The 56,231-nt window shown below is 70.6% G+C and carries 53 protein-coding genes and 1 pseudogene (2 of these 54 cut by a window edge); 32 read left to right on the forward strand and 22 right to left on the reverse strand.

Going from position 1 to position 56,231, the window contains the following annotated elements:
• The 8 genes from AC1P0E_RS25325 to AC1P0E_RS25360 all read left to right on the forward strand — a co-directional run.
• A protein-coding gene (locus AC1P0E_RS25325) for a DNA translocase FtsK (RefSeq protein WP_482744412.1) crosses the window boundary here: on the forward strand, positions 1–1,159 show its end. The gene continues 1,637 nt to the left of window position 1, outside the view; 1,159 of the gene's 2,796 nt are visible here — the last part of the coding sequence; its start codon lies off the left edge, out of view; it ends in the stop codon at positions 1,157–1,159.
• 187 nt (positions 1,160–1,346) lie between these two features.
• Positions 1,347–2,189 (forward strand): helix-turn-helix domain-containing protein, encoded by an 843-nt coding sequence (locus tag AC1P0E_RS25330; protein ID WP_482744413.1) that lies wholly within the window; start codon positions 1,347–1,349, stop codon positions 2,187–2,189.
• Positions 2,190–2,325: 136 nt separating this feature from the next.
• Positions 2,326–3,828, forward strand: coding sequence for a 30S ribosomal protein S12 methylthiotransferase RimO (gene rimO, locus AC1P0E_RS25335; protein ID WP_482744414.1), 1,503 nt, complete (start codon positions 2,326–2,328; stop codon positions 3,826–3,828).
• Positions 3,825–4,481 (forward strand): CDP-diacylglycerol--glycerol-3-phosphate 3-phosphatidyltransferase, encoded by a 657-nt coding sequence (pgsA, locus tag AC1P0E_RS25340; RefSeq protein WP_482744415.1) that lies wholly within the window; start codon positions 3,825–3,827, stop codon positions 4,479–4,481. The genes rimO and pgsA overlap by 4 nt, the downstream gene beginning before the upstream one ends.
• On the forward strand, positions 4,478–5,011 hold the full coding sequence (locus AC1P0E_RS25345) for a CinA family protein (protein ID WP_482744416.1): 534 nt from the start codon (positions 4,478–4,480) through the stop codon (positions 5,009–5,011). The genes pgsA and AC1P0E_RS25345 overlap by 4 nt, the downstream gene beginning before the upstream one ends.
• Positions 5,012–5,120: 109 nt before the next feature.
• Positions 5,121–5,501, forward strand: coding sequence for a helix-turn-helix domain-containing protein (locus tag AC1P0E_RS25350; RefSeq protein WP_028814221.1), 381 nt, complete (start codon positions 5,121–5,123; stop codon positions 5,499–5,501).
• A 235-nt stretch (positions 5,502–5,736) separates the two neighbouring features.
• A complete protein-coding gene (locus AC1P0E_RS25355; RefSeq protein ID WP_482744417.1) occupies positions 5,737–6,207 on the forward strand; it encodes a Dps family protein in 471 nt (156 codons plus the stop codon).
• A gap of 120 nt (positions 6,208–6,327) precedes the next feature.
• Positions 6,328–6,669 carry a hypothetical protein gene (locus AC1P0E_RS25360; protein WP_482744418.1) on the forward strand — a complete coding sequence of 114 codons (342 nt, stop codon included), beginning with the start codon at positions 6,328–6,330 and terminating at the stop codon, positions 6,667–6,669.
• Here AC1P0E_RS25360 and AC1P0E_RS25365 read toward each other — a convergent pair.
• The 3 genes from AC1P0E_RS25365 to AC1P0E_RS25375 all read right to left on the reverse strand — a co-directional run bounded on the left by AC1P0E_RS25365 (position 6,617) and on the right by AC1P0E_RS25375 (position 13,037).
• Positions 6,617–7,381, reverse strand: coding sequence for an SDR family NAD(P)-dependent oxidoreductase (locus tag AC1P0E_RS25365; protein WP_482744419.1), 765 nt, complete (start codon positions 7,379–7,381; stop codon positions 6,617–6,619). The genes AC1P0E_RS25360 and AC1P0E_RS25365 overlap by 53 nt on opposite strands.
• A 71-nt stretch (positions 7,382–7,452) precedes the next feature.
• Positions 7,453–8,250: an Fpg/Nei family DNA glycosylase gene (locus AC1P0E_RS25370; protein WP_482744420.1), complete on the reverse strand. Its 798-nt coding sequence runs from the start codon at positions 8,248–8,250 to the stop codon at positions 7,453–7,455.
• A gap of 143 nt (positions 8,251–8,393) precedes the next feature.
• On the reverse strand, positions 8,394–13,037 hold the full coding sequence (locus AC1P0E_RS25375; RefSeq protein ID WP_482744421.1) for an Lhr family ATP-dependent helicase: 4,644 nt from the start codon (positions 13,035–13,037) through the stop codon (positions 8,394–8,396).
• Positions 13,038–13,284: 247 nt separating this feature from the next.
• On the opposite strand from AC1P0E_RS25375, the gene AC1P0E_RS25380 reads away from it, so the two are divergent.
• The 3 genes from AC1P0E_RS25380 to AC1P0E_RS25390 are packed head-to-tail and all read left to right on the forward strand — an operon-like array spanning position 13,285 to position 15,207.
• Positions 13,285–14,145: a helix-turn-helix domain-containing protein gene (locus tag AC1P0E_RS25380; RefSeq protein WP_482744422.1), complete on the forward strand. Its 861-nt coding sequence runs from the start codon at positions 13,285–13,287 to the stop codon at positions 14,143–14,145.
• Between the two features lie 10 nt (positions 14,146–14,155).
• Positions 14,156–14,902 (forward strand): AzlC family ABC transporter permease, encoded by a 747-nt coding sequence (locus tag AC1P0E_RS25385; protein ID WP_482744423.1) that lies wholly within the window; start codon positions 14,156–14,158, stop codon positions 14,900–14,902.
• Positions 14,899–15,207, forward strand: a complete 309-nt coding sequence (locus AC1P0E_RS25390; protein ID WP_482744424.1) for an AzlD domain-containing protein — start codon at positions 14,899–14,901, stop codon at positions 15,205–15,207. Before AC1P0E_RS25385 ends, AC1P0E_RS25390 begins: the two co-directional genes overlap by 4 nt.
• Before the next feature lie 81 nt (positions 15,208–15,288).
• Here the strand turns inward: AC1P0E_RS25390 and AC1P0E_RS25395 are convergent, their stop codons facing one another.
• Entirely contained in the window at positions 15,289–16,203 is a 915-nt protein-coding gene (locus AC1P0E_RS25395; RefSeq protein ID WP_482744425.1) for a hypothetical protein, read from the reverse strand.
• Between the two features lie 79 nt (positions 16,204–16,282).
• Between AC1P0E_RS25395 and AC1P0E_RS25400 the strand changes: the two genes are divergently transcribed.
• Positions 16,283–16,477 carry a DUF3046 domain-containing protein gene (locus tag AC1P0E_RS25400; protein WP_482744426.1) on the forward strand — a complete coding sequence of 65 codons (195 nt, stop codon included), beginning with the start codon at positions 16,283–16,285 and terminating at the stop codon, positions 16,475–16,477.
• Between the two features lie 149 nt (positions 16,478–16,626).
• Entirely contained in the window at positions 16,627–17,793 is a 1,167-nt protein-coding gene (locus AC1P0E_RS25405) for an AI-2E family transporter (RefSeq protein ID WP_482745894.1), read from the forward strand.
• Between the two features lie 47 nt (positions 17,794–17,840).
• Here the strand turns inward: AC1P0E_RS25405 and AC1P0E_RS25410 are convergent.
• A pseudogene (locus tag AC1P0E_RS25410) lies at positions 17,841–18,940 on the reverse strand (MMPL family transporter); the annotation flags it as partial.
• Positions 18,941–19,053: 113 nt separating this feature from the next.
• Between AC1P0E_RS25410 and AC1P0E_RS25415 the strand changes: the two are divergent.
• Entirely contained in the window at positions 19,054–19,197 is a 144-nt protein-coding gene (locus AC1P0E_RS25415) for a hypothetical protein (protein WP_482744427.1), read from the forward strand.
• 135 nt (positions 19,198–19,332) lie between these two features.
• On the opposite strand, the gene AC1P0E_RS25420 is transcribed toward AC1P0E_RS25415, so the two are convergent.
• From AC1P0E_RS25420 to AC1P0E_RS25435, 4 genes are all read right to left on the reverse strand, one after another.
• The gene (locus tag AC1P0E_RS25420; RefSeq protein WP_482744428.1) at positions 19,333–20,124 is read right to left on the reverse strand and encodes an ABC transporter permease; all 792 of its coding nucleotides are present in this window, start codon (positions 20,122–20,124) and stop codon (positions 19,333–19,335) included.
• Positions 20,121–21,116, reverse strand: a complete 996-nt coding sequence (locus AC1P0E_RS25425) for an ATP-binding cassette domain-containing protein (protein WP_482744429.1) — start codon at positions 21,114–21,116, stop codon at positions 20,121–20,123. Before AC1P0E_RS25425 ends, AC1P0E_RS25420 begins: the two co-directional genes overlap by 4 nt.
• A 61-nt stretch (positions 21,117–21,177) precedes the next feature.
• Positions 21,178–22,023, reverse strand: coding sequence for a DUF4097 family beta strand repeat-containing protein (locus tag AC1P0E_RS25430; RefSeq protein ID WP_482744430.1), 846 nt, complete (start codon positions 22,021–22,023; stop codon positions 21,178–21,180).
• Between the two features lie 83 nt (positions 22,024–22,106).
• Entirely contained in the window at positions 22,107–22,625 is a 519-nt protein-coding gene (locus AC1P0E_RS25435; protein ID WP_482744431.1) for a toxin-antitoxin system HicB family antitoxin, read from the reverse strand.
• Between the two features lie 512 nt (positions 22,626–23,137).
• On the opposite strand from AC1P0E_RS25435, the gene recA reads away from it, so the two are divergent.
• Both recA and recX read left to right on the forward strand, forming a co-directional pair.
• Complete coding sequence (recA, locus tag AC1P0E_RS25440) at positions 23,138–24,268, forward strand: recombinase RecA (protein ID WP_482744432.1); 1,131 nt, start codon at positions 23,138–23,140, stop codon at positions 24,266–24,268.
• 3 nt (positions 24,269–24,271) lie between these two features.
• Positions 24,272–24,883, forward strand: coding sequence for a recombination regulator RecX (recX, locus tag AC1P0E_RS25445; RefSeq protein ID WP_482744433.1), 612 nt, complete (start codon positions 24,272–24,274; stop codon positions 24,881–24,883).
• A 218-nt stretch (positions 24,884–25,101) separates the two neighbouring features.
• Here recX and AC1P0E_RS25450 read toward each other — a convergent pair whose 3' ends face one another.
• From AC1P0E_RS25450 to AC1P0E_RS25485, 8 genes are all read right to left on the reverse strand, one after another.
• Positions 25,102–25,491, reverse strand: coding sequence for a rhodanese-like domain-containing protein (locus tag AC1P0E_RS25450; protein WP_482744434.1), 390 nt, complete (start codon positions 25,489–25,491; stop codon positions 25,102–25,104).
• Complete coding sequence (locus AC1P0E_RS25455; RefSeq protein ID WP_482744435.1) at positions 25,488–26,045, reverse strand: cupin domain-containing protein; 558 nt, start codon at positions 26,043–26,045, stop codon at positions 25,488–25,490. Before AC1P0E_RS25455 ends, AC1P0E_RS25450 begins: the two co-directional genes overlap by 4 nt.
• Positions 26,046–26,125: 80 nt before the next feature.
• A complete protein-coding gene (locus AC1P0E_RS25460; protein ID WP_309506048.1) occupies positions 26,126–26,173 on the reverse strand; it encodes a hypothetical protein in 48 nt (15 codons plus the stop codon).
• 71 nt (positions 26,174–26,244) lie between these two features.
• Positions 26,245–27,954 carry an FAD-dependent monooxygenase gene (locus tag AC1P0E_RS25465; protein WP_482744436.1) on the reverse strand — a complete coding sequence of 570 codons (1,710 nt, stop codon included), beginning with the start codon at positions 27,952–27,954 and terminating at the stop codon, positions 26,245–26,247.
• A gap of 143 nt (positions 27,955–28,097) precedes the next feature.
• Positions 28,098–29,063, reverse strand: a complete 966-nt coding sequence (locus tag AC1P0E_RS25470; protein WP_482744437.1) for an amino acid ABC transporter permease — start codon at positions 29,061–29,063, stop codon at positions 28,098–28,100.
• The gene (locus tag AC1P0E_RS25475; RefSeq protein WP_482744438.1) at positions 29,060–29,707 is read right to left on the reverse strand and encodes an amino acid ABC transporter permease; all 648 of its coding nucleotides are present in this window, start codon (positions 29,705–29,707) and stop codon (positions 29,060–29,062) included. Before AC1P0E_RS25475 ends, AC1P0E_RS25470 begins: the two co-directional genes overlap by 4 nt.
• A 111-nt stretch (positions 29,708–29,818) precedes the next feature.
• Positions 29,819–30,733: a glutamate ABC transporter substrate-binding protein gene (locus AC1P0E_RS25480; protein ID WP_482744439.1), complete on the reverse strand. Its 915-nt coding sequence runs from the start codon at positions 30,731–30,733 to the stop codon at positions 29,819–29,821.
• A 37-nt stretch (positions 30,734–30,770) separates the two neighbouring features.
• Positions 30,771–31,556 (reverse strand): amino acid ABC transporter ATP-binding protein, encoded by a 786-nt coding sequence (locus AC1P0E_RS25485; protein ID WP_482744440.1) that lies wholly within the window; start codon positions 31,554–31,556, stop codon positions 30,771–30,773.
• 272 nt (positions 31,557–31,828) lie between these two features.
• Between AC1P0E_RS25485 and AC1P0E_RS25490 the strand changes: the two genes are divergently transcribed.
• Complete coding sequence (locus AC1P0E_RS25490; RefSeq protein WP_454373287.1) at positions 31,829–32,536, forward strand: response regulator transcription factor; 708 nt, start codon at positions 31,829–31,831, stop codon at positions 32,534–32,536.
• Positions 32,537–32,542: 6 nt separating this feature from the next.
• The gene (locus AC1P0E_RS25495) at positions 32,543–33,940 is read left to right on the forward strand and encodes a sensor histidine kinase (RefSeq protein WP_482744441.1); all 1,398 of its coding nucleotides are present in this window, start codon (positions 32,543–32,545) and stop codon (positions 33,938–33,940) included.
• On the opposite strand, the gene AC1P0E_RS25500 is transcribed toward AC1P0E_RS25495, so the two are convergent.
• Positions 33,930–34,925 carry a TAXI family TRAP transporter solute-binding subunit gene (locus tag AC1P0E_RS25500; protein WP_482744442.1) on the reverse strand — a complete coding sequence of 332 codons (996 nt, stop codon included), beginning with the start codon at positions 34,923–34,925 and terminating at the stop codon, positions 33,930–33,932. The genes AC1P0E_RS25495 and AC1P0E_RS25500 overlap by 11 nt on opposite strands.
• A 70-nt stretch (positions 34,926–34,995) precedes the next feature.
• On the opposite strand from AC1P0E_RS25500, the gene miaB reads away from it, so the two are divergent.
• From miaB to AC1P0E_RS25515, 3 genes are read left to right on the forward strand one after another with little or no spacing between them, the layout of a single operon-like run.
• The gene (miaB, locus tag AC1P0E_RS25505) at positions 34,996–36,480 is read left to right on the forward strand and encodes a tRNA (N6-isopentenyl adenosine(37)-C2)-methylthiotransferase MiaB (protein WP_482744443.1); all 1,485 of its coding nucleotides are present in this window, start codon (positions 34,996–34,998) and stop codon (positions 36,478–36,480) included.
• 38 nt (positions 36,481–36,518) lie between these two features.
• Positions 36,519–36,857 (forward strand): hypothetical protein, encoded by a 339-nt coding sequence (locus tag AC1P0E_RS25510; RefSeq protein ID WP_482744444.1) that lies wholly within the window; start codon positions 36,519–36,521, stop codon positions 36,855–36,857.
• Between the two features lie 10 nt (positions 36,858–36,867).
• Positions 36,868–37,602, forward strand: coding sequence for a class III extradiol dioxygenase subunit B-like domain-containing protein (locus AC1P0E_RS25515; RefSeq protein ID WP_482744445.1), 735 nt, complete (start codon positions 36,868–36,870; stop codon positions 37,600–37,602).
• A gap of 81 nt (positions 37,603–37,683) precedes the next feature.
• Here AC1P0E_RS25515 and AC1P0E_RS25520 read toward each other — a convergent pair whose 3' ends face one another.
• Both AC1P0E_RS25520 and AC1P0E_RS25525 read right to left on the reverse strand, forming a co-directional pair.
• On the reverse strand, positions 37,684–38,022 hold the full coding sequence (locus tag AC1P0E_RS25520) for an antitoxin (RefSeq protein ID WP_482744446.1): 339 nt from the start codon (positions 38,020–38,022) through the stop codon (positions 37,684–37,686).
• A gap of 24 nt (positions 38,023–38,046) precedes the next feature.
• On the reverse strand, positions 38,047–38,292 hold the full coding sequence (locus AC1P0E_RS25525; RefSeq protein ID WP_482744447.1) for a hypothetical protein: 246 nt from the start codon (positions 38,290–38,292) through the stop codon (positions 38,047–38,049).
• A gap of 183 nt (positions 38,293–38,475) precedes the next feature.
• Between AC1P0E_RS25525 and miaA the strand changes: the two genes are divergently transcribed.
• The 6 genes from miaA to hflX all read left to right on the forward strand — a co-directional run bounded on the left by miaA (position 38,476) and on the right by hflX (position 46,404).
• Positions 38,476–39,414 (forward strand): tRNA (adenosine(37)-N6)-dimethylallyltransferase MiaA, encoded by a 939-nt coding sequence (gene miaA / locus AC1P0E_RS25530; protein ID WP_482744448.1) that lies wholly within the window; start codon positions 38,476–38,478, stop codon positions 39,412–39,414.
• A 106-nt stretch (positions 39,415–39,520) separates the two neighbouring features.
• The gene (locus tag AC1P0E_RS25535) at positions 39,521–39,958 is read left to right on the forward strand and encodes a hypothetical protein (RefSeq protein ID WP_482745895.1); all 438 of its coding nucleotides are present in this window, start codon (positions 39,521–39,523) and stop codon (positions 39,956–39,958) included.
• A gap of 34 nt (positions 39,959–39,992) precedes the next feature.
• Positions 39,993–40,889, forward strand: a complete 897-nt coding sequence (dapF, locus tag AC1P0E_RS25540; protein ID WP_482744449.1) for a diaminopimelate epimerase — start codon at positions 39,993–39,995, stop codon at positions 40,887–40,889.
• 186 nt (positions 40,890–41,075) lie between these two features.
• Entirely contained in the window at positions 41,076–43,202 is a 2,127-nt protein-coding gene (locus tag AC1P0E_RS25545) for a RelA/SpoT family protein (protein WP_482744450.1), read from the forward strand.
• A 76-nt stretch (positions 43,203–43,278) separates the two neighbouring features.
• Positions 43,279–44,754: a M1 family metallopeptidase gene (locus tag AC1P0E_RS25550; RefSeq protein ID WP_482744451.1), complete on the forward strand. Its 1,476-nt coding sequence runs from the start codon at positions 43,279–43,281 to the stop codon at positions 44,752–44,754.
• A gap of 150 nt (positions 44,755–44,904) precedes the next feature.
• Positions 44,905–46,404, forward strand: coding sequence for a GTPase HflX (hflX, locus tag AC1P0E_RS25555; RefSeq protein ID WP_482744452.1), 1,500 nt, complete (start codon positions 44,905–44,907; stop codon positions 46,402–46,404).
• A 98-nt stretch (positions 46,405–46,502) separates the two neighbouring features.
• On the opposite strand, the gene AC1P0E_RS25560 is transcribed toward hflX, so the two are convergent.
• Complete coding sequence (locus tag AC1P0E_RS25560; RefSeq protein ID WP_482744453.1) at positions 46,503–47,735, reverse strand: trypsin-like serine peptidase; 1,233 nt, start codon at positions 47,733–47,735, stop codon at positions 46,503–46,505.
• 295 nt (positions 47,736–48,030) lie between these two features.
• Here AC1P0E_RS25560 and AC1P0E_RS25565 point away from each other — a divergent pair, with 295 nt between their 5' ends.
• The 5 genes from AC1P0E_RS25565 to AC1P0E_RS25585 are packed head-to-tail and all read left to right on the forward strand — an operon-like array spanning position 48,031 to position 56,068.
• The gene (locus tag AC1P0E_RS25565) at positions 48,031–49,440 is read left to right on the forward strand and encodes a diaminobutyrate--2-oxoglutarate transaminase (RefSeq protein WP_482744454.1); all 1,410 of its coding nucleotides are present in this window, start codon (positions 48,031–48,033) and stop codon (positions 49,438–49,440) included.
• A gap of 29 nt (positions 49,441–49,469) precedes the next feature.
• Entirely contained in the window at positions 49,470–51,377 is a 1,908-nt protein-coding gene (locus AC1P0E_RS25570) for an IucA/IucC family protein (protein ID WP_482744455.1), read from the forward strand.
• 40 nt (positions 51,378–51,417) lie between these two features.
• Positions 51,418–52,143 (forward strand): GNAT family N-acetyltransferase, encoded by a 726-nt coding sequence (locus AC1P0E_RS25575; protein ID WP_482744456.1) that lies wholly within the window; start codon positions 51,418–51,420, stop codon positions 52,141–52,143.
• Between the two features lie 60 nt (positions 52,144–52,203).
• A complete protein-coding gene (locus AC1P0E_RS25580; protein WP_482744457.1) occupies positions 52,204–54,042 on the forward strand; it encodes an IucA/IucC family protein in 1,839 nt (612 codons plus the stop codon).
• Between the two features lie 55 nt (positions 54,043–54,097).
• Positions 54,098–56,068 carry an ATP-dependent DNA helicase gene (locus AC1P0E_RS25585; RefSeq protein ID WP_482744458.1) on the forward strand — a complete coding sequence of 657 codons (1,971 nt, stop codon included), beginning with the start codon at positions 54,098–54,100 and terminating at the stop codon, positions 56,066–56,068.
• A gap of 88 nt (positions 56,069–56,156) precedes the next feature.
• Here AC1P0E_RS25585 and lexA read toward each other — a convergent pair whose 3' ends face one another.
• Positions 56,157–56,231 carry the 3' portion of a transcriptional repressor LexA gene (gene lexA, locus AC1P0E_RS25590; protein WP_482744459.1) on the reverse strand. Its footprint extends 711 nt past the window's final position, so 75 of the gene's 786 nt are visible here — the last part of the coding sequence; its start codon lies off the right edge, out of view; the stop codon is at positions 56,157–56,159.

A 56,231-nucleotide genomic window follows, 5' to 3' on the forward strand; every position in this document is an offset into this window, starting at 1 on the left:
CCGCGAGATGGTCAAGCTGGGCGATGTGCTGCGGCTCGCGGACGCCGCCGAGGACGACCATCCGATGCTCGTCGCGCTCGGCAAGAACGTCGAGGGCGGCTACGAGATGGCGAACCTTGCGAAGATGCCGCACGTGCTGGTCGCGGGCGCCACCGGCTCGGGAAAGTCGTCCTGCATCAACTGTCTGATCACCTCGGTCATGGTGCGGGCGACCCCCGAGGACGTACGGATGGTGCTGGTCGACCCCAAGCGGGTCGAGCTCACGGCGTACGAGGGCATCCCGCACCTGATCACGCCGATCATCACGAACCCCAAGCGGGCCGCCGAGGCGCTCCAGTGGGTCGTACGGGAAATGGACCTTCGGTACGACGACCTGGCGGCGTACGGCTACCGGCACATCGACGACTTCAACCAGGCGGTGCGGACCGGCAAGGTGAAGCCGCCGGAGGGCAGTGAGCGGGAGCTGTCGCCGTATCCGTACCTGCTGGTCATCGTCGACGAGCTCGCGGACCTGATGATGGTCGCGCCGCGCGACGTCGAGGACTCCATCGTCCGCATCACCCAATTGGCCCGCGCGGCAGGTATTCATCTCGTGCTGGCGACCCAGCGTCCTTCCGTGGACGTCGTCACCGGTCTGATCAAGGCGAACGTGCCCTCACGGCTCGCCTTCGCGACCTCTTCGCTCGCGGACAGCCGGGTCATCCTCGACCAGCCGGGCGCCGAGAAGCTGATCGGCAAGGGTGACGGTCTCTTCCTGCCGATGGGGGCGAACAAGCCGACCCGTATGCAGGGCGCGTTCGTCACGGAGGACGAGGTCTCGGCGATCGTCCAGCACTGCAAGGACCAGATGGCGCCGGTCTTCCGGGACGATGTCGTGGTCGGGACGGCGAAGAAGAAGGAAATCGACGAGGATATCGGTGACGACCTGGACCTGCTGTGCCAGGCGGCCGAGCTCGTGGTGTCCACCCAGTTCGGCTCGACCTCGATGCTCCAGCGAAAACTGCGTGTCGGCTTCGCAAAGGCGGGCAGGCTCATGGATCTGATGGAATCGCGGAACATCGTGGGGCCGAGTGAGGGATCGAAGGCGCGCGATGTGCTGGTGAAACCGGACGAATTGGATGAAATGCTCGCTATGATCCGGGGAGATTCTCACCCGTAAGAGAGCAGTGGGCAACCGTTTCCCTTGTTCGTACGTCCAGTTGAGGGAGGGGAGGCAGATGGTGTCACCATCGGGCTGCCAGGCGGTTCTGATGGCGTACAAAGTCCACCCTCCCAGTTGCCTCACGCTTTCGTACCACCCCTAGACTGAACACCCAGCAGGTGGCTCACGCTCGAAAGGCGCCCCCGTGTCCATCGGCAACTCTCCCGAAGACGACCGGCCTTCGACCGAAGACGACCGGTCCTCGATCGAAGACGACCGGCCCTCGATCGGACGCGCTCTCCAGCAGGCCCGTGTGGACGCGGGGCTGACGGTCGACGAGGTCAGCGGCTCGACCCGGGTGCGCATCCCCATCGTGCACGCGATCGAGCAGGACGACTTCAGCCGCTGCGGCGGCGATGTGTACGCACGCGGACACATCCGTACGCTCGCGCGCGCCGTCGGCCTCGATCCGGACGCGCTGGTCGCGCAGTACGACGACGAGCACGGCGGACGTCCCGCACCCACGCCCGCGGCGCCGCTCTTCGAGGCGGAACGGATCCGTCCCGAGGCCCGCCGCCCCAACTGGACCGCGGCCATGGTCGCGGCCATCGTCGCCGTCGTCGGCTTCGTCGGTTTCACGCTCTTCAACGGCAATGACGGCAGCGGCGGCTCCAGGGACGTCGCCGGCTCCACGCCCGCCACCACGAAGCCGGCCAAGCCCACCCCGACCAAGCCCGCCGACCCCAAGCCCGACCCGTCGGACAGCGCCATCGCGGCGGTCCCGCAGGACAAGGTGACGGTCGCCCTCACCGCCAAGGACCGCAAGAGCTGGATCTCTGCGAAGGACCACAACGGCAGGCTGCTCTTCGACGGGCTGCTGCAGAAGGGCGAGTCCAAGACCTTCACCGACAAGGAGAAGATCGATCTCGTTCTGGGTGACGCCGGGGCGATGCAGCTCTTCGTGAACGGCAAGGAGGTCGGCGACGAGTTCCAGGCGGGACAGGTCGAGCGGCTGACGTACACGAAGGGCGACCCGGAGGTCGGCTGACCTGGTGTCCTTCCGGCCCGGCCCGGCCGGAAGGGACCGGGACGGAGCACGCGGCAGGGCCCGGCTCCGGGGGCGCCGGGCCCCCGTGGAACCCTCGCGGCGGGGGCGCGCGCCGGGACAAAGTAGTCTTGAGTCCATGCCCGAACGCCGCACCGTCGCCCTTGTCACTCTTGGCTGCGCCCGTAATGAGGTGGACTCGGAGGAGCTGGCAGGCCGCTTGGCAGCGGACGGCTGGCAGCTCGTCGAGGACGCCTCGGACGCGGACGTCGCCGTCGTCAACACCTGCGGATTCGTCGAAGCCGCCAAGAAGGACTCGGTCGACGCCCTGCTGGAAGCCAATGATCTGAAGGATCACGGCAAGACCCAGGCCGTCGTCGCCGTGGGCTGCATGGCCGAGCGGTACGGCAAGGAACTTCAGGAAGCGCTGCCCGAGGCCGACGGCGTACTCGGATTCGACGACTACGCCGACATCTCCGACCGCCTCCAGACCATCCTCAACGGCGGCATCCACGCCTCCCACACCCCGCGCGACCGGCGCAAGCTGCTGCCCATCAGCCCCTCCGAGCGCCAGGACGCCTCCGGCGCCTCAGATGTGGCGCTGCCCGGGCACGCGCAGGACACGCCTCCCGAGGACCTGCCCGAGGGGATCGCGCCGGCCTCCGGACCGCGTGCGCCGCTTCGGCAGCGTCTGGGGAACAGCCCCGTCGCTTCCGTGAAGCTCGCGTCCGGGTGCGACCGCAGGTGTTCCTTCTGCGCCATTCCGTCGTTCCGTGGATCGTTCATTTCGCGGCGCCCCTCCGACGTACTGGGGGAGACGCGCTGGCTGGCCGAGCAGGGAGTCAAGGAGATCATGCTGGTCTCCGAGAACAACACGTCGTACGGCAAGGACCTCGGCGACATCCGGCTCCTTGAGACGCTGCTGCCGGAGCTGGCGGACGTCGACGGGATCGAGCGGGTACGGGTCAGCTATTTGCAGCCCGCGGAGATGCGGCCGGGACTCATCGACGTACTGACGTCCACGCCGAAGATCGCGCCGTACTTCGACCTGTCCTTCCAGCACTCAGCGGCCGGTGTGCTGCGCTCGATGCGGCGCTTCGGTGACACCGACCGTTTCCTGGAGCTGCTGGAGACGATCCGCAGTAAGGCGCCGCAGGCCGGTGTGCGGTCCAACTTCATCGTCGGGTTCCCCGGTGAGAGCGAGGCGGACCTCGGTGAGCTGGAGCGCTTCCTCACCGGTGCGAGACTGGATGCGATCGGCGTCTTCGGCTACTCCGACGAGGAGGGCACCGAGGCCGTCACGTACGACAACAAGCTGGACGCCGAGGTCATCGCCGAGCGGCTCGAGCACATCTCGCGGCTCGCGGACGAGCTGACCGCCCAGCGGGCCGAGGAGCGGCTCGGCGAGACGGTCGAGGTGCTGGTCGAGTCGGTGGACGGTGAGGACGGCGCGGTGGGCCGCGCCGCGCACCAGGCGCCCGAGACGGACGGCCAGGTGCTGTTCACTTCGGGTGAAGGGCTTGCCGTCGGCCGTATGGTCGTCGCGAAGGTGGTCGGCACCGAAGGCGTGGACCTGGTGGCGGAACACAGCGACCTTCTGGGAGGCGACCCCCGCACCCCCTACGAGGAGGCAGTCAGATGACCGGAGTCCCGGCATCCGCTGCGGGTGGGACCGGCGCGAAGCCGGCGCCCGGCGGCAAGCTGGGCGCTGCGGCCGTCAATCAGGCCAGCCTGTGGAACATCGCCAACATCCTGACCATGATGCGGCTGGTGCTGGTGCCCGGCTTCGTGATGCTGATGCTCCAGGACGGTGGTTACGACCCGGCCTGGCGCGCCTGGGCGTGGGCGGCCTTCGCCGTCGCGATGATCACCGACATCTTCGACGGTCATCTGGCCCGTACGTACAACCTGGTCACCGACTTCGGGAAGATCGCCGACCCGATCGCCGACAAGGCGATCATGGGCGCGGCACTGATCTGCCTGTCGGCGCTCGGGGATCTGCCGTGGTGGGTGACGGGTGTGATCCTTTTCCGGGAGCTGGGCATCACGGTGCTGCGCTTCTGGGTGATCAGGCACGGGGTCATTCCGGCCAGTCGCGGCGGCAAGATGAAGACGCTCATGCAGGGCGTGGCGGTCGGGATGTATGTGCTGGCGCTCACGGGGCCGCTCGCTACGCTGCGGTTCTGGGTGATGGCGGCGGCGGTCGTGCTGACCGTGGTGACCGGGCTTGATTACGTGCGGCAGGCCGTGGTGCTGCGGCGGGCCGGGATCGCGGCGGAGGAGTCGTCCCGGTGACGGGCGGCAGTGCTGTACGGGCGAGTGCGGCTGCTGAGGTACTGGAGCTGCTGGCCGGACGGGGCGAGACCCTCGCTGTCGCCGAATCGCTCACCGGCGGTCTGGTGGCCGCGGAGCTGACGTCTGTGCCAGGTGCTTCAAGGGTCTTCCGCGGGGCTGTCACGGCGTACGCCACGGAGCTGAAGCGGGACATCCTGGGGGTCGACGCGGCACTCCTGGAGCAGCGCGGGGCCGTGGATCCGGAGGTCGCGCGGCAGATGGCGGCAGGAGTACGACGGGTGCTCGGGGCCGGCTGGGGCATCGCGACCACGGGTGTCGCGGGGCCCGAGGCCCAGGACGGGCAGCCCGTCGGAACGGTGTTCGTGGCGGTCGCCGGGCCGGACGGCGTCGGGAAAGTGGCCCGGTTGAGGTTGAACGGGGACCGGGCGGTAATCCGTATGGAGAGTGTACGGAGCGTACTGACTCTGCTCTCCGGCGAACTGAATGAAAATGCGCGGGCACAGGATACGGAACAGAACGGGGGGAATTGATGTTTGCAGCCCTGAGTGAACACGACATCGCTCCCCGCACGGCCGCAGCGCGAGGCGGTACGGTGGGGCGTGAAGGATACGGCTACGCGGTCCGAGGAGGGAGCCACCGATGATTCTGCTCCGTCGCCTGCTTGGTGACGTGCTGCGTCGGCAGCGCCAGCGCCAGGGCCGTACTCTGCGCGAAGTCTCCTCGTCCGCCCGAGTCTCACTCGGCTATCTGTCCGAGGTGGAGCGGGGGCAGAAGGAGGCATCCTCCGAGCTGCTCTCCGCTATCTGCGACGCGCTTGACGTACGGATGTCCGAGCTCATGCGCGAAGTGAGTGATGAGTTGTCGCTGGCCGAGCTGGCGGAGTCGGCTGCGAGCGAGCCGGTGCGTCCACCGGTACGCCCGATGCTGAATTCCGTTTCGGTGACGTCGGTGGCAGGTGTGCCACCGGAGCGGGTGACGATCAAGGCACCCGCGGAAGCGGTGGATGTGGTCGCCGCCTGACCGTGAGGCGCCTGACCGCGAGGAATGCGGTCAATCGTGGTCCGCTTGCGATCCGATGGCGGTCCGATTGCGGTCCGAGCTTGTGGGAGAGCCCCGGTGGGTCCTGAGGGACCCGCCGGGGCTCTTTCGTACCCGCTCCGTTTCACGCCTTCGTGTGACCGTTTTGTGGCATATGTGCCATGGTGGTGAGAACTGTGACAGGTCGGTTCTTGTCGCTTCCCGAGGAGGAAAACGGATGTCTGTCGTGAAGAGCGCCCTGCCCGAGGCGGACCTCAAGGTCGTGGGCGAGGCCCTGCAGGGCGCGCTCGTGGACCTGGTGGATCTTTCGCTGGTGGCCAAGCAGGTCCACTGGAACGTGGTGGGGCCGCGATTCCGGTCCGTACATCTGCAGCTCGACGACGTGGTGGCCACGGCGCGGCTGCACTCCGACTCGGTCGCGGAGCGGGCCTCGGCGCTGGGCGTCAATCCGGACGGGCGGTCCGCGAGCGTGGCGCGGGCGACGGCGATCCGGGAGGTGCCGTCGGGGTGGATCAAGGACGTGGACGCCGTACGGACCCTGGTGGACGCGCTCGGTGTCGTGGTCGGGCGCATGCGTGAGCGGATCGGCGTGACCGCTGAGCCGGATCCGGTGAGCCAGGACATCATCATTGGGCTTACGGCGGACCTCGAGAAACACGCGTGGATGTTCCAGGCCGAGAGCGTGTAGAGCCCGTAGGGCCCGTAGGTGGCGTGGGTCGCGCGGAGGGCGGGTGCGCCGGAGTGTGCTTCCTGTGCGCCCTCCCCTCGTGCGGCGGCGCCCGTCTAGCGTCGGCCGGAGGAGGCAGCCATGGCGTGGCGTGACTTCTGGGGACGCGGGGCGGTGCTGGTGCTCGGCGCGGTGTGGTGGTGCGCCGTGCTGCGGCTCGTGCTGTTGCCGGAGCGGGCGGGGGTCGTGGAGGGCGCGGTGGCGGCGGGCGGGTGGGGGCTCAGTCTGCTGCCGGTTCACGTGGTGCCGGCGGCTGCGGCCGGGGTGGGTCCGGGGCGCCGGGGCAGGCTCGGGCGTACGCCGGGGGGTGTCGCCTCGCGGCTTGCGGGGGCGTTGCGGCGTGGGGTCGGCGGGGCGTCGCGGCGCGCGGCTACCAGGGCATGGCGACGCCGCCGTTCGGGCGGAGGATCTGACCCGTCGTGAAGGCTGAGGCGTCCGACGCCAGGTGGAGGACGGCGTGGGCGATGTCCTCGGGCTCGCCGACGCGGCCCAGCGGGGACGCGCGGACCATGACGGTCTCGGCCCGGTGCTGGAGGGCCGCGTCGTGGCGGTCGGTCATGGGAGTGCGGATCCAGCCGGGGGCTACGGCGTTCACGCGGATGGAGTGCGGGCCGAGCTCCGTGGCGAGCGTCCGGGTGAGCTGTACGACGGCTGCCTTGGCCGTGCTGTAGCAGAGCAGGCCGGCGTTTGCGGCGTCGACCGCGCCCGACGCCATGGTGATGATGCTGCCGGGCGTCTTGGCGGCGATCATGGCGCGGGCCGCCTCTTGGCAGGCATACAGAACACCTTTGAAATTGACCGCCAGCACGCGGTCGAGGTCCTCGTCGCGGGTCTCCAGGACGCTGCTGCTGTGCATGATTCCGGCGATGGCCGCGAGGATGTCGAGACGGCCGGCTGCGGCGACCGCCTCCGCGAGGCGGGTGCGGTCGGTGACGTCGAGGGTGTGGGGGTGTGCGGAGCCGCCCGCCTTGGTGATCAGGGCGGTGGTCTCGTGGAGGCCGTCCTCGTCGCGGTCCGCGCAGTGGACGGTGGCGCCCGCTTCGGCGAGGAGGAGCGCGCTCGCCCGGCCTATGCCGCTCGCGGCGCCGGTGACGAGTGCGGTGCGGCCGGTGAGGTCGTACGCCTTGAGGGGCATGCGGGGACGGTACGACCGACCTGACGGGGCGTCAACTGGTGGGATGCGGTGGATGTGGCGTGCCGCGTCGGTCAGGGGGTCGGGCCCGACTGGCAGCGTGGGCACCAGTAGGTGGGGCGGAGGCGGCCGGCTTCGCCCTGGTCGGCGTGGCGGATCGTGGCGCCGCAGCGCAGGCAGGGGCGGCCGGCGCGGCCGTACACGTAGAGGAGGGGGGTGGAGGCGCGTTCGCGGAGGGTGGTGCGGCGGCCGAGGCGGTCGCGGTTGGCCTCCAGGAGGCGTTTGGCGGCGGCGACCAGGCGTTCCGGGGAGGGGAGTTCGCCGATGGGCAGCCAGGGGGTGGCGCGGGCGAAGAAGCACAGCTCCGACTTGTAGATGTTGCCGATGCCGGCGAGGTTGCGCTGGTCGAGGAGGGCTTCGCCGAGGGGGCGGGCGGGGTCGGCCAGGAGGCGGCGCAGTGCCTCCTCGGCGTCCCAGTCCGGGCCGAGGAGGTCGGGGCCGAGGTGGCCGACGGCCTGGGCTTCGTCCTGGGTCCGGATGAGTTCGAGTACGGGGAGGCGGTAGCCCACGGCGGTGCGCTCGGCGGTGCCGAGGATGGCGCGGATCTGGTGGGTGGGGCCGCCGCGCCATCGTTCGGCGGGGGCGTAGATCTTCCAGGCGCCGTCCATGCCGAGGTGGGAGTGGAGCGTGAGGCCGTCTTCGACGCGGGCGAGGAGGTGCTTGCCGCGAGGTGTGACGTCCAGGACGGTGCGGCCGGTCAGGTCGGCGGTGGCGAACCGGGGGACGCGGAGGTCGGCGCGGGTGAGTGGGTGTCCGGCGAGGGCGGAGTGCAGGCGCTGGGCGGCCTGCCAGACGGAGTCTCCTTCGGGCATGGGTCCATGATGCGGGGGAGCGGGGCGGGGTGCGGGTTCTTGACCTGGGGAGCGGAGCGGTTCTGCGGCTGGGCGGGGTGAGGCCGGCTGGGCCGGCGGGTGCCGGGCCGGCGATGCCCCGCGTGCTGTGGGCGCGTGGGGGTTCAGGGGCGGAGGCGCAGGCCTCGGGGGGTGGGGTGGAAGCCTGCTGCTTCCAGGGTTTTGCCCAGGGGGGAGGTCAGAGCGGGGGCGCCGTTGGTGCGTTCCACGGTGACCGTGCCCAGGGCACCCTGCCTGGCCGCCGTCGCCAGGGCTTCGGCCGCCGCGGTGAGACGGGGGTCGGGGGCCGACGGATCGTTCGGGTCGGTGGGCCAGGCCAGCAGGGTCTTGCCGCCGCGCTCCATGTAGAGCGTCAGCTCCCCGTCGACGAGCACGACCAGAGCCCCGGCTTTGCGGCCGGGTTTGTGGCCCGCGTCAGAGGGCGGTTCGGGCCACGGCAGGGCCGCGCCGTACGCGTTGGCCGGGTCGGCGGCGGCCAGGACCACCGCGCGGTTCGGGGAATCGGTTTCCGCGCGCTCGCGTGCGGTGGCTGCCGCGCGCAGGCGGTCGACCGCGCCGTCCATCGCGAACTGGGCGGCGCCGAGGCCCTCGACGACGTAACCGCGGCGCGCCTGTCCGCTGTCCTCGAACGCGGCCAGGATGCGGTACGTCGCCGAGAAGCCGCCCTCGACGCCTTCGGCGGCGACCGCGCCGCGCGTGACCACCCCGTGCCGGTCGAGCAGTGTGCGGGCGAGCGCGTGGGCGCGATGGGTCGGATCCGGTTCGTGGGCGGGGAGGAGGGACCAGCGGCCGGAGACCGTGGGCGGGCCGGTGCGGGAGGCGGGGCGGGCGGCCGCGCTGAGCGTGCCATAACGCCCGCGCGGGACCGTGCGTTTGGCGCGGTGAGCGGTGGAGCCCGCTGTACGGCCCGATCCGAGAAGGGAGCGCAGGGGCGCGAGCGTGTCGTTGGTGAGGCGGCCCGACCAGGCCAGGTCCCAGAGGCTGTCGGCCAGCTGCGGGTCGGTGCAGTCGGGGTGGGTGGTGGCACGGACCTGGTCGGCGATCTGGCGGAAGAACAGGCCGTACCCGCCGGAGAGGGTGGTGAGGACGGACTCGTGCAGCGCGGTGAGTTCGAGGGGGTGCGGCTGCGGGAGGAGCAGGGGCGCCGCGTCGGCGAGGTAGAGGGACACCCAGCCGTCCTTGCCGGGCAGGGCGCCCGATCCGGCCCACAGGATCTCGCCGGTGGTGGTCAGCTCGTCGAGCATGGCGGGTGAGTAGCCGGCGATGCGGGACGGGAGAACCAGTTTCTCGAGCGCGGACGCGGGGACGGAGGCGCCCTGCAGCTGCTCGACGGCGCGCACCAGTCCGTCGATTCCGCGCAGGCTGCTGCTGCCCAGGTGCTGCCACTGGGGGAGGAACGTGGCGAGCGCGGACGGCGGAACGGGCTCCAGCTCGTGCCGCAGGGCGGCGAGGGACCGGCGCCGGAGGCGGCGCAGCACTGTCGCGTCGCACCATTCCTGACCGATCCCGGCGGGGTGGAACTCGCCCTGTACGACGCGGCCGCTCGAGGTAAGCCGTTGCAGGGCCCCGTCCGTGACCGCCGCGCCGAGACCGAACCGGGCGGCGGCGGTGGCGGAGGTGAAGGGGCCGTGGGTGCGGGCGAATCGGGCCAGGAGATCGCCGAGCGGGTCCTTGACGGGCTCGGTGAACGCTTCGGGTACACCGACGGGGAGCGCGGTGCCGAGCGCGTCGCGCAGCCGGCCCGCGTCCTCGACGGCCGCCCAGTGGTCCGCCCCCGCGATACGGACCCGGATGGCCCGGCGGGAGGTCGACAGCGCCTCGGCCCACCCGGGCTCGGCGCCGCGCTCCGCCAGTTCGGCGCCGGTGAGCGGGCCCAGGACTCGCAGGAGGTCGGCGACGCCCTCGATGTCTTTGATACGGCGGTCTTCGGTGAGCCACTGGAGTTCCTGCTCCAGCTCGGTCAGGACATCGGCGTCGAGCAGCTCGCGCAGCTCCGCCTGACCGAGCAGTTCGGCCAGGAGCCGGGAGTCCAGGGAGAGCGCGGCGGCGCGCCGCTCGGCGAGCGGAGAGTCGCCCTCGTACAGGAACTGGGCGACGTAACCGAAGAGGAGGGAGCGCGCGAAGGGGGACGGCTCGGGGGTGGTGACCTCGACGAGCCGCACGCGGCGGGATTCGATGTCGCCCATGAGCTCGGTGAGGCCGGGTACGTCGAAGACGTCCTGGAGGCACTCCCGCACGGCTTCCAGGACGATCGGGAACGAGCCGAACTCCGACGCGACCTGGAGCAGCTGGGAAGCGCGCTGGCGCTGCTGCCACAGTGGGGTGCGCTTGCCTGGGCTGCGGCGCGGCAGCAGCAGGGCGCGGGCGGCGCACTCGCGGAAGCGGGCAGCGAAGAGCGCCGAGCCGCCGACCTGGTCGGTGACGATCTGGTTGATCTCGCCCTTGTCGAACGCGACGTCGGCGGCGCCGAGCGGGGCTTGGTCGCTGTCGAACTCCGCGCCCTGCCGGGACGGTCCGGACGGTTCGTCGTCGAGGAGGTCGAAGCCCATCAGGTCCGCGTCGGGCAGGCGCAGCACGATGCCGTCGTCGGCGTGCATGACCTGGGCGTCCATGCCGTACCGCTCGGTCAGGCGGGTGCCCAGGGCGAGCGCCCAGGGGGCGTGCACCTGCGCGCCGAAGGGGGAGTGGATGACAACCCGCCAGTCGCCCAGCTCGTCACGGAACCGCTCCACGACGATGGTGCGGTCGTCCGGGACGTGACCGGCGGCGCGGCGTTGCTCGTCGAGGTAGGAGATGACGTTCTCGGCGGCCCAGGCGTCGAGGCCGGCCGCCGTCAGGCGCAGCCGGGCGTCCTCGGGCGTGAGGGAACCGACCTCGCGGACGAACGCGCCCAGCGCACGGCCCAGTTCGAGGGGGCGGCCCAGCTGGTCGCCCTTCCAGAAGGGCAGCCTGCCCGGCACGCCGGGGGCGGGGGAGACCAGCACGCGGTCGCGCGTGATGTCCTCGATGCGCCATGACGTGGTGCCGAGGGTGAAGACATCGCCCACCCGGGATTCGTAGACCATCTCCTCGTCGAGCTCGCCGACGCGGCCGCCGCCCTTCTTTGGGTCGGCTCCGGCGAGGAAGACGCCGAAGAGCCCTCGGTCGGGGATGGTGCCGCCGGAAGTGACGGCGAGGCGCTGCGCCCCCGGGCGGCCGGTGACCGTACCGGCGATGCGGTCCCAGACGACGCGGGGGCGCAGTTCGGCGAAGGCGTCGGAGGGATAGCGGCCGGCGAGCATGTCGAGGACCGCCGTGAAGGCGGACTCGGGGAGCGAGGCGAAGGGGGCCGCACGGCGGACGACGGTGAGCAGGTCGTCGGCCTGCCAGGTGTCGAGCGCGACCATGGCGACGAGCTGCTGTGCCAGGACGTCGAGCGGGTTCGCGGGGACGCGCAGGGCCTCGATGGAGCCGCTGCGCATGCGCTCGGTGACGACGGCCGACTGGACGAGGTCGCCCCGGTACTTCGGGAAGACGACACCGGTCGAGACCGCGCCTACCTGGTGTCCCGCGCGTCCGACGCGCTGGAGGCCGGAGGCGACGGACGGCGGGGACTCGACCTGGACGACGAGATCCACCGCGCCCATGTCGATGCCCAGCTCGAGGCTGGAGGTGGCGACGACGGCGGGCAGCCGGCCGGCCTTCAGATCCTCCTCGACCTGGGCGCGCTGCTCCTTGGAGACCGAACCGTGGTGGGCGCGGGCGAGCAGGGGCGGGGCGCCCTTGGCGGCGCCGGCCTCAGCCATGATCTCGGCGGGGGAGTGGTGCTCGGGCAGGGTTTCGCCGGTGGCCCGTTCGTATGCGATCTCGTTGAGCCGGTTGCACAGGCGCTCGGCGAGGCGGCGGGAGTTCACGAAGACGATCGTCGAGCGGTGGGCCTGGACGAGGTCGGCGATGCGCTCCTCCACATGGGGCCAGATCGACGGCTTGTCGCCCGCGTCGTCGCCCTTGGCCGGGGCACCGCCCAACTCGCCCAGATCCTCCACGGGGACGACCACCGACAGGTCGAACTCCTTGCCCGAAGGAGGCTGGACGATCGCGGCCTGACGCTGCGGGGAGAGGAAACGGGCGACCTCGTCCACCGGCCGGACCGTTGCCGACAGGCCGATGCGGCGGGCGGGGCGCGGCAGCAACTCGTCAAGCCGCTCCAGGGACACGGCGAGATGCGCGCCGCGCTTGGTCCCCGCGACTGCGTGCACCTCGTCGAGGATCACCGTCTCGATGCCGGACAGGGCGTCGCGGGCGGCGGACGTGAGCATCAGGAACAGTGACTCGGGTGTGGTGATGAGGATGTCCGGCGGCTTCGTCGCCAGCGACCGCCGCTCGGCGGCAGGGGTGTCGCCGGAGCGGATGCCGACGCGGACGTCGGGCTCGGTCATCCCCAGCCGGACGGCCTCCTGGCGGATGCCGGTGAGCGGGCTGCGGAGGTTGCGCTCGACATCGACCGCCAGGGCCTTGAGGGGCGATACGTACAGCACCCGGCAGCGCTTCTTGGGGTCCGCGGGCGGGGGCTTGGACGCCAGATCGTCGAGGGCGGCCAGAAACGCGGCCAGGGTCTTGCCGGACCCGGTCGGGGCCACGACCAGGACGTCGGAACCCTCCGAGATGGCCTGCCAGGCACCTTCCTGCGCCGCGGTGGGCGCGCTGAAGGCCCCCGTGAACCAGCCGCGGGTCGCGGGGGAGAAGGAGTCGAGCGCAGTCCTGGACATGTCCCCCATCGTGCACCCGACCACTGACAACGGGTGTCCAGGACATGGACGTGCAGGTCAGCGGCGTGGGGGACGGGCGCAGAATGGCCTTATGGCGAAGGAGTCAGCGCGAGAGGTGCGAGACGCGGGCGGAGCCGGCCGGGTCGGCGGGGCCGGCGGAGTAAGTGGAGCCGACGGGGCCGGTTGGGCCGACGGGGCCGGCGGGGCTAGTGGGGCGCTGGAGCCGCGCGAGGTGGGAGAGGCGCGCGTGGCGAAAGGCGGGAAGGGCGAGTGGGCGCGCCACTGGCGGTATCCGGGAGTGCCCGGCCTCGACCTGCTGCAGGCCCGCTACGTGCGCCATTCCTTCTCGCGTCACAGCCATGAGGGATTCGTCTTCGGCGCGGTCTTCCGCGGGATCGAGGACGTGGTCATGCCGCAGGGCACGATCAGGGCACGCCCCGGCACCGTCGTCATGATCAACCCGGAGGTGCCGCACTCCGCCCACGCGGGCGTGCCCGAGGGCTGGTCGTACGCCACCCTGTATCCCTCGGCGCAGGTGGTCGCCGGCATCGCCGACGAGACGACGAGCCTGCGGGGAACAGCGGGTTTCGCGGAGACCATCGTCGAGGACCCCGACACCGCTCGGCTCATACGTGCCGTACACAAGGCGGCCGAAGAGGGCAACGCGCTCGCCGCCGACAGTCTGCTCCGTATCGCCGTGGCCAGGCTGCTCTGCCGGCACGGCCAGAGCCTGCCCGTGCGTGCGCCGACCGCGGCGGGTGCCCGCACGGCGGCTCTCGCGAAGAGCCTCCTCGAGGAGCGCATGGCCGAGCCCCCTTCCCTGGAACAGCTCGCGAACGAACTCGGGACCGGTCCGTTCGCGCTCCTGCGCGCGTTCAAGTCGGCGTACGGCATGCCGCCGCACACCTGGCTCACCAACGCGCGCGTGCGCAGCGCCCGGCGGCTCCTGGAGGCCGGCACGGCCCCCGTGGAGGCCGCCGCCGCGGTCGGGTTCAGCGACCAGCCGCACCTGAACCGGCACTTCACCCGGATCGTCGGGGTGCCGCCCGGCGCATACCAGCGGGAGCGCGCAAGAACGTACAAGACCGGTCGCGGCCGCCCGTCGTAGTGTCCCGGACGTGGCAGAACAGACAGCATCTCCAGCGATACGCACAGAGCCAGAACCCCTCGCGGCCAAACCGGACAGCGCCGTCGTCCGTGACGCGCTCGGCGTGGGCGTCGCGGTCGGGCTCTCCGGCTTCGCCTTCGGCGTGACCTCCGCGGGGTCGGGCCTCAGCCTGCTCCAGACCTGCGCCCTCAGCCTCCTCGTCTTCACCGGTGCCTCGCAGTTCGCGCTCGTCGGCGCGCTCGCGGCGGGCGGCAATCCGTTCACCGCCGCCGCGGGCGCCTTCTTCCTCGGCGTACGCAATGCCTTCTACGGGTTGCGGCTGTCCCAGCTGCTGGCCCTGCCGCGTTTCGTACGCCCCTTCGCCGCTCACTGGGTGATCGACGAGACGACGGCCGTGACGCTCGCGCAGCCCTCGCGGCGCAGTGCCCGGCTCGGGTTCACTGTCACCGGGCTGACGCTGTACGTGCTGTGGAATCTCACCACCCTGGTGGGCGCCCTCGGCGCGGAGGCCATCGGCGACACCGACGCGTGGGGCCTGGACGCCGCGAGCCCCGCCGTGTTCCTCGCACTGCTGGCTCCCATGCTCCGCACCGGCACGGAACGGGCTGTCGCGGGTCTCGCGGTGCTCCTGCTCCTCGGGTTCCTGCCGGTTCTGCCCGCGGGCGTGCCGGTGCTCGTCGCCGCCCTCGCCGCCCCCGCCCTGCTCTGCGTACAGGGCCGCAGGGCACGCCACACCGCGAAGGAGGCCGGACGATGAGCGTCTGGATCGCGATCGGCGCCACCGCCGTCGGCTGCTACCTCGTCAAACTGCTCGGCCTGCTGGTTCCGGCGGGGGCCCTTGAGCGCCCGCTCGTGAAGCGCCTTGCCGCCCTGTTGCCCGTGGCCCTGCTCGCCGCGCTCACCGCCCAGCAGACCTTCAGCACCGGCCAGCACCTCGTGCTCGACGCGAGGGGCGCGGGGCTCGCTGCGGCGGCGCTCGCGCTTGTCCTGCGCGCCCCCTTCCTCGTCGTGGTGGGGGCCGCCGTAGCCGTCACGGCGGGCGTACGGGCGATCAGCGGCTGAGGCGAGGCCATGCCGCTGTCAGCCCGCCGCCCGGGCCCGCGCCGGGCGCTGCGGGCCCCAGGCCGACGGAGCCCGCCCGGCTCAGCCGATGACGCGTCCGTACGCCCGTAGGGTCAGCAGCGCGTCGATCGTCACGATCGGTCGCGACTCCAGCGCGGTTCCCGGCGCCCACTCCCGCCAGCGGATCGGCCAGCCACCGTCCTCCCGCTGCCCGGCCGCGAGGAAGTCCAGCGAGCGGCTCATCTCCTCGTCTGTGAACCAGCCACGGGCGAGCGATCCGGGCGTACGGGCGAAGTCGTACGCGAAGTGGTGCTCGCCCGGGGCGTACCCCGCCGCGACCGGCTGCTCCGCCGCGCGCGCCGGATCCAGGACCACGAGCCGCTGCTCGCGCACCAGCCGCCCGAGCCGGTCCGCGGCGGCCCGTGCCCGGGTCCGGTCGGGCACGCCGTCCAGGAAGGCGAGCGCCGCCTGGATCTCGTACGGATGGGACTCCTCCAGCGCCCCGACCGCGTCCCAGCAGAAGTCGGTGGCCCTGAAGAGCCACGCGTGCCACACCTCGTTGCGGTGCAGCAGCCCCACCACGGGGCCCGTGGCCAGGAGATCACTCGGAGGGTCGTCGACGACCGGGACGAACGGCGCGGCCGGATAGCCGCGCAGCGAGGGATGCACCGCCGGCAGGGCACCCTCCTTCGTCGACACGTCGGACAGATAGCGGCACATCCGCTCCACGCGCAGGCCCTCGCAGCGGCCGATGGAATCGAGGACACGCAGCGCGTGTGCGACATGCAACGGCTGGCTCACGGGACCGCGCAGATCGGGTTCCAGGGCGTGGCCGTAACCGCCGTCCGCACCCTGGTACGGGGCGAGCGCCGTTTCGACCGCGTCCGGGACGCCGTCAAGGAAGTGGTACGCGAACCGCCGTTGTTCGAGCACACGGGCCGTCAGCCAGATGAAGTGCTCGGCGCGTGCGAGGGAGGAAGCTCCGGATCCAGCCATGGAACGACCGTAGGACGGAAAGCGCTCTCGGGAAGCTTCCCTGACAGGGCTGCACTCTCAGGGGCGCGATACTGAAGGCATGCGGTTGACGATTTTCTGGGAGCGGATGGCGGAGCACTTCGGTGAGGCGTACGCCGATTCCTTCGCCCGCGACCACGTGATGGCAGAGCTCGGCGGCCGTACGGTGCACCAGGCGCTGGCGGCCGGCTGGGACGCGAAGAACGTCTGGCGCGCCGTCTGTGCCGCGGTGGACGTGCCCGCGGACAAGCGCTGACGGGGGAGGACCGCAAGGGGGAGCGGCGGGATGTCACTGGCATGGGACAGACTGACCCCGTGGCACCCACTGACGAGCCCGCCGGGCAAGAAGAATCGCCGACCGCACCGCCCCCCGCTCCGACCGGGACGGACAGCGGTCCGGCCCGCATGCCCCGGTGGCTGCCCCGCGCCATGGTGCTCGCGCTCGCGCTCTACGCCTGCTTCCAGCTCGGCAACTGGGCGTTCCACCAGCTCGTCGGCCTGCTGCTCAACATCCTGATCGCCTTCTTCCTGGCCCTCGCGATCGAACCCGCCGTCGGCCGGATGGCAGCCCACGGCATGCGCCGCGGCCTCGCCACGTTCCTGGTCTCCATCGGGGTACTGGCCTTTGGCGTCGGCTTCGTCCTGCTGCTCGGCTCGATGCTGGCCGGCCAGATCGTCGAAATGGTCGAGGACTTCCCGAAGTACCTCGACCAAGTGATCAACTGGATCAACCAGACCTTCCGCACGGAGCTCTCCCGGGTCGAGGTCCAGGACAGCGTCCTGAACTCCGACTGGCTGCGGAAGTACGTACAGAACAGCGCGACCGGCGTGCTGGACGTGTCGGCGACCGTGCTCGGCGGGCTGTTCAAGCTGCTGACGATCTTCCTGTTCTCCTTCTACTTCGCCGCCGACGGCCCCCGGTTGCGCCGCGCCCTGTGCTCCGTACTGCCGCCGGCCCGTCAGGCCGAGGTGTTGCGCGCCTGGGAGATCGCCGTCGACAAGACCGGCGGCTACATCTACTCGCGCGGTCTGATGGCGCTCATCTCCGGCGTCGCGCACTACATCCTGCTGCTGATCCTCGACGTGCCGTACGCGCCCGCCCTCGCGGTGTGGGTCGGACTGATCTCGCAGTTCATTCCGACGATCGGTACGTACCTTGCGGGCGCGCTGCCGATGCTGATCGCCTTCACCGTCAACCCCTGGTACGCGCTGTGGGTGCTCGGATTCGTCCTGGTCTACCAGCAGTTCGAGAACTACGTACTGCAGCCCAAGCTGACCGCGAAGACCGTCGACATCCATCCGGCGGTCGCCTTCGGCTCGGTCGTCGCGGGCACGGCGCTGATGGGAGCCGTCGGCGCGCTGATCGCGATCCCCGCGATCGCGACGCTGCAGGCCTTCCTCGGCGCGTATGTGAAGCGGTACGCCGTGACGGACGACCCGCGCGTGCACGGCAGGCACCCGCGGCGCCGGGGCATCTCGGGCCTCGTACGGATGCGGCGCGCGCTGCGCCACGAACAGCGGCAGGTGTCGCGCACGGGCAAGGCGCCGCCGTCCTCGGACGACGACGCCTGACCCGGACCGGCTTTCGCTTCACGCCCGGGCCGTTCACGCCCGGGCCGTCAGCGGCGCTCCAGCTCCACCCGTGGCAGCGCCCTGCGCAGCCACACCGGCAGCCACCACGCGCGCCACCCCAGCAGTTGCATCACCGCCGGGACGATCAGGCAGCGGATGACCACGGCGTCCAGCAGGATCGCGACCGCCAGACCGAGGCCGAACTGCTGGAGCATCCGGTCCGGGCTGAACATGAAGGCGGCGAACACCACGATCATGATGGCCGCGGCCGCCGTGATCACCTTGCCCGTCGCGGCGAGCCCCGCGCGCACCGCGCCCGGCGCGTCCTCGGTGCGCTCCCACTCCTCATGGATGCGCGAGAGCAGGAACACCTCGTAGTCCATGGAGAGTCCGAAGACGATCGCGAAGATCATGACCGGGATGAACGCCTCGATGGGTCCGGGCTCGACACCGAACCAGCCGTGCTGGAAGACGAGCGTGATCACGCCGAGCGCCGCCCCGATGCTGATGAGATTGAGCAGCGCGGCCTTGACGGGGATCAGGACCGACCGGAACACGACGGGCAGGAGCAGCGCCGACTCGGTCGGGATGGCCGGAGTCACCGCCGCGACGCCGTCGGTCTCCTCCAGTGCGGTACGGACCTGCTCAGCGGCGTCCTTGCCGCCGCCGTCCGCCACGACGACGAGCGGACCGTTGAAGCCGGCCCCGAAGCCCTCCGCCAGCAGGTCGTACGCCTTGCGGCTGGTCTTCGTCCGCGCGTCGTTGCCCGCGTCGGCGAAGCCCAGACGCATGTCGAGCGCGGGGGCGGCCAACGCGCCCAGCGCGACGAGCGCCACGACCAGCGCCACCCCGGCCTGCCCTGCACACCGGTCGCCCAGCGCCGCCAGCCGGCGCCCTCGACGCGCTTGGACTTTGCGGCGCGTCTGGCCACACCGCGCTCGATTCGCTTGCCCATGACACCCAGCAGAGCCGGCAGCAGCGTCAGAGATGCGGCCATGGTGACCAGGACGGTCAGCGCGACCGTGAGCGCCACTCCCTGCAGTGAGCCCAGGCCCAGAGCCACCAGGCCCATCAGCGCGACGATCACCGTGCAGCCGGCGAAGAAGACGGTTCGCCCGGCCGCGTCCAGCGCCGTACGGGTGGCCTGGAAGATCGCGGGATCGTCGATGTGCCGTTCGCCCCGGGTCACCACCTGCTCGACGTACACGGTGGACAGCATGGTGACGACGGCGAGGGTGACGGCCGCGGCGAGGTGGCCCTGTGCGCGACGGTGTAGAGGGCGTACGCGAAGGCCAGGAGGAGCAGCGGCAGGTCTACGGGGCTGACCGGGAAGTACGCCGCGCTGCACAGCAGGGTGACCACCGCGACGGGCACCGGCCACCGGCGGCGCCACAGGAGTGCTGAGCAGCCGCTCCTCATGCCGTCTGTCAAGCCGCGAGACCGAGAACGCGGACGGGGCGGCGTATGCCGACGCGGTGTCGGAGTACGCCGCCCTCGGGCGGGACGAGCTGCTGGAGGCGGCCCGTGGGGTCGTCCCGGCTACTTCGGATCGCGGTTGAAAACCGCCTTGGACCAGAAGTAGCCGAGCACGGTGAGGCCCAGGCACCAGGCGACCGCGAGCCACCCGTTGTGGCCGATCTCGCTGCCGAGCAGCAGCCCGCGAAGGGTCTCGATGGCCGGCGTGAACGGCTGGTACTCGGCGATCGGCTGGAACCAGCCCGGCATCGCGTCGACCGGGACGAAGGCGCTCGAGATGAGCGGCAGGACGATCAGCGGCAGCGCGTTGTTGCTGGCCGCCTCGACGTTCGGGCTGACCATGCCCATCCCGACGGCGATCCAGGTGAGCGCCATGGCGACCAGTACGAGCAGCCCGAACGCCGCCAGCCACTCCAGGGCCGTGGCATCCGTGGACCGGAAGCCGATGGCCACCGCGACGGCACCCACGAGGACCACGCTCATGACCGACTGCAGCACGCTGCCGACGACGTGTCCGATGAGCACGGACCCGCGGTGGATCGCCATCGTGCGGAAGCGGGCGATGATGCCCTCGGTCATGTCGTTGGAGACGGACACCGCCGTCCCGACCACGGTGCCGCCGATGGTCATCAGCACGATGCCCGGCACGAGGTAGGCGATGTACTCGGAGCGGTCCGCGCCGCCGTCGCCGATGCCCGCGCTCATCACGTCGCCGAAGATGTAGACGAAGAGCAGCAGCAGGACGATTGGCGTGAGCAAGAGGTTCAGGGTGAGGGACGGGTAGCGCCGCGCGTGCAGGAGGTTGCGGCGCAGCATCGTGGACGAGTCGCGTACGGCGAGGGAGAGGGAGCTCATCGGACAGCCTCCTTGGAGGGCTGGTTGGTGCCGCTGGTCAGGGCGAAGAACACGTCGTCGAGGTCGGGGGTGTGCACCGTCAGCTCGTCCGCCTCGATGCCGGCCGAGTCCAGCCAGTCGAGGACGGAGCGGAGCTCGCGCTGGGTGCCGTCGCTGGGGATCTGCAGTGTGAGGGAGTCGTCGTCCCTGGTGACCTCGCGCAGCGCGAGGGCGGCGGACTGGTACGCGGACGGGTCGGAGAAGCGGAGCCGGACATGGCCGCCGGGAATCAGCCGCTTCAGCTCTTCTGCGGTGCCCTCGGCGGCGATCTTGCCGTCGTTGAGCACGGCGATGCGGTCGGCGAGCTGGTCGGCCTCCTCCAAATACTGGGTGGTGAGGAAGACGGTGACGCCGTCGGAGACGAGTTCGCGGATGATCTGCCACATGTTGTGCCGGGATCGAGGGTCGAGGCCGGTCGTCGGCTCGTCGAGGAAGATGATGCGCGGGTCACCGACGAGCGTCATGGCGATGTCGAGGCGGCGCTTCATGCCGCCGGAGTAGGTGGAGGCGGGCTTCTTCGCGGCGTCGGTGAGGTCGAAGCGCTCAAGGAGTTCGGCGGCGATCCGCCGCCCCTCGCGGCGGGAGAGGTGGTGCAGGTCCGCCATGAGGAGCATGTTCTCCTCGCCGGTGATCAGACCGTCGATGGCGGAGAACTGCCCGGTGACACCGATCGCGGCGCGCACCGCCTGCGGGTCGGCCGCCAGGTCGTGACCGCCGACGTGCAGGTCGCCGGCGTCGGCGGTGACGAGGGTGGAGAGGATCTTGACGGCGGTGGTCTTGCCGGCGCCGTTGGGCCCGAGCAGCGCGAACACGGACCCCGCCGGGATACGCAGATCGATGCCGTTGAGCACGGTCTTGTCGCCGTACGACTTGCGCAGACCGACGGCGGAGACGGCGGCGGGCGACTGCGGACTGCCGCCCCGCCTGGGTGTGGGCATGACAGATGAAGGCATGGAGCCCTCCCTTTCGAAGGCTGAGACGACTGGGGAGTGGGCGAGTTGACGGAGCCGGTGTTCAGGCCCGGGCGCGGCGCACGTCGATGTTGCCGTAGCGGGTCCGGGCGCGGACCTCGACGGTGTCCTCGGTCTTCTCCGGGGTCTCGGAGGCGGTGAGTGTGTTGCGCACCTGCCCGTGGCCGGAGCTGACGTCGAGCCAGGCGGCGGTGCCCTCGAGGATGCCGAGTTCGATGGCGCCGTAGGAGGTCTCCAACTGGACGGTGCCGCGAGCAACTTCGGCGACGCGCAGAGTGCCATGGGCGGTGGTGGCGATGACCGAGCCCTCGGCGCGCGCGATGTCGATGTCGCCGTTGGCACCGCTCACCCGCAGGTCGCCGGTCGCGGTGGCGACGGTCGTGGTGCCGTGCGAGTTCTTCAGGACGGCGGGACCGTCGACGGTGCCGACGCGCAGGCTGCCGGAGCTGGTAGTGATCTCGGCCATGCCCTGGATCCGGTCGACGGTGATCGAGCCGTGGGCGGCGGTCAGCTGGAGCGGCCCGGTCGTGTCGAGGCGGACGTCACCGGACGAGGTCTTCACCCGGACCTCGCCGAGCCGGCCCTCGCCGACCACCTGGGCCCAGGCGCCGGTCAAGTCGACGCGCGAGCCCGTGGGCAGTTCGACCGTCACATCGACGGTGCCGGTGCGCCCCACGAGATAGCGCTGCTTGGGCGTCCTGACGGTCAGGGCGCCGTTCGCGTACGTCACCTCGGTCTGGTCCGCAGCCCGTACGTCCTGGTCCTTCTTCGGGTCGCGGGGCCGCACCTCGACGACGGTGTCGAGGCGGTCGCCCGCGGTGAACCGGATGGAACCGGCCTCCACGTGCGCCGTGGCCGAGATCGGTTCGGGAGTGTCGAAAGAAGGCATGGCTGTCCCGTCCTCTTGGGTCTTCAGGGCGTCCCCGCTGGTGGGACGTGGTGTGGGGTGAAGTGGTGCGGGTGGGGGCGCGGTTAGCGCACCCAGCCCGTGTAGCTCTGTCCGATGGTCTGGGTCTTCTCCGTCGTACGCGGCCGGGTGCCGCCGCCGACCGCGGCAGACACGGCGCGCACCAGCCACGCGTTGACCGACAGGCCCTCGCGGGTCGCGGCTTCCTCGGCGCGGGCCTTGAGGGGGGCCGGCAGGCGCAGGTTGACGCGGGCGGTGCCGCCCTCGTCGCTGTCGGCCGGGGCCGGGGTCGTGAGCGGTTCGACGGGCGCGGCCGGCTCTGCGGGGGCGCCGCCGCCGGTGGGCGGCAGCGTCACCACGAAGTCGGGGTCGAGCCCGCGCAGCCGTACGTCGACCGAGCCGGGGGCGAGTTCGCGGGTGATCTCGTCCATCGCGGCGGAGAGCACGTTGAGCATGGTCAGCCGAGTCGCCGACTCCAGGGGAGCGGTGAGCCTCTCGGCCAGCTCGCGGGCTTCGTCGCCGCCGGCTTCGGCGGCCACCGCGAGTTCGCGGCGGAGGGTGTCGACATACGGGGTGAGGTCCATGACGCCATGATGGCACCACGATGGCGTCATGTGCAAGCCCAGGTGGCACCTGGTGTGGGGTGGACTCAAGGACGGCCGCCCTGATCTGCGGAAATGCGAAGGGGGCGGCCTGAGTGATTGTGGCGCCATGGGTGCTCACGTGCTTCTGGGGGCGTGGAATGACGCCGGGCGGCAGTGGGCGGCACCAAGTGGCGCCAAGTGGTGCCACTCGGTGCCACCCGGCGCCATCGTGTCTCATCTGTGCCACTCGGCCGTCGCTGACACTGGCCCCCGTCCATCAAGGTCCGCTGGCACGCGCTCAGGACTCAGTGGCACAGGGTCGGGGTGGAAGGCCCGGGGCGGCGGGCGTGGTGCGCTTGACAGCAAAATCGAACATCCATTCTGATGGGGTTCTGGCCGTGAAGCTGCGACGGTTTATCCACAGGCCAGGACGACGCCGGGGCGCGTTGTCAGTGGCAGGAGATAGCGTCTTTGACGTGAAGCGATCGACTCAAGCAAATCGGGTGGAACCCATGGCAGCAGGCACCGACCGCGAGAAGGCGCTCGACGCCGCGCTCGCGCAGATTGAACGGCAATTCGGCAAGGGCGCGGTCATGCGCCTCGGCGACCGGCCGAACGACCCCATCGAAGTCATCTCCACCGGGTCGACCGCCCTGGACATCGCCCTCGGCGTCGGCGGGCTGCCGCGTGGCCGCGTGGTGGAGGTGTACGGACCGGAATCCTCCGGTAAGACGACACTCACGCTGCACGCCGTGGCCAACGCGCAGAAGGCCGGCGGCACCGTCGCCTTCGTGGACGCGGAGCACGCGCTCGACCCCGAATACGCCAAGGCGCTCGGCGTCGACACGGACAACCTGATCCTCTCCCAGCCGGACACCGGCGAGCAGGCCCTCGAGATCGTGGACATGCTGGTCCGCTCGGGCGCCATCGACCTCATCGTCATCGACTCCGTCGCGGCCCTGGTGCCGCGAGCGGAGATCGAGGGCGAGATGGGCGACTCGCACGTCGGTCTCCAGGCCCGGCTGATGAGCCAGGCGCTGCGCAAGATCACTGGCGCGCTGCACCAGTCCCAGACCACGGCAATCTTCATCAACCAGCTCCGCGAGAAGATCGGTGTGATGTTCGGCTCGCCGGAGACCACGACCGGTGGCCGGGCGCTGAAGTTCTACGCCTCGGTGCGGCTCGACATCCGCCGCATCGAGACCCTCAAGGACGGCACGGACGCGGTCGGCAACCGCACCCGCGTCAAGGTCGTCAAGAACAAGTGCGCGCCGCCGTTCAAGCAGGCCGAGTTCGACATCCTCTACGGCCAGGGCATCAGCCGCGAGGGCGGCCTGATCGACATGGGCGTGGAGCACGGCTTCGTCCGCAAGGCGGGTGCCTGGTACACGTACGAGGGCGACCAGCTCGGCCAGGGCAAGGAGAACGCCCGTAACTTCCTGAAGGACAACCCCGATCTCGCCGACGAGATCGAGAAGAAGATCAAGGAGAAGCTGGGCGTCGGCGTCAAGCCGGTGGCTCCGGGAGCCGAGCCCGGCGCGGACGCGGCAGTCAGCACCCCGGCCGCGGCCGGCGACGCGAAGTCGGTACCGGCTCCGGCGACCAAGGCCAAGGCGGCCAAGCCCGCGGCAGCCAAGAGCTAGACCGTGACCCGGAGGACGGACTGGCCGGGAAGCGCAAGCGAAGGCATGGATGCCGAGGACAGCGGCAGCCCCGCCCCGTCGAGGGCCGGGAAGGGGCTGCCGCCTCAGGATCCGGGTGAGCAGGCGCGGGCGATCTGTCTGCGGCTGCTCACCGGAACCGCCCGCACCCGCAAACAGCTCGCGGACGCTCTTCAGAAGCGGGGCATCCCGGACGACGTGTCGGACGAGGTGCTGTCCCGCTTCGAGGAGGTCGGCCTCATCAACGACGCGGCCTTCGCGGACGCCTGGGTGGAGTCCCGCCACCACGGCAGGGGCCTCGCCCGGCGGGCGCTCGCGAGGGAGCTGCGGAACAAGGGTGTCGCGCCCACGCTCATCGACGACGCGATGGGGCAGCTCGACTCCGACCAGGAGGAGGAGAGGGCCCGTGAGCTCGTGGCCCGCAAGCTCCGCTCCACCCGCGGCCTGGAGCGCGACCGCCGACTGCGCCGCCTCGCCGGCATGCTGGCCCGCAAGGGCTACCCGGAGGGCATGGCGCTGCGGGTGGTCAGACGCGCCCTCGAAGAAGAAGGCGAGAACGGCGAGGACCCGGACGGCCTGGGCTACGACCCGTTCTAGCCTCAGCAGGCCGTAGGCGGCCGCCGGGCCCCGGCCGCCGGTTCTGCGGTCCGGGGACGGACAGCCCCGGCCGAAGACACAGGTCCGCTCCAGTGCACAGCAATTTCTGCACGGGAGCGTGTGTGGGCATGGCCCGTGTGTGCATGGCCAAGGAACCCGGCGGTGCCGATATCGCTGACCTCGCCGCCCTCCCGGGAGGCCCCCTTACCGCGTGGTCCCTATGGAGTGACTGGCAGCCCCGCCGCTCGCCAGGCCTGGAACCCGCCGTCGAGGTCCGTCGCCCGGTGCAGTCCCAACTGCCGCAGCGACACGGCCGCGAGACTCGACGCGTACCCCTCGTTGCAGATCACCACGACGCGCAGGTCATGACTGGTGGCCTCCGGAGCCCGATGGCTGCCCTGCGGATCAAGCCGCCATTCCAGCTCGTTGCGCTCGACGACGAGCGCTCCCGGGATCAGCCCGTCCCGTTCGCGCAGGGCGGCGTACCGGATGTCCACCAGCAGCGCGCCGGCCGAGGCGGCGTCGTACGCCTCCTGCGGCCCGATCCGGTCGAGCCCTTCGCGTACTCGATCCAGCAGTTCGTCGATGCCGGTACGTTCGCCGCTCACTGCCACTCCTCAGGTCGCTCGACGTGCTCCAGACGCAGTACCGCGCCCGTGCGGCTGTATCGCCGCATCATCGGCAGCGGCGGGTAGTAGGCGTGCACCGAGACAGCGTGTTCGTCCGCCGACTCGTTCAGCACCTGGTGCACATGGTGGGCGCCGAAGGCCCGTCCCCGGCCGGCCGCCAGCTGCCGGTCCCGGTCGACCCCGTCGGCCAGTTCGAGGGTTTTCCAGCCCTCCGTGGGGATGCGCGCCGCGAGCGACTCCTCCCGCAGGGTGCCCGCCGCGGCGGCGAAGGCACCGTGCGAGCCGCCGTGGTCGTGCCAGCCGGTGCCGGTGCCGGGCGGCCACCCGATGAGCCAGGCCTCGCTTCCGCCGGGCCCTTCGAGCCGCACCCAGGTACGGCCTTCGGGATCGAGCGGAAGGGAAGCCACCAGGGAAGCGTCGGCGGCGACACGCCTCACGAATTCGAGCAGTTCCGAGGGAGAGGGAGCGGGAGCGGGAGCGGCGTTCCGGGGAACGCTTTCGGGCGCGCCCGGGGAACGTACGGAAAGAGACACAGGAGACCGTCCTGAAGATGTTCGCGAGAACGCGCGGCCGGAAGCACAGCACGGCACAGCGCGTGAGAGAGAAGGGCGAATCAGCAGGACGGGCGACACACGCAGCCCGCATAGCGGACGAGGTCCATATGGACCCTCCGCCACAGGCGCACATTGGTGTCGGTCACGCTCCGGAGTACACCACGCACGCCCGCGACGGTCAATTGATGTCCGCTGTCCGGTCGGTCAGGCCGGCCTGGTCAGGCCGGTCCTCCTCCGCGGCCCCCTCGGCGACACCGTCGGAGGGCGCGAGCTTCGCGGTCCCCTCGGCCTCCCCGGAACGCTGCGGACCGGGCCCCGCCTGCGCCGGCACAGGCGGCCCCCCGCGCGCCGCGTCCGCCGCCGCGTACAACTCGGCCGGCCGCACGCCGCGGAACGCCGCGACCAGATGTCCGTCGGGCCGCACCAGTAGCACGGTGTGAGCCGACGCCCCCGGGTAGCCCTCCGTGACCAGCAGCTCCGCCCGCACCGGCAGCGCCGTCACCGCGGCGGCCAGCCGGGGCATCACCCCCGCGGTCATCCAGTGCCGCCGGTCCCACACGCCCGTACCCGGTGCGACCAGCACTACCAGTTGCCGCCCACGCCCCAGCCGGTCCCGCAGCCGCACCGTCGCGCCGTCGGGCGCCGTCACCCGTACGTCCGCCACCGGCCCGCCCATAGGCGTACCGACGAGCGTCTGCGCCTCGGTGTGCGGGGGTGCGAGCGGAGAGCGCGTGTACTCGGGAGGCGCCCCCAGCGCCCCCCGTCCGAGGTGCCCGTCCGTCAGCAGAGTGTCGTGCCCGCGCGTGGTGCCGGGAAGGTACGTCCGCAGACCGCTGCCCCGCAGTATCGGCAGCGCCTGGTCGGCGGCGCGCAGACGCGCGGCGACCGCCGCGCGCCGCTCGGCCTGGTAGCTGTCGAGCAACGTCTGCGACGCATCCAGGTGCCACGCCTGAGCCAGCTTCCACGCCAGGTTGTCGACGTCCCGCAGCCCCTCGTCCAGCCCCTGCGTCCCGAGCGCCCCCAGCAGATGGGCGGCGTCACCGGCGAGGAACGCCCGCCCCACCCGCCACTTGCGGGCAAGCCGATGGTGGAGCGTGTACACGCCGGTGTCGATCAGCTCGTACGGAGGTGTCTCACCGCACCACCCCGCCAGCGTGTCCCGCACGCGCGCCACCAGCGCCTCGGGCGTCACGAGTTCCCCGCGCGGCGGCAGCAGCCAGTCGAGCCGCCACACCCCGTCCCGCAGCGGACGGGCGGTCACTTCCTGGCCGCCCGTGCGCCACGGCGGCATGCGGTGCAGCAACGCTTCGCCGTCCCAGGGCAGTTCCGTGCGCAGCGCGGCGACGGCATGCCTCTCGACCGCCGTACGCCCCGGGAAGCGGATGTCGAGGAGCTTGCGAACCGTCGACCTCGCCCCGTCGCACCCGACCAGGAAGCTGCCGCGCCACCAGGTGGCCCCGGGCTCGCGGGTGTGCGCGGTGACGCCGCTGTCGTCCTGCTCGATGGTGTCCAGGCGCCCGTGCGCCACGATCCGCACGAGGTCGTGCGCCGCGACGGCGTCGCGCAGCCCGCGCGTCAGTTCGTGCTGCGGCAGATGCACGGGAGAGGGCAGGACGCCGTCGTCGCCGAAAAGAATCTCTCTGACGTCCTGATTGCGCCGCATCGACCGCCATCCGGTCCAGCGCGTTCCTTCGTCACGGACAGTCGTGCAGCCGAGCCGCTCGGCCAGTTCGGCCGTGTCGGCCCGCAGGACGGCCGTACGGGCCGTACGGGGCTCGTCCTTGCCCGCCCCCTCGTCGAGCACGACGGAGGGCACACCGTGGCCCGCGAGAGCAAGCGAGAGGGCCAGCCCGACAGGACCGGCCCCAACGACGATCACCGGGTCCACGGCGCGTCCCCTTCAGTCCGTACGGACATGCGGGAAGTGGCAGGTGGAACCCGGTGCACGATCACAGAACGTATGCAACCCACTGCGGGTGCTTGCGTCAAGTGACAGAGGCAGCGGCGCGGTGGCCGCTGCCTCACATTTCGTCAGTTCTTCTTGTCGGCAGGCCCGTCGGTTCCCTTCGCCCCGCCTTCCGCGTGCGGTCCGAGCGGACCGCCATCTGGGTCGAGGACACCGGGCGCCTCCAGCGGCTCGGCGGCCGCAGCCGGCGTGATGCCGGTCTTGGCGCGGCGGCCGCGCTTCTCGATCCACGAGGCGACCGAGGACAGCGCCAGACACATGGCGACGTAGATCGCTCCGAACACGATGACCACCGGGACGTACGGATAGTCATCATTGACGATGGTGTTGTTGGCCAGTCTCCGGGCCACGAACAGCAGCTCCGCGTACGTGATGATGTAGCCGAGCGAGGTGTCCTTCAGGGTCACCACGAGCTGGCTGATGATCGTCGGCAGCATGGAGCGGACGGCCTGCGGGATCAGCAGCATCGTCATGACCTGCGACTTGCGCAGGCCCAGCGCGTACGCCGCCTCGACCTGCCCCTTGGGCACGGCGTTGACGCCGGCCCGGAGCACCTCGGCCTGGACACACGCGTTGTAGACCGTCAGGCCGATGACCAGGGCCCAGAAAGCCGAACTCTCGCCGACGAAACCAAGGTTGTCCTTGTACGTCAGGAACAGGACCCACAGCGCGTAAATGGTGATCAGCAGCGGGATGGCGCGGAACAGCTCGATGAAGCCGGTCGCCAGCGCGCTCACCGGGCGGTGGTCGGAGAGCCGCGCCACGGCCAGCAGGACGCCGAGGACCAGTGACAGCACCGCCGCCACGGCGAACACCTGGAGGGTGGAGAGGATGCCGTCGCGGATGCTTGTCCGGACTCCGGCGTAGTTGAAGATGTCCCACATCTCGGGCGCCAGGTGCCCGCCGTCCGCGAGGCGGTAGATCGCGAACGCGATCAGGCCGAGGACCCCGAGGGAACCGACCACGGTGTAGACGCGGTTACGGACCCGGGCCTTGGGACCAGGGGCGTCGTACAGGACGGTCGAACTCATCGTGCGACCTCCAGGCGCCGCTCGAGCAGCCGGAAGAGACCGCTGATGGTGAAGGTGATGACCAGGTAGGCGAGAGCCACGAACAGGAAGATCGGGGCGATGGCGAAGCCCTTGTCGCTCAGCAGCTTCTGCACACCGAAGAGTTCGGTGACGCTGAACGCTCCCGCGATCGCCGAGTTCTTGGTGAGCGCGATGAAGATGCTGCTCAGCGGCGGGATCACGGTGCGGGTGGCCTGCGGAAGGACGATCATGCGAAGCGTCTGGAAGAACGTCATGCCCAGTGAACGGGCGGCCTCGGCCTGGCCGAGCGGCACTGTACTGATGCCGGACCTGACGGCCTCGCAGACGAACGCGGAAGTGTAGAAGCCGAGCGCCAGAAGGCCCTTGACCCACGGGTTCATGCCGCTGCCGAAGACGGCGGGCACCACGAACCAGACGACGAGGAACAGCAGCGTCAGCGGAGTGTTGCGGAAGAGCGTGACCCAGGCGGCGCCGAAGAACCGCAGGGGCGGTACGGGAGAGACGCGGAAACCGGCCATCACGACGCCCAGCACCATCGCGAGCAGCGCACTGGCGGCGGTGAGCAGCACGGTTCCTATGAAACCGTCACGGAACTCCGGCAAGTGGTCGAGCAATACATTCACGGGGAAGTCCTCGTGGGCGGCAGCGGACGGGCAGGGGACACCGCGCCCCGTACGCTCCCCTCAAGCGCGTACGGGGCACGGAAAGTCACCACCGAAGACAGACGGCGGTTGTCAGTAACGCTCGAGCGCCGGGGGCTCGGTGAACTCGGAGCCGGACAGGCCGAGCGTCGCGTCGTACGCCTTCTTGTAGTCGCCGTTCTTGATGTGGGTCTCCAGCGACTTGGTGACCGCCTCGCGCAGCGCCTTGTCGTCCTTGTTCATGCCGATGCCGTACGGCTCCTGGGTGAACGGCTTGCCGACCACCTTGAGCTTCGTCGGACGCTGCGCGGCGTAGCCCTTGAGGATCGCGTCGTCGGTCGTGACGGCGTCGACCTCGTTGTTGACGAGCTGCTGCACGCACTCGGAGTACTTCGAGAGCTCGACGGTCTTCGCGCCGTACTTCGGCTTCTTGATCTCCTGCAGCGGCGTCGAGCCGACGATCGAGCAGACCTTCTTGCCCTTGACGGAGTCGGGCCCGGTGATCGTCTTCTCGTCCTTGCGGACCAGGAGGTCGGCGCCGGCCATGAAGTACGGACCGGCGAAGCCGACCTGCTTCTTGCGCTCGTCGTTGATCGTGTACGTACCGACGTAGAGGTCGATGTCACCCTTCGAGATGGTCGTCTCGCGGACACCGGAGTCGACCGTCTTGAAGTTGATCTGGTCGGCCGAGAAGCCGAGGTCGGCGGCGACCATCTTGGCGATCTCGATGTCGAAACCGGAACGCTTGCCGTCGGTGTCCTCGAAGCCGAGGTACGGCTGGTCGTTCTTGGCGCCAAAGGTGATCTTGCCGGCCTGCTGGGCCTTCTTCAGGGTCGGCGAGTCGATCTTGACGTCCTTGGCGACCGTGTACGTCGGAAGCTTGGGGGCGTCCTTGCCGCCGGCCGGGTCCTTCGGCTTGTCGCCGGCGGTTCCGGACTCGCCGCCACAGGCGGTCGCGGTCAGCGCGAGCACAGCGATGGCAACGGCAGCAGTCTTGCGGAGCTTCATGGTGAACATCCCTTATGTCGTAGGTCGTCGTTGGTCGTCAGTGGTGAAGGATCTTCGACAGGAAGTCCTTGGCCCGGTCGCTGCGCGGGTTGCTGAAGAACTGGTCGGGCGTGGCCTCTTCGACGATCTTGCCGTCGGACATGAAGACGACCCGGTTGGCGGCCGAGCGCGCGAAACCCATCTCGTGGGTGACGACCACCATCGTCATGCCGTCGCGCGCCAGCTGCTGCATGGCCTCCAGCACCTCGTTGATCATCTCGGGGTCGAGCGCCGAAGTGGGCTCGTCGAAGAGCATGACCTTGGGGTCCATCGCCAACGCCCGCGCGATCGCGACACGTTGCTGCTGGCCGCCCGAGAGCTGCGCCGGGTACTTGTCCGCCTGGGAGCCGACACCCACCCGGTCGAGCAGGGTGCGCGCCTTCTCCTCCGCCGCCTTCTTGTCCGTCTTGCGGACCTTGATCTGACCCAGCGTGACGTTCTCCAGCACCGTCTTGTGTGCGAAGAGGTTGAACGACTGGAAGACCATGCCGACGTCGGCACGCAGCCGTGCGAGTTCCTTGCCCTCCTGGGGCAGCGGCTTGCCGTCGATGGCTATCGCACCGGAGTCGATCGTCTCCAGGCGGTTGATGGTGCGGCACAGCGTGGACTTTCCGGACCCGGAGGGTCCGATGACGACCACGACCTCGCCACGGGCGATGGTCAGATCGATGTCCTGGAGCACATGCAGCGCGCCGAAGTGCTTGTTGACGTTGCTCAGCACGACCAGGTCGTCGGCTGCGGGGGCAGCGTCATCGGCGGCCTTGGTCACTGAAACTCCGCTCATCGGCTTCTTGCTCCGTCCTCCTCGGTTGGGGAGGACCCTAGTCAGCCGCTACGACCAGCGTCATTACATCTGAGCGGAAATTGAGCATAACGATCCGGCTGCAACCGGACACACCGCGTGAACGGGACTCCGGCCGGGGATACCGGCTCCATAACGGAACATGCCCGTAACGGGAAGGGCCTTGACTGGACCGTGACACATCGGCGTGGATGCCTTGAGACCTATTGCGCGAGACCTGTTCACGAACATTTCACCCGAGGGGGGAGGCCACCATGAGACTGCTGCTCGTCGAGGACGACGATCACGTCGCGGCGGCCCTCTCCGCCATCCTCGTCCGCCACGGCTTCCAGGTCGTCCACGCCCGCAGCGGCGAAGAGGCGATCCAGGCGCTCCTGCCGGCCGAGAAGGAGCCCTTCGGCGTCGTACTGCTCGACCTCGGGCTGCCCGACCAGGACGGCTACGAGGTGTGCGGCAAGATCCGCAAGCGCGGCAACACTCCGGTGATCATGGTGACCGCGCGGGCCGACGTACGCTCGCGCATCCACGGCCTCAACCTCGGCGCCGACGACTACGTCGTGAAGCCGTACGACACCGGTGAACTGCTCGCCCGTATCCACGCCGTCAGCCGGCGCAAGGGCACGGGCGAGGCACCGGCGCCCGGCGACGACACCGCGCTGCGGCTCGGCGGCGTACGCATCGAACTGCCCACGCGCCGCGTCAGCGTCGGCGGCAGCGAAGTGCAGCTCACCCGCAAGGAATTCGACCTGCTCGCGCTTCTCGCGCAGCGCCCCGGTGTGGTCTTCCGCCGGGAACAGATCATCAGCGAGGTCTGGCGTACGAGCTGGGAGGGCACCGGCCGCACCCTGGAGGTGCATGTGGCCTCCCTGCGCTCCAAGCTGCGGATGCCCGCGCTCATCGAGACCGTGCGCGGCGTCGGATACCGGCTCGTCGCCCCGGCCGCGTCGGTACAGGGCCCGTAACCCCACGTGCGCACCCGCCTCCTCCCGCTGCTCCTCATCCTGCTCGCGGGCATCCTGCTCGCTCTCGGCTTCCCCCTCGCGGTGAGCGTGGCCGCCGCGCAGCAGCAGCGGGTGGTCGTCGACCGGATCGACGACACAGCGCGCTTCGCGGCGCTCGCGCAGTTCGTCACCGGCCGATGGGAGAGCGGCCAGGACGAGCGCCGCAGCACACTGGAGACCGAGCTCGCCAGCTACAGCGACGTGTACGGCATCAAGGCGGGCGTCTTCTACCGCGACGACATGCCGATGGCGAGCGCACCCGAGAACTGGGCCGTTCCCGAGACCGGCGAGGGACGGGACGCCTTCGAGGAAGCGCTCTACAAGCGCCGCAGCCACGACCCCGCTCAGGTGTGGCCCTGGCAGGAAGGACGTCTTGTCGTCGCCTCACCGGTCGTACGGGACGGTGACGTGGTCGCGGTCGTGGTCACCGACTCGCCGACCGGGCAGATGCGTTCACGGATCCTGCGGGGCTGGCTGCTGATCGCGGCCGGTGAGTCCGCGGCGATGCTGGTCGCGGTGGGCGCCGCGTTCCGGCTGACCGGGTGGGTGCTCAGGCCCGTACGCATCCTGGACGCGGCCACCCACGACATAGCGACGGGGCTGATGAACTCGCGGGTCGCGGCGGCCGGTGGTCCGCCCGAACTCAGGCGGCTCGCCCGCTCGTTCAACGAGATGGCGGACAACGTCGAGGAAGTGCTGGAGCAGCAGCGCGCCTTCGTCGCCGACGCCTCGCACCAGCTGCGCAACCCCTTGGCCGCCCTACTCCTGCGTATCGAGCTGCTCTCCCTCGAACTGCCCGAGGGCAACGAGGAGATCGCCTCCGTCCGGACGGAGGGCAAGCGCCTCGCGCAGGTCCTGGACAGCCTCCTGGGCCTGGCGCTGGCCGAGCACGCCCCCGCACACCTCCAGATCGTCGACATCGGCGAGCTGGTCACCGAGCGGGTGGCCGCCTGGCGTCCTGTCGCGGACGACAAGGGCGTACACCTCACACGGGAAGGCCCGGACGCCGTCACCGCCTGGGGCGACTCCGTGGCGCTCTCCAGCGCCCTGGACGCGGTGATCGACAACGCCCTGAAGTTCACGCCGGGCGGCGAGGACGTCACGGTCACGGTGGCGCCGAACGGTGAGTCCTGCACGATCACGGTCTCCGACGGCGGCCCCGGCCTGACCGACGACGAACTGGACCGCGTGGGCGACCGCTTCTGGCGCAGCAACCGCCACCAGAACGTCACCGGCTCGGGCCTCGGCCTGTCCATCTCGCGGGCCCTGCTGCTCGCGGGCGGAGGCGCCCTGTCGTACGCCCGCAACGAACCCCACGGGCTGCGCGTGACCGTGCGGGTCCCGCGCACAGCGCCTACGGCTTGACCGACCGGTAGTAGCGCTGCGCGCCCTCGTGCAGCTCCAGGGGATCCGTGTAGATGGCGGTCCGCAGGTCCACCAGCTGCGCCGCGTGCACCTCGTTGCCGATGCTGTCACGGCTCGCTATGACCGTACGGGTGAGCCCCTTTGTCAGCCGCGCGTCCGTGGCGTCAGTGGTCACCAGCAGATTGGCGACCGCCACCGTCGGCACGGCCACCTTGGGACGGATCTGCGGATACGCGTCGTCGGGCATCACGGCGGACCTGTAGTGGCGGGCGGGGCCGGCCTCCTCGTGCAGCTCGTCGACCAGATCGCCCAGCGGTACGAGCCGGATGTCGAAGCGCTTCGACAGGTTCCTGACGGCCGTGGTCGGCAGGCCGCCGGACCAGAAGAAGGCGTCGATCGTGCCCTTCTCCAGACGCTCGGGCATGGTGTCGATGCCGATGGACACAGGAGTGATGTCCCGGTCGGGATCGAGCCCCGCGGCCTTGAGCAGCCGGTTCGAAACCAGCCGTACGCCCGAACCGTCCTGCCCCACGGCGACCCGCTTGTTCTGGAGACCGGCCGCGGAGCGCACCTCGGAACGCTTCGGTACGACGAGCTGCACATAGTCGTCGTACAGCCGCGCGCAGCCGCGCAGCCGATTCGCTCCCGGCAGGCCGTCCTGCTGGTACTGCGCCACGGCGTCCGCGGTGGCGATGGTGAAATCGGCCTCCCCGTTCACCAGACGCGCGAGGTTCTGCCGGGAGCCCTCGCTGGCCTGCAGCTCCATGCTCACGTCCGGGAGATCGCGCGAGACCTCCTTGTCCAGGAGTTCGCCGTACCGCTGGTAGACCCCGGTCCTCACGCCCGTACTGAACGTGATCTCCCCGCGCGGCGACGACTCCCCGATCGGCAGGAGCCACCACAGCAGCAGTCCGGACACCACGAGGGCGGCGACGGACCCCTGGAGGGCGCGGCGGCGGCTGATGCGGGGGTGGGCCTGGAGCATGCGGGCGATCCTGCCAGTTGACTCCCCTCGGGGACCAGGGGGTGCCCGGCCCCGTACCCTGGTGTACGAGATGAGCGAGAAGACATACGAGGTGCGCACTTACGGGTGCCAGATGAACGTCCACGACTCCGAGCGGCTTTCGGGCCTCCTGGAGGGCGCGGGATATGTGCGTGCGCCGGAAGGCGCCGACGGTGACGCCGACGTCGTCGTCTTCAACACCTGCGCGGTGCGGGAGAACGCCGACAACAAGCTGTACGGCAACCTCGGCAGGCTCGCCCCGATGAAGACGAAGCGGCCGGGCATGCAGATCGCCGTGGGCGGCTGCCTCGCGCAGAAGGACCGCGACACCATCGTCAAGAAGGCCCCCTGGGTCGACGTGGTCTTCGGCACGCACAACATCGGCAAGCTGCCCGTCCTGCTGGAGCGCGCCCGCGTCCAGGAAGAGGCGCAGGTCGAGATCGCCGAGTCGCTGGAGGCGTTCCCCTCCACGCTGCCGACGCGTCGCGAGAGCGCGTACGCCGCCTGGGTGTCCATCTCCGTCGGGTGCAACAACACCTGCACGTTCTGCATCGTCCCGGCCCTGCGCGGCAAGGAGAAGGACCGCAGGACCGGCGACATCCTCGCCGAGATCGAGGCCCTCGTCGCCGAGGGCGTCAGTGAGATCACTCTGCTCGGCCAGAACGTCAACGCGTACGGCTCCGACATCGGTGACCGCGAGGCGTTCTCCAAGCTGCTGCGCGCCTGCGGGAAGATCGAGGGCCTGGAGCGCGTCCGCTTCACCTCGCCGCACCCGCGCGACTTCACGGACGACGTGATCGCCGCGATGGCCGAGACGCCGAACGTCATGCCGCAGCTGCACATGCCGCTCCAGTCGGGCTCGGACACCGTGCTCAAGGCGATGCGCCGCTCGTACCGCCAGGAGCGCTTCCTCGGCATCATCGAGAAGGTGCGTGCCGCCATGCCGCACGCCGCCATCTCCACCGACATCATCGTGGGCTTCCCCGGCGAGACCGAGGAGGACTTCGAGCAGACCATGCACACGGTCCGCGAGGCGCGCTTCGCGCAGGCCTTCACCTTCCAGTACTCCAAGCGCCCCGGGACGCCTGCCGCCACGATGGAGGACCAGATCCCCAAGGAGGTCGTCCAGGAGCGCTACATGCGCCTGGTCGCCCTCCAGGAGGAGATCTCCTGGGAGGAGAACAAGAAGCAGGTCGGCCGCACCGTGGACGTCATGGTCGCCGAGGGCGAGGGCCGCAAGGACGGTGCCACGCACCGCCTCTCCGGGCGCGCCCCCGACAACCGTCTGGTCCACTTCGCGAAGCCGGACGAGGACGTACGTCCCGGTGACGTGGTGACGGTCGAGATCACCTACGCCGCGCCGCACCACCTGCTGGCCGAGGGCCCTTCCAAGGCGGTACGCCGCACCCGCGCGGGCGACGCCTGGGAGAAGCGCACCGCGGAGCCGAAGCAGGGCGCGGGCGTTCTTCTGGGGCTGCCGAAAATCGGCGTACCGCTGCCGCTGCCGGCGGCCACGGGCGGCTGCTCCGTCCAGTAGCCGGCTCACCGCCGGTCCACACGTCGAGGGGGAGAGACATGGGCCGGTGGGGCCTGATCGTCGAGGAGAACCGGGGAAGCGGCGACTCGAAGGTCTGGGCGCCCCGTGTCCTGGCCCATGTCGACGGCACCCGGGAACAGGCACTCGCCCAGCTCGAGAGCTGGGCGAAGAGCTACAAGCCGGAGCACCCCCGCAGTCCGGGGCGCCGACTGGTCTACCGGCACGCCGAAGGCTTCATGACGGTCATCGAGGGCTACTCGCAGGAGTACCACTGCCGCTTCAGCGTCATGGAGCTGCTGTACGACAGTGAGGCCCCGGAAGCCCCGGAAAGCGTCGCCCCGCAGCGGCCCCAGGACCGCGTTCCGCCGGGGTACTAGGCTGCCGGGCATGCTTGTCGCCGCCGCCGTGTGCCCCTGCCCGCCGCTCCTGGTCCCCGAGGTCGCTTCCGGTGCCGCACCGGAACTCGACGCCGCACGGACCGCGTGCAAGGACGCTCTCGGGGTGCTCGCGGCGTCCCGTCCCGACCTGCTCGTCGTGGTGGGTCCCGCGGCAGAGGACGGCACGAAAACGCACCCCCAGGGAGCGACCGGAAGCTTCAAGGGCTTCGGTGTGGATTTCGGAGCGTTCCTGGGAACGGCGAAAACGCCCGGGGCGAGCCTCCCGGGAAGCGCCGCCGACAGCGAGCTTCCCGAGTCGCTCGCCGTGGGCGCCTGGCTGCTTTCCCGTACGCAGTGGTCCGACGCCCCCGTGCAGGGCCTCCAGGTCGGGGAACGGCTGCCCGGCCCGCTGTGCGCGCAGGAGGGCCGGAAACTGGCCGCACGCGCGGAGCGGGTCGCGCTTCTCGTGCTGGGCGACGGCAGCGCCTGCCGCACGCTCAAAGCGCCGGGCTATCTGGACGAGCGGGCCGAGGGGTTCGACGCGGCGGCGGCGCGTGCGCTGGCCGCGGCCGACACGGCCGCGCTGGCCGCCCTGGACGAGCAGCTGGCGTACGACCTCAAGGCGGCCGGACGGGCGCCCTGGCAGGTCCTCGCGGGCGCCGCGCAGGGCGCCGGTCTCGGCGGACAGCTGCTGTACGAGGAGGCCCCCTACGGCGTCGGGTACTTCGTCGCCGTCTGGTCCTGAGGGGCAACGCGGAACACGGGGACGGCCGTGGAGCGATGTGCGCTCCACAGCCGTCCACCGTTGCTGCCGATCAGGCCACTGTCAGCCGGCCGGGGGCGGCGGAGACGGCGGCACAGTGCCGCCACCGGTGGGCGGAGGCGGCGGCGTGGCGCCACCGCTGGGAGGCGGCGTGGTGCCAGTGCCGGGGCCCCCGGTTCCACCTGTCCCGTCGCCCTTGTGCGCGATGCGGTCCAGGGCCTGCTTCGCCTTGCCCGTGCCCGAGTCGATCTGACTGCTGTACTTGCCCTTGGTCTTGCTGTCGACCGCCTTGGCGGCCTTGCTCAGACCCTGCTCGATCTTGCCCTCGTGCTGCTGCGCGAGGTCCGAGACCTTGTCCTTCGCAGGAGCAAGCTTGGCCTTCAACGAATCCAGGAAGCCCATGGATCACCTTCGCTCTTCGGGGGACTACTTACGGGCGCTCTCTCCGGCCTCATTGTCCGCCGCTTCGTCCGCGGACTGTTGCTTGGGGATGTCCACGTTCTCCGCTGCGGTGGCCTCGGAAGCCTCGGCGCCCTTTGCGGCGCCGCCTTCCGGCCCTTCCGCCGCGGCTTCCTCCGGAGTGTCGGCCGTCGGAGTGGCGGCCTGCGCCTCCTCGGTTGACGTCTCAACGACATCCTTGGACTTGCGGCTAAACCATGCCAAAACGCCCATATCTGCTCCATACCTTACTCGTGTGGGCGAAATCCCGCGCCCGACCGGAGCGTCTCATTGCGTCGCCCGGGGGCGCCGGTCCATAAACCGGCGGTCGGAACCTCGCAACAGGCAACGAACCCGGCTGCGTGCCGTCACGTAACTCGTTCGGGGAGGGGCCCTGGGGTTTGCGAGACTGTGCGAGTGAGAACTGCAGCTCCCGCACCGCGGGTCATCGCCGTTGTCGGCCCCACGGCAGCCGGAAAGTCCGATCTGGGCGTCGCCCTCGCCCAGCATTTCGGCGGGGAAGTCGTCAACGCCGACTCCATGCAGCTCTACCGGGGGATGGATATCGGCACCGCCAAGCTGACGCCCGGGGAGCGCGGCGGCGTCCCGCACCACCTCCTCGACATCTGGGACGTGACCGAGGCGGCGAGCGTCGCCGAGTACCAGCGGCTCGCCCGCGCCGAGATCGACCGGCTGCTCGCCGAAGGCCGTACACCCGTTCTCGTCGGCGGCTCCGGCCTGTACGTACGGGGCGCCATCGACGCCCTCGAATTCCCCGGCACCGACCCGGCGGTACGAGCCCGCCTGGAGGCGGAGCTGGAGCTGCGTGGCCCCGGCGCGCTGCACGCGCGGCTCGCGGCCGCCGACCCCGACGCGGGGCGCGCGATCCTGCCGAGCAACGGCCGGCGCATCGTCCGGGCGCTCGAAGTGATCGAAATCACCGGGAAGCCGTTCACTGCCAATCTGCCCGGCCACGACTCGGTGTACGACACGGTCCAGATCGGGGTCGACGTCGCCCGGCCGGAGCTCGACGAGCGCATCGCGGCGCGCGTCGACCGCATGTGGGAAGCGGGCCTCGTGGACGAGGTGCGCACCCTGGAGGCGCGGGGCCTGCGGGAGGGGCGTACGGCGGCCCGCGCCCTGGGGTATCAGCAGGTGCTGGCCGCGCTGGCGGGGGAGTGCGCCGAGGACGAGGCGCGCACCGAGACCGTGCGCGCCACCAAGCGCTTCGCGCGCCGCCAGGACTCGTGGTTCCGGCGTGACCCGAGGGTCCACTGGCTGAGCGGCGCGGTCGAGGACCGGGCGGAACTCCCGCATCGGGCTCTGGCGTTGGTCGAACGAGCGGTTACAGCCTGATCACGTGATGGCATCGGGACGCTCCGCCCGTCATTCGGGAGCCCGGGCCCGTGCCATCATCAAGCTTCGATCGACCAGTGAGTCCAAGTTGGGAGGGCGCGTGGCGATGGAAGCCGGCCCTCGTGACACGACGCAGGACGAACCGGACCGCTTGAGCCCCGACGGGCCCGACGAGCAGGACGGGACGCCCGGGTCCGCGTCGGGCCCCGAGGTCGAGGTCGAGCTGCGCCCGCAGCGGCGCCTGCGGATCTGGCAGCTCGCGCCGATCGTGGGACTCGCGGCCATGGGCTCCCTGATGTTCGCCTTCCCCCTGGCCTTCGAGTTCGGTGACGGCGGAGCAGTCGTCGCCATGCTGGGACTGCTGATCAGCTGCTGCGCCGCCGGCTGGGGCATGATGGCCGCCCGCCGCGTGGGACACACCTGGCCGGGCCTGCCGTCCAAGGAGTCGGGCAAGCGCCCCGACTGGCGGATGATCGCTCTGTACGTCGTCGTGGGCGCCGGCATCGTCGCGCTGGCCGTCTGGCGCGTGGCCCGCCTCCGCTGACGGGCTGTCGTACCCGCCCCGTACGATTGACGCCGTGAGCACATCGCCGATCGCCTTCCTCAAGGGCCACGGGACCGAGAACGACTTCGTGATCGTCCCCGACCCGGACAACACCGTCGACCTGCCCTCGTCCCTCGTCGCGAAACTGTGCGACCGCAGGGCCGGCATCGGCGGCGACGGACTGCTGCATGTCGTACGGTCCGCCGAGCACCCCGATGCGCGTCCGATGGCCGAGGCGGCCGAGTGGTTCATGGACTACCGCAACGCGGACGGCTCGATCGCCGAGATGTGCGGCAACGGCGTCCGCGTCTTCGCCCGCTACCTCCAGCGCGCGGGCCTGGTCGGCGAGGGCGACCTGGCCGTGGCCACGCGCGGTGGCGTCAAGCAGGTGCACATCGCCAAGGCGCAGCCCGGCGGCGGCAGCGGTGACCTCGGTGACATCACCGTCTCCATGGGCCGCGCCGTCCTCCCCGAGGGCGACGTCACGGTCTCTGTGGGGGCCCGGGAATGGCCCGCCCGCAATGTGAACATGGGCAACCCGCACGCCGTCGCCTTCGTCGACGACCTCGACCACGCCGGCGATCTGTTCACCGCCCCGCCCTTCAGCCCAGCCTCCGCGTACCCGCAGGGCGTCAACGTCGAGTTCGTCGTCGACCGCGGCCCGCGCCACGTCGCGATGCGCGTGCACGAACGCGGCTCGGGCGAGACCCGCTCCTGCGGTACGGGCGCGTGCGCCGTAGCCGTCGCCGCGGCCCGCAGGGACGGCGCCGATCCCGCCGTCACCGGTGAGTCCGTGGCGTACACCGTGGACCTCCCCGGCGGGCGACTGGTGATCACCGAACGGCCGGACGGGACCATCGAGAAGACCGGACCCGCCGTGATCGTCGCCGAGGGCACCATCGACGAGGCCTGGATCGCTCACGCCCGCTAGTGCCACCCCCACGGCCCGTACGACCAGCAGGAAACGGGCATCGTACGGAGCTTCGCTCGAATGGGTGATCCGGTTCACGCTGAGCGAGAGCGTGACTGCGCGGCGTGGTGGGCTCGGTAGCATCAAGCACCGGCCGGGACGTGGGTCCACCCGTCCACCGCCGGTCGAAGCTGCCGGAGGTGCCCCATGAGTGCAGAGGCCGCCAACCCAGGTGCCACCAGTCGCAGGCGTGGCCGCACCAGACTCGATTTCCGCAGGATCGGCCGGGTCGCACTGCTCGGCCCCACCTCGCGCGACCGGCTGCCCGACGCGATCGGCCACGTCGCGGACGCCCACCGCGCCCACCATCCCGACGCGGACCTCACCATCCTGCACAGGGCGTACGTACTGGCCGAGTCGTCGCACCGCGGACAGATGCGCAAGAGCGGCGAGCCGTACATCACGCATCCGCTCGCCGTGACGCTGATCCTGGCCGAACTCGGAGCCGAGACCACCACGTTGACCGCGGCGCTCCTGCACGACACCGTCGAGGACACCGATGTGACGCTCGACCAGGTCCGGTCGGAGTTCGGCGAGGAGGTCTGTTTCCTCGTCGACGGTGTGACGAAACTGGAGAAGGTCGACTACGGCGCCGCGGCCGAACCCGAGACCTTCCGCAAGATGCTCGTCGCCACCGGCAACGACGTCCGGGTCATGTCGATCAAACTCGCCGACCGGCTGCACAACATGCGCACCCTCACCGTGATGCGCCCCGAGAAGCAGGCCCGGATCGCCAAGGTCACCCGTGACGTCCTGATCCCCCTCGCCGAACGGCTCGGCGTGCAGGCCCTCAAGACCGAGCTGGAGGACCTGGTCTTCGCGATCCTCCACCCCGAGGAGTACGAGCGCACGCGCGCCCTCATCGCGGCGGACGCGAGCGCGGGCGACCCACTGAACGTCATCGCACAGGACGTCAGGAAGGTGCTGCGGGAAGCCGGCCTGGCAGCCGAAGTGCTCGTCAGACCCCGGCACTTCGTCTCCGTGCACCGAGTCAGGCTCAAACGCGGCGAACTGCGCGGCACCGACTTCGGGCGGCTGCTGGTGCTCGTCGCGGAGGACGCCGACTGCTACGGCGTACTGGGCGAACTGCACACCTGTTTCACGCCGGTGATCTCCGAGTTCAAGGACTTCATCGCGGCGCCCAAGTTCAACCTCTACCAGTCGCTGCACACGGCCGTCGCGAGCCCGGACGGTGAAGTGGCCGAAATCCTCATCCGTACGCACCAGATGCACAAGGTGGCGGAGGCGGGCGTCGTCGCCCTGGGCAACCCGTACACACCGACCGACGGCGCCGAGGCGGCCGTCGAGGGGGAGCGCGCCGACCCCACCCGGCCGGGCTGGCTCTCCCGGCTCCTGGAATGGCAGGAGTCCACGCCCGACCCCGACACCTTCTGGACCTCGCTGCGCGCGGACCTCGCCGAGGACCGGGAGATCACCGTGTTCCGCTCGGACGGCGGCACGCTGGGACTGCCGGCCGGTGCGAGCTGCGTGGACGCCGCGTACGCCCGGTACGGCGAAGCGGCGCACCGCTGCATCGGGGCGCGGGTCAACGGACGCCTGGCGACGCTCAGTACGGTGCTCAGCGACGGCGACACGGTGCAGCTGCTCCTCGCCCACGACATCGGCTCGGGGCCCTCGCCCGAGTGGCTCGACCACGCCCGTACGCCCGCCGCTCGCATCGCCATCACCCGCTGGCTCTCCGCCCATCCGCAGGATCAGGCACCCGCCCCGGCAGGAGCGGGCGGCCGGCCCCCGGAGCCCAGGCCCGGGGGAGGGGCCGCCGCTCCGGCGCCCGGCATCGACACCCTGGTGCGGCGGGTCGTGGGCAACGCCGTCGTGGACCTGCCGGACGCGACCGTACGGCTCGCGGGCTGCTGTACGCCCGTACCGCCGGACGCCGTCACCGGCTTCGCCGTGCGCGGCGGCGCTGTCACCGTGCACCGCGAGGAGTGCCCCGCCGTGGGCCGGATGCACGCGCGGGGGCGGGAGCCCGTGGGCGTGCGCTGGCTGGCCACGGGCGACTGCCGGGTCACCCTCGTCGCCGAGTCCTTCGGCCGCCCCCGGCTCCTCGCCGACCTCACCGAGGCCATCGCCACGGCGGGCGCGGCGGTCGTCTCGGCCACCGTGGAACCGCCGAACGAGCAGCGCGTACGGCACACCTACACGCTCCAGCTCCCCGACGCCGCCGGGCTCCCCGCCCTCATGCGCGCGATGCGCGAGGTGCCCGGCGTGTACGACGTGAGCCGCGCCCAGCACCCTGCCACCACCGCTTGATCGAACGCACCGCTCTTTCGAGTGGCCGTCTGCGAGCCGCCACGGCGGCCGCGACGGGCGCTGGTAGCGGTAGATCATGCTGCTCACCTCCCGTCGCCTGCGTGCCGCCCTGCTGGCCGCCGCATCGGCCACCCTCGTCGCCGCGACCGTGCCCGCCCCCGCGCCACCCGTGGCGCTCGGCATCGGAGACCCGCTCTTCCCGCACCTGGGGAACCCCGGATACGACGTGCGCGCGTACGACATCTCCTTCACGTACCGCGGAAGCAACAGCAAGCCCCTGGACGCCGTCACGAAGATCGACGCGGTGGCCACGGAGCGGCTCGACCGCGTGAACCTCGACTTCTCGCGCGGCACCGTCGCGTCGGTCGAGGTGAACGGCGAGCGCGCGGCGTTCGCGACGGCGGGCGAGGACCTGGTCGTCACGCCCGAGGCACCGGTGTACGAGGGGTGGCCGCTGCGGATCACCGTCCGGCACACGAGCGATCCCAGCCCCAAGGAGGGCCCGGACGGCGGCTGGGTGCGTACGCGCGACGGCCTCGCCATGGCGAACCAGGCCGACGCGGCGCACCGGGTGTTCCCGTGCAACGACCACCCCGCGGACAAGGCGTTCTTCACGTTCCGTGTCACCGCTCCCAAGGGCATCACGGCAGTCGCCAACGGGCTGCCGCTGGGGAAGCCCGAAAAGGCGGCGGCCGGCGCCACCTGGGCGTACCGGACCAGCCACCCCATGGCCACCGAACTCGCGCAGGTATCCGTCGGCCGGTCGAGCGTGGTGCACAGGAACGGACCGAACGGGCTTCCCCTACGCGACGTCGTGCCCACCAAGGACCGCGCGCGGCTCGAACCGTGGCTGAAGAAGACACCGGCGCAGCTGGAGTGGATGGAGCGGCAGATCGGCCGCTATCCGCTCGAGACGTACGGGCTGCTCATCGCCGACGCGGAGACCGGGTTCGAGCTGGAGACGCAGACGCTGTCGCTCTTCGAGCGGTCGCTGTTCACCCGCTCCGACCTGCCGGCCTGGTACGTCGAATCGATCATGGTCCACGAACTGGCGCACCAGTGGTTCGGCAACAGCGTCTCGCCGCGCTCCTGGTCCGACCTGTGGCTCAACGAAGGGCACGCCACCTGGTACGAGGCGCGGTACGCCGAGGACCACGCGAAGCGTCCGCTGAAGGAGCGGATGCGCCAGGCGTACGCACAGTCGGACGCGTGGCGCGCTCAGGGCGGCCCGCCCGCCGCTCCCCGCAGCCCCGCACCGGGAAAGAAGATCAGCCTCTTCAAGCCGGTCGTCTACGACGGCAGCGCACTGGTCCTGTACGCGCTGCGCCAGGAGATCGGGGCAGACGCCTTCGGGCAGCTGGAGCGGCGGTGGGTCAGCGACCACCGGGACGACACCGCGACGACCGGCGACTTCACCAGCCTCGCGTCCGAGATCGCGGGCCGGGACCTGTCCGGCTTCTTCAAGGAGTGGCTGTACGGGAAGAAGACGCCGGCGATGCCCGGTCACCCGGACTGGCGCGCCGGGGCTGAGAGCAAGGGGAAGCGGGCATAAACCGGAGTGACGGCCCGGGGCGCACCGTGCCACTATCAACGGGTCGGCGGCGCTGCCGGGACGGGCGACCTCCCGGACACTGCGGGAATCTTCCGGCCACGTCACGCGTTGTGACCGATACAACCGACTTTCAATCGACGTAAGGATCCAATGACCTCCTCTTCTTCCGCTTCCAAGGACGCACAGAGCTTCACGGAGAACGTGACCGAGAGCCTTCGGGCCGATGCCCTGATGGAAGAGGACGTCGCCTGGAGCCACGAAGTCGACGGGGAGCGGGACGGCGACCAGTTCGAGCGCTCCGACCGTGCGGCGCTGCGACGTGTGGCCGGCCTCTCCACCGAACTCGAAGACGTAACCGAAGTCGAGTACCGGCAGCTGCGCCTGGAGCGTGTGGTGCTGGTCGGTGTCTGGACCTCGGGAACCGTGCTCGACGCCGAGAACTCGCTGGCGGAGCTGGCGGCTCTCGCCGAGACGGCGGGCGCCCTCGTGCTCGACGGCGTCGTACAGCGTCGTGACAAGCCGGACCCGGCCACGTACATCGGCTCGGGCAAGGCGATCGAGCTGCGCGACATCGTGCTCGAGACCGGGGCGGACACCGTCGTCTGCGACGGTGAGCTGAGCCCCGGCCAGCTCATCCACCTCGAAGACGTCGTCAAGGTCAAGGTGGTCGACCGCACCGCCCTGATCCTCGACATCTTCGCCCAGCATGCCAAGTCCCGAGAGGGCAAGGCGCAGGTCGCGCTGGCCCAGATGCAGTACATGCTGCCGCGGCTGCGCGGCTGGGGTCAGTCGCTGTCCCGGCAGATGGGCGGCGCCGGTTCCGGCGGTGGCGGCGGTATGGCCACCCGTGGTCCCGGTGAGACCAAGATCGAGACGGACCGGCGCCGGATCCGCGAGAAGATGGCGAAGATGCGCCGGGAGATCGCGGAGATGAAGACCGGCCGCGACATCAAGCGCCAGGAACGCAAGCGCAATAAGGTGCCCTCGGTCGCGATCGCCGGGTACACGAACGCCGGAAAGTCCTCGCTGCTCAACCGCCTCACGGGCGCGGGCGTGCTGGTGGAGAACTCACTGTTCGCCACCCTCGACCCGACCGTGCGCCGGGCGGAGACACCGACCGGGCGGGTCTACACCCTCGCCGACACGGTCGGGTTCGTACGGCATCTGCCGCACCACCTCGTCGAGGCGTTCCGTTCCACGATGGAGGAGGTCGGCGAGTCCGACCTCATCCTGCACGTGGTGGACGGTTCGCACCCGGCGCCGGAGGAGCAGCTCGCGGCCGTACGAGAGGTCATCCGTGATGTCGGCGCGCTGAACGTGCCCGAGATCGTGGTGATCAACAAGGCGGACGCGGCAGACCCGGTCGTACTGCAGCGACTGCTGCGTATAGAGCGTCACGCGATCGCGGTGTCGGCCCGTACGGGCGCGGGCATGGCGGAGCTGCTGGCGCTGATCGACTCGGAGCTGCCCCGGCCCGAGGTCGAGATCGAGGCTCTTGTGCCGTACACGCACGGTGGGCTGATCTCACGGGCACACGCCGACGGCGAGGTGATCTCCGAGGAGCACACCGGGGAAGGCACGCTGATCAAGGTGCGCGTGCACGAGGAGCTGGCGGCCGACCTCGCGCCGTACGTGCCGGCGACTCGCTGACCGGAGCCGTACCGGAACAGAGCACGCCCGAAGGCCCGCCCCCTCGTCGTGAGGGGGCGGGCCTTCGGGCTGTTCAAAGGGCAGTCAGCGGCCCGGCTCTACTTCTTCGCGAACTTCCCGCTCACCGTGTCGTAGATCGTCTTGGCTTCCGTGCCCAGGCGCGGACCGGCCAGCCAGCCGGCCGTCACCGGGCCGATCGAGGTGTTGGAGACCAGCGCGGGCTTGCCGTCCTGACCGGCCGCCGTCCAGCCACCACCGGACGAACCACCGGTCATGGTGCACCCGATGCGGTACATCGTCGGGTCACCGACCTTGATGGACAGGCGCCCCGGCTTGTCGGAGCACTGGAACTGCTTCTGGCCGTCGAAGGGCGGAGCGGCCGGGTAACCCGTCGCCGTCATGCTGGGGATCTGCGGTGCGGCCGGTGCGTCGAATTCCACCGGAAGGGCCGAACCGACCGTCTCTTCGAGGGACTTGCCGTTGCCCTTCTCCGGCGTGACGTGCAGCACCGCGAAGTCGTACGCGGCACCTTCGCCACCGGTCGGGCCGCCCTGGGCGATCCACTGTGAGGACGTCTGCGCCCAGTCGCCCCACCACACGCCGTGCGGGGTGATTTCCTTCTCGTTCTTGGGCGCGCCGTCGAGCTCCGTGGCCGACTTGCCGGTGTTGTTGTACGACGGCACGAAGGCGATGTTGCGGTACCAGCCGCCCTTCTTGCCGGCGTGCACGCAGTGGCCGGCGGTCCACACCATGTTGGACTTGCCGGGGTGCGCCGGGTCCTTGATGACGGTCGCGGAGCAGACCATCGACCCCTCGGGCCCGTCGAAGAAGAGCTTCCCGGCCTCGGGGGTGCTCGTCGTGTACGGGGTCTTCACCGGCTGCGCCTGGACGGGCGCGGGCGTCGGGTCGGTGACACCCTCGTCGCCGGAGATGTCGTTGTCCACCGGCCTGTCGGGCTCCTCGGCGTCCCGCATGCGGTCCGCGTCCCAGAGGTCCTCGATGATCGGGTTGATGTAGTCCTCGGCCTCGCGGAGCCAGTCGTCCCGGCTCCAGTCCTTCCAGGCGCCGCCCTTCCACTTGTCCAGGTCGACGCCGTGCTCCTTGAGCCGGTCCTTCAGGTCGTCGGGAATGACGATCTTGCCGTCGGTGCCGTCAGTGGCCTGGCCGGCGGAGGCACTCGGCTCGCCGCCCGCGTTGTCCTCGGTCGGGCCGCAGGCCGTCGCGGTCAGGGCGAGGGCGGCGGCAAGGCCGACAGCGGCAAGTGCAGGGGAGGTTCGGCGACGCGCGCTCCTCCCGCCACGTGCTGCGATGGTCGGGCGAATGGGTCGCATGTCTTGATCCCCCTGGGACTTCGAAATCTTCTTCAGCGAACTCTGCACACGTTGCGCACTCCGGCGGAGGAGCTCCGGGCCGGAGTGCGGTCCCCACTATGCCGGTGCCGATGGGGACGGCGCGCGGCAGGGCCGCGGTTCCCCCGACGTAAGGATCTTCTTATTGCCCGTGATCCCCCGGCGCCACCGTCGTTGGTACGTACGGGGGACGCAGGGTCGTCGTTCAGCCCCAACGGGCACGGACATACAGACAGCTGCGAGCGACGGAAGCTTCACCGCGGGAGGACCAACAGACGTGGCCGTGACCGAACCTGCCGCTGCGGTGCTGACCACCGCGCACGAGGGGATTCTGCGGCGCCAGTCGCTGCGCGAGTCCTCCGCCCGTACGTACGCGCGGTCGCTGCCCATCGTTCCCGTGCGCGCGCGGGGGCTGACCATCGAAGGGGCGGACGGACGTCGCTATCTCGACTGCCTCTCGGGCGCCGGGACGCTGGCCCTCGGTCACAACCACCCCGTAGTCCTGGAGGCCATCAAAAGGGTCCTCGACTCAGGGGCCCCGCTGCATGTGCTGGACCTCGCGACCCCCGTCAAGGACGCGTTCATCACCGAGCTGTTCGCGACGCTGCCACGCGGACTCGCCGACAACGCGCGGGTGCAGTTCTGCGGCCCGGCGGGTACGGACGCGGTCGAGGCCGCGCTCAAGCTCGTACGCACCGCCACCGGCCGCAGCGGACTTCTGGCCTTCACCGGGGCGTACCACGGCATGACGGCGGGAGCCCTCGACGCTTCGGGCGGTGCGCAGGACGTACGGGGGGTGACACGACTGCCCTATCCGTACGATTACCGGTGCCCTTTCGGGGTCGGTGGCGAACGCGGCGCCGAACTCTCCGCCCGCTGGACCGAGAATCTCCTCGACGACCCCAAGAGCGGGGTGACGGCGCCGGCGGGGATGATCCTCGAACCCGTGCAGGGGGAGGGCGGGGTGATCCCCGCACCGGACGACTGGATGCGGAGGATGCGCCGGATCACCGCCGACCGCTCCATTCCGCTGATCGCCGACGAAGTGCAGACCGGGGTCGGCAGGACCGGCACCTTCTGGGCGGTCGAGCACAGCGGCATCGTGCCCGATGTGATGGTCCTGTCCAAGGCCATCGGCGGCAGCCTCCCCCTGGCCGTGGTGGTCTACCGGGCCGACCTCGACGCCTGGGACCCGGGCGCCCATGCCGGTACGTTCCGCGGCAACCAGCTGGCGATGGCCGCAGGCGCCGCCACCCTGGCGTACGTACGCGAGAACCGGCTCGCCGAGCGCGCCGCCGTGCTCGGCGCGCGCATGCTGGGCCAGTTGCAGGGGCTGGCCGCAGACCACCCCTGCATCGGGAACGTACGCGGCCGGGGGCTGATGATCGGCGTCGAACTCGTCGACCCCGACGCCGGCCCCGGCCACCCCGGCCCCCACCCCGAGAACCGTGCGTCCACGGGCGTACCCCCGGCAGCGTCCGCTCTGGCCGCCGCCGTCCAGCAGGAGTGCCTGAAGCGGGGACTCATCGTCGAACTCGGCGGGCGTCACGCCGGCGTCGTACGTCTGCTGCCTCCTCTCACTCTCACCGACGAACAGGCCTCGGCGGTCCTCGACCGTCTGGCCGACGCTGTGTCGGCCGCCGAGCGCTCCCCGTACCCCCGGCAACAGACCCGGCTGCCGAACTGACCCCGGACCTCGTCCCAAGGAAGACCCCCGTGAACCTCACTCCCGCATCCGATGCGTCAGAGGCCGAAGACCGTCCCACCGCCCACGACCGAGGACAGGGCGGTACGCACGGCCGCCTCGTGGCCGACGAGGCCAAGGTGCCCCGGCAGAAGGGCAGCGCCCAGCGGGAGCAGCGCACGCCGGTGCCGGGCGCACAACAGCAGCCGGTGGGCGCAGCCGCCGACCTTCTCGACCACCCCGACCCGTATGCGGCGGCAGAGGCCGCAGCCGTCGAGAACCTGCTGCGCTGCTGGGTCCGGGAGAACGATCTCGGCCGAGCCCTGGGACCGACCCTCCGCATCCCGCTCGACGCCAGCGGCACCGCACTGCTCGTCCCCGTCCGCTACTGGTCGGCCACCGGGTGGCACCGCTTCGGCATGCCGGTCCTGGAAGGCGGGCCCCAAGGGGCGCCGCCCGCCGACGCCGTCACGGTCGCCGCGCTCCTCGGCCGCGAGGCGGGGCAGCGCGAAGGAGCGGACATGGTCGGACGGGTGGCCGACTCCGTCCGGCGCACCGCCCGGTTCATCACCGAACGGCGCAGGCGCCCCGGCCCCGCCGAGGAGGCGGACCTGTTCCTCAGCGCCGAACAGTCCCTTCTCCTCGGACACCCGCTGCACCCCACACCCAAGAGTCGCGAGGGGCTCTCCGAGGCGGAAGCACTCCTGTACTCACCCGAGTTGCACGGCTCCTTCCCGCTGCACTGGATGGCCGCCGACCGGTCCGTACTGGCCCATGACTCGGCCTGGACCGAACGCGGCCGCACCGTCCCCGTCGAGCAGCTCGTCGTCCGGCTGGCCGACGGCCTCCGGCTGCCCGACGACACCGTCCCGCTGCCCCTCCACCCCTGGCAGGCCCGCGAGCTCAGGCACCGGCCCGCTGTCGCCGCGCTCCTGGAGCAAGGCCTGCTCCACGACCTCGGCCCTTACGGCGCCCCGTGGTACCCCACCTCCTCCGTCCGTACCGTGCACCGTCCAGGTTCGCCCGCCATGCTCAAGCTTTCGCTCGGCGTACGCATCACCAACTCCCGGCGTGAGAACCTCCGCAAGGAACTCCACCGCGGCGTCGAGGTCCACCGGCTGCTGCGGGGCGGCCTGGCCGAGGAATGGCAGTCCGCCCATCCGGGCTTCGACATCGTCCGCGACCCGGCGTGGCTCGCCGTGGACACGACCGACGGCGAACCGGTCCCCGGCCTCGACGCCCTGCTGCGCCACAACCCGTTCGGCCCCGGCGACGACGCGGTCTGCATCGCGGCTCTCACCGCCCCACGGCCCTGGCCCGGCCGCACCGGCATGCATTCCCGCCTCGCCGACGTGGTCGCCCGGCTCGCCGCCCGGACCGGCCGGCCCACCGGAGCCGTCGCCGCCGAGTGGTTCCTGCGCTACCTCGACCACGTCGTACGCCCGGTGCTCTGGCTGGACGGCAGAGCGGGTGTCGCACTGGAAGCCCATCAGCAGAACACCCTGGTCCTCCTCGACCCCGACGGCTGGCCCGCCGGCGGCCGTTACCGCGACAACCAGGGCTACTACTTCCGCGAATCCCACCGCGCCGGCCTCGAACGCCGCCTCCCCGGCATCGGCGCCGCCAGCGACACCTTCGTCCCCGACGCCGTCACCGACGAACGCTTCGCCTACTACCTGGGCATCAACAACGTCCTCGGTCTGATCGGAGCGTTCGGCGCCCAGCGGCTCGCCGACGAACGTGTCCTGATCGCCGCCTTCCGCCAGTTCCTGGGGAAGAACACCGACCTCGGTTCCTCACTGCCCGCCCAGCTCCTGGAGAACCCCAGCCTCCGCTGCAAGGCCAACCTGCTCACCCGGCTGCACGGCCTCGACGAGCTCGAAGGCCCGGTCGACACCCAGTCCGTCTACGTCACCATCGCCAACCCTCTTCGTACCTGAAGGAACATGCCCCACCCGAACTGCTGAGAGGAGCGTCGCCGTGCCTCCCACCGATGCGAGCACCGACGCAGGAACCAACTCCGCGCCCCGCGCCGGATCCAGCACCGAGGACACCCTCGACCTGCGGCTGACCGACGAGCTCATCGCGCTGTTCGGTGACGACGCGCCGGTGACCAGCCCCGGTCCCGTCGGCGGCGGCCTCCTCGACACCCCTGCGGACTGGGGCCCCTTCACCACCTCCGCCGGGATGTTCCAGCTCGTTCCCGTACGCATCGAGCGGGACCTGGCGCTCATCAGCCGGTGGATGAACGATCCGGCTGTCGCCGCGTTCTGGGAACTCGCGGGCCCGGAAGAAGTCACCGCCGCGCACCTGCGCCCCCAGCTCGACGGTGACGGCCGCAGCACACCCTGTCTCGGCGTACTGGGCGGCGTACCCATGAGCTACTGGGAGATCTACCGAGCCGACCTCGACCCGCTGGCGCGCCACTACCCCGCCCGCCCGCACGACACCGGCATCCACCTCCTCGTGGGCGGCGTCGCGGACCGCGGCCGCGGCCTCGGCACCACCCTCCTCAGAGCCGTCGCCGACCTCGTACTCGACAAGCGTCCCGCCTGCGCACGTGTCGTCGCCGAACCCGCCCTGCGCAACACCCCCTCCGTCTCAGCCTTCCTCGGGGCCGGCTTCCGCTTCTCCGCGGAACTCGACCTCCCCGACAAGCGAGCCGCGCTCATGGTCCGCGACCGCGCCCTGCGAAACCTGCTGTGAACGACCCGCTACCTCTCATACACCGCTCGCCCCGAATGGGTTCCACCCCGAGGAGTCCCCGTGCCGAAGCCCGCCGTCGCCCATGACTTCGAGGACTCACTCCCGCTGCTCGCTCCGCCCGAGCTGAAACCGGGCACCTGGGACCTGGCAGCCCGCCGCCTCCTCGCCAAGATGCTCGGTGAGTTCGCGTACGAGGAGATCATCGAGCCGGTCGCGCAGCCCGCCTGCGACCGCCACACGCTCGCGCTCGACGGCGGCGGCGGCACCCTCTCCTTCCGGGCGTCGCGCGGTGCCTACGGCAGCTGGCGCGTGAACCCGGACACGATCGAACTCCGCGAGCCCGATGCCGCCCCCGACTCCGACGGCCGGCCCTTCGGCGACCCCCTCCGCTTCCTGGTACTGGCCCGCCGCCTCCTCGCGCTCGACGGCGCCACCCTCGGCCACCTCATCCGTGAGCTGAGCGCCACCCTGGCCGCCGATGCCCGCCTCGACCACACCGCCGTATCCGCGGCGCGTCTCGCCGACCTCGGATACGCGGAGCTCGAAGGGCACCAGACCGGCCACCCCTGGCTCGTCCTGAACAAGGGCCGTCTCGGCTTCTCCGCGACCGACACCGCCCGCTGGGCCCCCGAAGCCCGTACACCGGCCACGCTTCCCTGGATCGCCGTCAGCACCGAGATCGCCGGCTACCGCGGAGTCCCCTTACTCGCCACGCCCGAGCGCCTCTACGCACGCGAACTCGACCTCCCCACCCGCGAGTCCTTCGCCGCCGCACTGCGCGCCCGCGGGCTGGATCCCGAGCGCTACCTCTATCTGCCCGTGCATCCCTGGCAGTGGGAGGAAGTGGTCCTGCCGCTCTTCGCGCCCGCCGTCGCCCAGGGCGCCATCGTGCCTCTCCCCACCGACGGTGACGTACGGCTGCCGCAACAGTCCATCCGTACGTTCCTCAATACGAGCCGTCCCGAGCGGCACACGGTCAAGCTGCCGCTCGCGGTCCTGAACACGCTGGTCTGGCGTGGACTGCCCACCGAGCGCACCCTGGCGGCGCCCGCCGTCACCGCCTGGGTGCACGGCCTGAGGGACGCCGACCCCTTCCTGCGGGACGAGTGCGGAGTGATCCTCCTGGGCGAGGTGGCCTCCGTCGCCGTCGAGCACCCCCTGTACGACGGCCTCCCCGAGGTCCCGTACCAGTACAAGGAGCTGCTCGGCGCGATCTGGCGCGAGCCGCTCACCGGCCGGCTGGCACCCGGAGAGCGCGCCCGTACGCTGGCCTCCCTGCTCCACACGGACCCCGAAGGGCGCGCGTTCACGGCGGAACTCGTCACCCGCTCGGGCCTGGCGCCTGCCGTATGGCTCCGGCGCCTCTTCGCCGCGATGCTGCCTCCGCTGCTGCACTTCCTGTACCGCTACGGCACCGTCTTCTCACCGCACGGCGAGAACGCCATCGTCGTCTTCGACGAGCACGACATCCCGGTGCGCCTCGCGATCAAGGACTTCGTCGACGACGTGAACGTGAGCGCGCAGCCGCTGCCCGAGCACGACTCCATGCCCGACGATGTGCGGGCGGTCCTGCTGACCGAGCCTCCCGCCTTCCTCACGCAATTCATCCATTCCGGTCTGTTCGTCGGTGTGTTCCGCTATCTGGCGCCGCTGTGCGAGGAGCAACTGGATGTTCCCGAGAACGAATTCTGGTCACTCGTACGGGCCGAGATTCTGCGGCACCAGGCCCGCTTCCCCGAGCTCAAGGACCGTTACGAGATCTTCGATCTGCTCACCCCGCGGATCGAGCGCCTCTGTCTCAACCGGAACCGCCTGCACCTCGACGGCTACCGCGACCGCCCCGACCGTCCGCACGCGGCGGTGCACGGCACCGTCCCCAACCCTCTCCACCTGTCCTGATGCGGTCGCCGGTGTGACTCGGGTTGTCAGTGGTGCCCCGTAGGCTGGACGGGCTATGACGAAGCCCTCACTCCCCGAGCTCCTCCATGCCGCCGTCACCGCCGTCGGCGGCACGGAGCGCCCCGGCCAGGTCGCCATGACCGAGGCCGTGGCCGGAGCCATCGACGACAATTCCCACCTGCTCGTCCAGGCCGGCACCGGCACCGGAAAGTCCCTCGGTTATCTGGTCCCGGCCCTGGCACACGGCGAGCGCGTCGTCGTGGCGACGGCGACCCTGGCCCTGCAGCGCCAGCTCGTGGAGCGTGATCTTCCGCGTACGGTGGAGGCGCTCCATCCGCTGCTGCGCCGGCGCCCCGAGTTCGCCATGCTCAAGGGACGATCGAACTATCTCTGCCTGCACCGGCTCCATGAGGGCGTACCGCAGGAAGAGGAGGACGGCCTCTTCGACCAGTTCGAAGCCGCCGCTCCGACCAGCAAGCTCGGCAAGGACCTGCTGCGCATGCGCGACTGGGCCGACGAGACGGAGACGGGCGACCGCGACGATCTCACTCCCGGTGTCTCCGACCGGGCCTGGGGACAGCTCTCCGTCTCCTCGCGCGAGTGCCTCGGCGCGTCGAAATGCGCGTACGGAGCGGAATGCTTCGCGGAGGCGGCCCGCGAGCGTGCCAAGCTCGCCGATGTCGTCGTGACCAACCACGCGCTTCTCGCCATCGACGCCATCGAGGGCGCCCCCGTGCTCCCGCAGCACGAGGTGCTGATCGTCGACGAGGCGCACGAACTGGTCTCGCGGGTGACCGGTGTCGCGACCGGCGAGCTCAGCCCTGGGCAGGTGAACCGGGCCGTTCGCCGCGCCGCCAAGCTGGTCAACGAGAAGGTGGCGGACTCCCTCCAGACGGCCGCGGAGTCCTTCGAGCGGCTCATGGAGCTCGCGCTTCCCGGGCGTCTCGAAGAGGTCCCGGAGGATCTCGGGTACGCCCTCATGGCGCTGCGTGACGCCGCCCGCAATGTCATCTCGGCGATCGGCTCGACCCGCGACAAGTCCGTCCAGGACGAAGACGCGGTGCGCAAGCAGGCGCTCGCTGCCGTCGAGAGCGTCCACGGCGTCGCGGAGCGGATCGCCAACGGTTCGGAGTACGACGTCGTCTGGTGCGAGCGGCATGACCGTTACGGGGCCTCTCTGCGCGTCGCCCCGCTCTCGGTGTCGGGGCTGCTGCGCGAGAAGCTCTTCAGCGAGCGTTCCGTCGTCCTGACCTCCGCCACGCTCAAGCTCGGCGGTGACTTCAACGGCGTCGGCGCTTCGCTCGGTCTGTCGCCCGAGGGCACCGGGGGAGAAGACGTCCCGGCCTGGAAGGGCCTGGACGTGGGCTCGCCCTTCGACTACCCGAAGCAGGGGATCCTGTACGTCGCCCGCCAGCTCGCCACGCCGGGCCGGCAGGGTTCACGTGGCGACATGATGGACGAACTCGCCGAACTGGTGGAGGTAGCCGGAGGCCGCACGCTGGGACTCTTCTCCTCCATGCGGGCGGCGAAAGAGGCGGCTGAGGAACTGCGCGGCAGGATCGACATGCCGATCCTGCTCCAGGGCGAGGAAACGCTCGGTGAACTGATCAAATCCTTCGCCGCCGACCCGAAGACGTGCCTGTTCGGCACGCTGTCGCTCTGGCAGGGCGTCGACGTGCCGGGTCCGAGCTGTCAGCTCGTCGTCATGGACCGGATCCCGTTCCCCCGGCCGGACGACCCGCTGATGAGCGCCCGGCAGAAAGCCGTCGAGGAGGCCGGCGGCAACGGCTTCATGGCCGTCGCGGCCACGCATGCGGCGCTCCTGATGGCCCAGGGGGCGGGACGGCTCGTACGGGCCACGGGGGACCGTGGCGTCGTCGCCGTACTCGACCCGAGGCTCGCGAACGCCCGTTACGGCAGCTACCTGCGGGCATCACTGCCGGACTTCTGGTACACCACGGACCGCAATCAGGTACGCCGTTCCCTCGCGGCGATCAACGCCAAGGCCGAGGCGGACGGGCAGTAGGTCGGCTGAGCCGCAAAAAGCAGCGAGCCCCTGGAACCGGCGCAGTGGGTTCCAGGGGCTCGGTCTTTGGCCGACGGGCCGGCGGGGGTCACACCCGCCGCAGCACCGCCACGACCTTGCCGAGGATCGTCGCTTCGTCGCCGGGGATCGGCTGGTAGGCGGC

It is taken from the genome of Streptomyces sp. TRD_SC_5, assembly GCF_056836825.1.

Bases quoted from the DNA above. Each gene is read 5' to 3' on its own strand.
- rimO (WP_482744414.1), top strand. From the start codon at position 2,326: ATGCCCGAACGCCGCACCGTCGCCCTTGTCACTCTTGGCTGCGCCCGT.
- pgsA (WP_482744415.1), top strand. From the start codon at position 3,825: ATGACCGGAGTCCCGGCATCCGCTGCGGGTGGGACCGGCGCGAAGCCG.
- AC1P0E_RS25350 (WP_028814221.1), top strand. From the start codon at position 5,121: ATGATTCTGCTCCGTCGCCTGCTTGGTGACGTGCTGCGTCGGCAGCGC.
- AC1P0E_RS25355 (WP_482744417.1), top strand. From the start codon at position 5,737: ATGTCTGTCGTGAAGAGCGCCCTGCCCGAGGCGGACCTCAAGGTCGTG.
- AC1P0E_RS25360 (WP_482744418.1), top strand. From the start codon at position 6,328: ATGGCGTGGCGTGACTTCTGGGGACGCGGGGCGGTGCTGGTGCTCGGC.
- AC1P0E_RS25365 (WP_482744419.1), bottom strand. From the start codon at position 7,381: ATGCCCCTCAAGGCGTACGACCTCACCGGCCGCACCGCACTCGTCACC.
- AC1P0E_RS25370 (WP_482744420.1), bottom strand. From the start codon at position 8,250: ATGCCCGAAGGAGACTCCGTCTGGCAGGCCGCCCAGCGCCTGCACTCC.
- AC1P0E_RS25375 (WP_482744421.1), bottom strand. From the start codon at position 13,037: ATGTCCAGGACTGCGCTCGACTCCTTCTCCCCCGCGACCCGCGGCTGG.
- AC1P0E_RS25390 (WP_482744424.1), top strand. From the start codon at position 14,899: ATGAGCGTCTGGATCGCGATCGGCGCCACCGCCGTCGGCTGCTACCTC.
- AC1P0E_RS25395 (WP_482744425.1), bottom strand. From the start codon at position 16,203: ATGGCTGGATCCGGAGCTTCCTCCCTCGCACGCGCCGAGCACTTCATC.
- AC1P0E_RS25400 (WP_482744426.1), top strand. From the start codon at position 16,283: ATGCGGTTGACGATTTTCTGGGAGCGGATGGCGGAGCACTTCGGTGAG.
- AC1P0E_RS25405 (WP_482745894.1), top strand. From the start codon at position 16,627: ATGCCCCGGTGGCTGCCCCGCGCCATGGTGCTCGCGCTCGCGCTCTAC.
- AC1P0E_RS25420 (WP_482744428.1), bottom strand. From the start codon at position 20,124: ATGAGCTCCCTCTCCCTCGCCGTACGCGACTCGTCCACGATGCTGCGC.
- AC1P0E_RS25425 (WP_482744429.1), bottom strand. From the start codon at position 21,116: ATGCCTTCATCTGTCATGCCCACACCCAGGCGGGGCGGCAGTCCGCAG.
- AC1P0E_RS25430 (WP_482744430.1), bottom strand. From the start codon at position 22,023: ATGCCTTCTTTCGACACTCCCGAACCGATCTCGGCCACGGCGCACGTG.
- AC1P0E_RS25435 (WP_482744431.1), bottom strand. From the start codon at position 22,625: ATGGACCTCACCCCGTATGTCGACACCCTCCGCCGCGAACTCGCGGTG.
- recA (WP_482744432.1), top strand. From the start codon at position 23,138: ATGGCAGCAGGCACCGACCGCGAGAAGGCGCTCGACGCCGCGCTCGCG.
- AC1P0E_RS25470 (WP_482744437.1), bottom strand. From the start codon at position 29,063: ATGAGTTCGACCGTCCTGTACGACGCCCCTGGTCCCAAGGCCCGGGTC.
- AC1P0E_RS25480 (WP_482744439.1), bottom strand. From the start codon at position 30,733: ATGAAGCTCCGCAAGACTGCTGCCGTTGCCATCGCTGTGCTCGCGCTG.
- AC1P0E_RS25485 (WP_482744440.1), bottom strand. From the start codon at position 31,556: ATGAGCGGAGTTTCAGTGACCAAGGCCGCCGATGACGCTGCCCCCGCA.
- AC1P0E_RS25490 (WP_454373287.1), top strand. From the start codon at position 31,829: ATGAGACTGCTGCTCGTCGAGGACGACGATCACGTCGCGGCGGCCCTC.
- AC1P0E_RS25500 (WP_482744442.1), bottom strand. From the start codon at position 34,925: ATGCTCCAGGCCCACCCCCGCATCAGCCGCCGCCGCGCCCTCCAGGGG.
- miaB (WP_482744443.1), top strand. From the start codon at position 34,996: ATGAGCGAGAAGACATACGAGGTGCGCACTTACGGGTGCCAGATGAAC.
- AC1P0E_RS25510 (WP_482744444.1), top strand. From the start codon at position 36,519: ATGGGCCGGTGGGGCCTGATCGTCGAGGAGAACCGGGGAAGCGGCGAC.
- AC1P0E_RS25515 (WP_482744445.1), top strand. From the start codon at position 36,868: ATGCTTGTCGCCGCCGCCGTGTGCCCCTGCCCGCCGCTCCTGGTCCCC.
- AC1P0E_RS25520 (WP_482744446.1), bottom strand. From the start codon at position 38,022: ATGGGCTTCCTGGATTCGTTGAAGGCCAAGCTTGCTCCTGCGAAGGAC.
- AC1P0E_RS25525 (WP_482744447.1), bottom strand. From the start codon at position 38,292: ATGGGCGTTTTGGCATGGTTTAGCCGCAAGTCCAAGGATGTCGTTGAG.
- AC1P0E_RS25535 (WP_482745895.1), top strand. From the start codon at position 39,521: ATGGAAGCCGGCCCTCGTGACACGACGCAGGACGAACCGGACCGCTTG.
- AC1P0E_RS25545 (WP_482744450.1), top strand. From the start codon at position 41,076: ATGAGTGCAGAGGCCGCCAACCCAGGTGCCACCAGTCGCAGGCGTGGC.
- AC1P0E_RS25550 (WP_482744451.1), top strand. From the start codon at position 43,279: ATGCTGCTCACCTCCCGTCGCCTGCGTGCCGCCCTGCTGGCCGCCGCA.
- hflX (WP_482744452.1), top strand. From the start codon at position 44,905: ATGACCTCCTCTTCTTCCGCTTCCAAGGACGCACAGAGCTTCACGGAG.
- AC1P0E_RS25560 (WP_482744453.1), bottom strand. From the start codon at position 47,735: ATGCGACCCATTCGCCCGACCATCGCAGCACGTGGCGGGAGGAGCGCG.
- AC1P0E_RS25585 (WP_482744458.1), top strand. From the start codon at position 54,098: ATGACGAAGCCCTCACTCCCCGAGCTCCTCCATGCCGCCGTCACCGCC.